Below are 56826 nucleotides of genomic sequence, written 5' to 3'. Positions count from 1 at the left end.
GGTCACGGCGTACGCCAGCGAGGTCAAGGCCGCGGTGCTGGGCGTGGACGAGGGCCTCCTCGCCGCGCGCGGCGCCGTCGACGGCGATGTGGCCCGGCAGATGGCCCACGGCGTCCGCGCGCTGCTGGGCGCCGACTGGGGGCTCGCCACGACCGGGGTCGCCGGTCCCGAGCCCCAGGACGGGCAGCCCGTCGGGAAGGTCTTCGTGGCCGTCGCGGGGCCGGGCGAGCGCACCCGGGTGCGCGAGCTCTCGCTCGACGGGGACCGCTCGCGGATCCGGTCGGAGAGCGTCCGGTCGGTGCTGGAACTGCTGCTGAACGAACTGACGGAAAACGTGGGCGCAAAGGATACGGAACACAACGGGGGGAATGGATGTTTGCAGCCCTGAGTGAACACGACATAGCTCCCCGCACGGCCGGAGCCCGAGGCGGTACGGTGGGGCGTGAAGGATCCGGATTCGCGGTCCAAGGAGGGAGCCACCGATGATTCTGCTCCGTCGCCTGCTGGGTGACGTGCTGCGTCGGCAGCGCCAGCGCCAGGGCCGCACTCTGCGCGAGGTCTCCTCATCCGCCCGGGTCTCGCTCGGTTACCTCTCCGAGGTCGAGCGGGGGCAGAAAGAGGCGTCCTCCGAGCTTCTCTCCGCAATCTGCGACGCTCTGGACGTACGGATGTCCGAGGTCATGCGCGAGGTCAGCGATGAATTGTCGCTCGCCGAGCTGGCGCAGTCGGCAGCGGCGAGCGAGCCGGTACCCGCGCCGATGCGGCCGATGTTCAATGCGGTGTCCGTGACGTCCGTGACGGGCGTACCGGGGGAGCGAGTGACGATCAAGGCTCCCGCCGAGGCCGTGGACGTGGTCGCGGCCTGACAGGCGTTTTCCCGGAATCCCGGTCGGTTCTCCGACCGGGATTTCGTGTTTCCGCAAGGCCTGGGGGCCGGACTCGGGAAGGCCTTCGACCGGTCTCGCGCCGGTCTCCGGGCGGGCCTCCAGGCCGGCCTCCCGACCGGAGTGGATCTGTGGTGGTGTGCGATGGCGGGTCGGCGGGAAGGCGGATAAAAAGACGAACAACCCGTAACAAACGGGCCAAACCGTTGAGATGGGGAGAACCTGGATGTCTGTCGTCAAGAGCTCGCTGTCCGAGCAGGATCGCAAGATCGTGGGGGACGCCCTGCAGGGCGCCCTGGTCGACCTCGTGGACCTCTCGCTGGTGGCCAAGCAGGTGCACTGGACCGTCGTGGGCCCTCGGTTCCGCTCGGTCCACCTTCAGCTGGACGAGGTCGTCGCGAGCGCCCGCCTGCACGCCGACACCGTCGCCGAGCGCGCCTCGGCCCTCGGCGTCGCGCCGGACGGGCGTGCCGAGACCGTCGCCAAGACCAGCGGCATCGACCCCGTCGGCGGTGGCTGGTGCAAGGACACCGAGGCCGTGCAGACCCTCGTCGCCGCGCTCGGCGCCGTGATCACCCGGATGCGGGAGCGCATCCGCGCCACCGAGGAGCCGGACCCGGTCTCCCAGGACCTGCTGATCGGCCTCACCGGCGACCTCGAGAAGCACCACTGGATGTTCCAGGCGGAGAACGCCTGACGCCGCCAGGGCCGTACGCACCGGAGCTGCCTCCGGTGGCGCCCGCGGCCCGGCCGCGCTCTCCTGGGGACATGGACGAGCACCCGGTGATCCGTTTCACGAACGAGCTGATGGTGCTCACGGACCTCGACCAGACCACGGCCGGCACCTTCGTGCGCCGCGTGTACCAGGAGGGCACCCACGAGGGCGAGCAGCGGCTGATCACCGACCTGCACCAGCGCGACCGCAGGATCACGGAGCTGGAGCAGGAGCTGGCGCGGCTGCGGGGCGGGGACGCCGGCTGACCGCGGGCGCCGCACGGGCGCGTACGGGCGGGCAGCGCGCCGCTTCCGGCTTCCGGTGCGCTCTCCCACGCCAGGGGAAGCCGGTCTAGCGTCGGCCGAAGGAGGCAGCCATGGTCCGGCGTGATGTCTGGGGCTGCCGCCGGCCGTACGTCCTGCTGGGGCGGGCGGCAGCGCTCGTCGCCGGTGGTGTCTGGTGGTGGGCCCTGCTGAGGCTGCTCGTGCAGCCGGAGCGCGCGGAGCCCGTGGACGGGCTCGTCCTCGCCGGGGGGTGGGGCCTGAGCCTGCTGCCGGTGCACTGCGCCCCCTGGCGCCGGCGTGACGCCCGGGAGGGCCTCCTGGGGGCCTTGGCCGCGCGGGCGGGCCGGCTGGCGTGGGCGTGGTGGCGGCGCAGCGGGAGTGGCGGTCGCGGAGGCGGCGGCCGGGGTGGAAGACGGCCGGACGCGGCCGTGGACGAGTACGGGGGTGGGTAGAGGGCCGGCAGGGGCGAGCGTGGGGGTGGATCTCGACGCAATGCGAGGCTTCACTCGTCCGGCTTAATCATCCGGCGTGCCCGGGTGCCGGGCCGGGCTGGCAGGCCGGGCACCAGTACGTGACGCGCTCCTGCCCCGGCTCCCCTTGGTCCGCCGTGCGCAGCAGCGTGCCGCAGCGGCGGCAGGGACGGCCGGCGCGGCCGTACACCCACACCCGGTGGTCGGGGCGCGGATCGCCGGTGGTGATGCGCGTGGTGCGCGCCTTGTTGGCCTCCAGGAGCTTCCTGGCGAGGGCGGGCAGGCGCTCGGGGGCCGGGACGTCGCCGACGGGCAGCCAGGGGGAGATCCGGAGCAGGAAGCAGAGCTCCGACTTGTAGACATTGCCGATGCCGGCGAGGTTGCGCTGGTCGAGCAGGGCCTCGCCGACGGGCCGGCCGGTGTCGGCGAGCAGCCGGCGCAGCGCCTCCGCCGCGTCCCAGCCCGGGCCCAGGAGGTCCGGGCCCAGGTGGCCGACCACGGAGCTCTCGTCGGCGGTGCGCAGCAGCTCCAGCACGGGCAGGCGGTATCCGACGGCCGTGCGGTCGGCGGTGGCCAGCACGGCGCGGATCTGGTGCCCGGGGCCGCCGCGCCACCGCTCGCCGGCGGCGTACACCCGCCAGGCGCCGTCCATCCGCAGGTGCGAGTGGAGGGTCAGTCCGCCTTCCACCCGCGTGAGCAGGTGCTTGCCGTGGGGGAGGACCTCGGTGACACGGCGGCCGGTGAGGTCCACGGTGGCCAGGGAAGGCACGCGCAGGTCGGAGCGGATCAGCGGGGCGCCGGTCAGGGCCCGGTCGAGCTCCCGCGCGGTGCGCCAGACGGTGTCTCCCTCGGGCATGCGTCTTCCTCCGCTTCTTCCCGCGTCCGTGTTCGTGTGCCGCAGGAGCAATCCGTTCAGGGCGCGCGCAGGCGCAGGCCCTTGGGCGTGGCGTGGAAGCCCGCCGTCTCCAGCAGGGGGCCCAGGGAGGAGGACAGCGCGGCCGCGCCGTTGACGCGCTCGACCGTGATGGTGCCGAGCGCGCCCGCGCGGGCCGCGGTGGCCAGCGCTTCGGCCGCCTCGCGCAGCCCCGGGTCGCCCGCTTCGGCCGTCTCGGCCCCCTCCTGCTGCGGCCAGGCGAGCAGGGTCTTGCCGCCACGCTCCATGTACAGGGCGAGCGCGCCGTCGAGGAGCACGACCAGCGAGCCCGCCTTGCGCCCCGGCTTGTGCGTGGCTCCGGCGGGCGGCTCGGGCCAGGAGAGCGCCGCGCCGTAGGCGTTGGCGGGGTCGGCCGCGGCGAGGACGACGGCCCGGGACCGGCGGGGGGCCGCGGAGGGGGCTTCCCACGGGGCGCCGGCCGGGGCGGCGGTGCCGCCGGCCGCCCGGTCGCGCGCCGTGCTCGCGGCCCGCAGCCGGTCGACCGCGCCGTCCATGGCGAACTGCGCGGCTCCCAGGCCCTCGACCACGTAGCCGCGGCGCGCCTGGCCGCTCTCCTCGAAGACGGACAGCACGCGGTACGCGGCGGAGAAGCCGCCCTCCACGCCTTCCGCGGCCACCGCTCCGCGGGTGACGACCCCGTGCCGGTCGAGGAGCGTACGGGCCAGGGCGTGGGCGCGGTGCGTGGGGTCGGGCTCGTGCGCGGGGAGCAGGGACCAGCGGCCCGCGACCGTGGGAGGGCCTCCGCGGGCGGCGGTCGGCGTGGTGGGCAGGCCGCCGCGCGCCGTGAAGGAGCCGTAGCGGCCGCGCGGCACCGCGCGCTTGGCGCGGTGCGCCGTGGAGCCCGCCGTCCGCCCCGAGCCGAGGAGGGCGCGCAGCGGGGCGAGGGTGTCGGTGGTGAGCCGGCCGGACCAGGCGAGGTCCCACAGGGCGTCGGCGATCTGCGGCTCCGTGACGTCGGGGACGGCGGCGCGCACGCGCTCGGCGATCTGCCGGAAGAACAGGCCGTAGCCGCCCGAGAGCGCGTCGAGCACCGCCTGGTGGACGGGGGAGATCTCCAGCGGGTGCGGGGCGGGCAGCAGCAGCGGGGCGGCGTCGGCGAGCAGCAGGGACACCCAGCCGTCCTTGCCGGGGAGGGCTCCGGCCCCGGCCCACACCACCTCACCCGCCGCGGTGAGTTCGTCGAGCATGGCCGGGGCGAAGTCGCGCACGCGGCCGGGGAGCACCAGCTTCTCCAGGGCGGACGCCGGGACCGGCGCGCCCTGCAACTGCTCGACGGCGCGCAGCAGTCCGTCGACGCCGCGCAGGCTGTGGGTGCCGACGTGCTGCCACTGGGGGAGGAACGCGGCCAGCGCAGCGGGCGGCACGGGCTCCAGCTCGTGCCGCAGGGCCGCGAGGGAGCGGCGGCGCAGCCTGCGCAGGACCGCCGCGTCGCACCACTCCTGGCCGATCCCCGAGGGGTGGAACTCTCCTTGGACGACGCGGCCGGTGGCCATGAGGCGCTGCAGCGCGCCGTCGGTCACGGCCGTGCCCAGGCCGAAGTGGGCGGCGGCCGCGGCGGACGTGAAGGGGCCGTGGGTGCGGGCGTACCGGGCGAGGAGGTCGCCCAGCGGGTCCTTGACCGGCTCGGTGAACGCCTCGGGGACGCCGACGGGCAGGGCCGTGCCCAGGGCGTCGCGCAGCCGCCCGGCGTCCTCGACGGCCGCCCAGCGCTCCTCGCCGGCGATCCGCACGCGCACGGCGCGCCGGGACTCCGCCAGCTCCCGCACCCAGGCGGGGTCGGCGCCGCGCTCGGCCAGGCCGGAGTCGGTCAGCGGGCCCAGCAGGCGCAGCAGGTCGGCGACGCCCTCGCGGTCCTTGGCGCGCCGGTCGTCCGTCAGCCACTGCAGCTCGCGCTCCAGGTCGGCCAGCACCTCCGCGTCGAGCAGCTCGCGCAGCTCGGCCTGGCCCAGGAGCTCGGCGAGCAGGCGCGAGTCCAGCGACAGGGCGGCCGCGCGGCGCTCCGCGAGCGGGGAGTCGCCCTCGTAGAGGAACTGGGCGACGTAGCCGAAGAGCAGCGAGCGGGCGAACGGCGACGGCTCGGGGGTGGTCACCTCCACGAGCCGGACGCGGCGCGATTCGATGTCGCCCATGAGCTCGGTGAGGCCGGGGACGTCGAAGACGTCCTGGAGGCACTCGCGGACGGCCTCCAGGATGATCGGGAACGAACCGAACTCCCCGGCCACCTGCAGCAGCTGGGCGGCGCGCTGGCGCTGCTGCCACAGCGGGGTGCGCTTGCCGGGGTTGCGCCGGGGAAGCAGCAGGGCCCGGGCGGCGCACTCGCGGAAGCGCGCGGCGAACAGGGCGGACCCCCCGACCTGGTCGGTGACGATCTGGTCGATCTCGCCCTTGTCGAAGGTGACGTCGGCGGCGCCGACGGGCGACTGCTCGCCGTCGTACTCCGCGCCCCGGCCGGCGGGATCGGCGTCCAGCAGGTCCAGCCCCATGAGGTCGGCGTCGGGCAGCCGCAGCACGATGCCGTCGTCGGCGTGCATCACCTGGGCGTCCATGCCGTACCGCTCGGCGAGCCGGGCGCCCAGGGCCAGCGCCCAGGGGGCGTGCACCTGCGCGCCGAAGGGCGAGTGGACGACGACGCGCCAGTCCCCGAGCTCGTCGCGGAAGCGCTCCACGACGATCGTCCGGTCGTCCGGCACGTGCCCGCACGCCTGGCGCTGCTCGTTCAAATAGGCCAGGACGTTGTCCGCCGCCCAGGTGTCGAGACCGGCGGAGGAGAGCCGCTCCCGGGCGGCGTCCGCGTCCGCGGAGCCGACCTCGCGCAGGAAGGCGCCCAGAGCGCGGCCCAGTTCGAGGGGGCGCCCCAGCTGGTCGCCCTTCCAGAACGGCAGGCGCCCCGGGACGCCGGGCGCGGGGGTGACGAGGACGCGGTCGCGCGTGATGTCCTCGATCCGCCACGAGGTGGTGCCCAGGGTGAAGACGTCGCCCACGCGCGACTCGTAGACCATCTCCTCGTCCAGCTCGCCGACCCGGCGGCCGCCCTTGGCGGCGTCCTTGGAGTCGGCTCCGGCCAGGAAGACGCCGAACAGGCCGCGGTCGGGGATGGTGCCGCCGGAGGTGACGGCGAGCCGCTGCGCCCCGGGGCGGCCCGTGACCGTACCGGCCACGCGGTCCCACACCAGGCGCGGCCGCAGCTCGGCGAAGGCGTCGGAGGGATAGCGGCCGGCGAGCATGTCGAGCACCGCCGTGTACGCCGACTCCGGCAGGGAGGCGAAGGGGGCGGCCTGCCGCACCAGGGCCAGCAGCTCCTCCACGTCCCAGGTGTCGACGGAGACCATGGAGACGATCTGCTGGGCCAGGACATCCAGCGGATTGGCGGGCACCCGCAGGGACTCGATGGACCCCGAGCGCATCCGCTCGGTCACCACGGCCGCCTGCACCAGGTCTCCCCGGTACTTGGGGAAGACGACGCCCGTGGACACCGCGCCGACCTGGTGGCCCGCGCGGCCGACCCGCTGCAGCCCGGAGGCGACCGACGGCGGCGACTCGACCTGCACCACCAGGTCGACCGCGCCCATGTCGATGCCCAGCTCCAGGCTGGAGGTGGCGACGACGGCGGGCAGCCGGCCCGCCTTGAGGTCCTCCTCGACCAGGGCCCGCTGCTCCTTGGAGACCGAGCCGTGGTGCGCGCGGGCGAGGACCGGCGGCGCCCCCCTGGCCGCGCCGGACTCGGCCATCAGCTCGGCGGGGGAGTGGTGCTCGGGCAGGGGCGTGCCCGTGGCGCGCTCGTGGGCGATCTCGTTCAGCCGGTTGCACAGCCGCTCGGCCAGCCGGCGGGAGTTGGCGAAGACGATGGTGGAGCGGTGCGCCTGGACGAGATCGGCGATCCGCTCCTCCACATGGGGCCAGATGGACGGCCTGTCCTTGCCGTCACCGCCGTCCTGGACCGGTGAGGCGCCCAGCTCGCCCAGGTCCTGCACCGGCACGACCACCGAGAGGTCGAACTCCTTGCCGGACGGAGGCTGGACGATCTCCACCCGTCGCCGCGGCGAGAGATAGCGGGCCACTTCGTCCACCGGCCGGACGGTCGCGGAGAGGCCGATGCGCCGCGCGGGGCGGGGCAGCAGTGCGTCGAGCCGCTCCAGGGACAGGGCGAGGTGGGCGCCCCGCTTGGTGCCCGCCACGGCGTGCACCTCGTCGAGGATGACGGTCTCCACGCCCTTGAGCGCCTCCCTGGCGGCGGACGTGAGCATCAGGAAGAGCGACTCGGGGGTCGTGATCAGGATGTCCGGCGGGCGGTTGACGAGGGCCCGGCGCTCGGCGGGCGGGGTGTCGCCGGAGCGGATCCCGACGCGCACCTCCGGCTCGGGCAGCCCCAGGCGGACGGCCGCCTGCCGGATGCCCGTCAGCGGGCTGCGGAGATTGCGCTCCACGTCCACCGCGAGGGCCTTGAGGGGGGAGACGTAGAGCACCCGGCAGCGCTTCTTGGTCTCGGCCGGGGGAGGGACGCTCGCCAGCCGGTCGAGCGAGGCGAGGAAGGCCGCCAGCGTCTTACCGGATCCCGTGGGCGCGACCACCAGGACGTCCGACCCCTCGCCGATGGCCCGCCAGGCCCCTTCCTGCGCCGCCGTGGGCGCGCTGAAGGCTCCCGTGAACCACGCGCGCGTCGCTTCGGAGAACCCCGCGAGGGCTCCGTCCGCATCCGCCGCCGCACCGGCCGCCGTCTCGTCCGCCATGCCACCCATCGTGCACCGCACCACTGACAATGACCCGAACCCGCAGGTCAGCCCAGGCGGTCGGGCGAAAGCGAGGCCGGCCGGAGAGGAGTGGAGCGGCGGGGGCCTACGCCGTCACACGGGGCGGGCGTAAGCGCGCAGGGTCAGCAGCGCGGAGAGCGTCACCATGGGACGGCTCTCCAGGCGGGTGCCGGGCGCCCATTCGCGCCAGCGGATCGGCCAGCCGCCGTCCTCCTGCTGCGAGGCGGCGAGGAAGTCCAGCGAATGGTCCAGCTCGGCATCGGTGAACCAGGAGCGGGCCAGCGAGTCCGGGGCGGGCGCGAAGTCGTGCGGGTAGTGGTGCTCACCCGGTGCGTACCCCTCCGGGACGGGGTAGTCGGCCACGCGCGCGGGGTCCAGGACCGCCAGCCGCTGCTCCCGCACGGCCCGGCCCAGGCGCTCGGCCGCGGTGCGGGCACGCGCCCGGTCGGGCGCCCCGTCCAGGAAGGCGACGGCAGCCTCTACCTCGTACGGGTGAGTTCTGGTCCCGTTTCCGAGGGCCTCGACCGCGGCCCAGCAGAAGTCGGTCGCCCGGAACAGCCACGCGTGCCAGACCTCGTTGCGGTGCAGGAGCCCCACCACGGGGCCGGTGGCCAGCAGGTCGCTCGGCGGATCCTCCACGACGGGGATCCACGGGGCCGCCGGATAGCCGCGCAGCGAGGGGTGGAGCGCGGGGAGCGCGCCGTCGGCGGTGGAGACGGACGTCAGGTAGCGGCAGACGCGCTCCATGCGCCGGTCGCCGCAGCGGCCGATCTCGTCGAGGACGCGCAGCGCGTAGACGGTGTGCAGCGGCTGGCTCACCGGGCCGCGCAGATCCGGCTCCAGGGCGAAGCCGTAGCCGCCGTCCTCGCCCAGGTAGGCCGTCAGGGCGGACTCCACGGCGTCGGGGCCGCCGTCCAGGAAGTGAAAGGCGAATCTCCGCTGCTCCAGGACGCGGGCGGTCAGCCAGATGAACTGTTCGGCACGGACTGCGGGGGATGTTCCGGATCGGGCCATGCACCGACCGTAGGGCGGGAAACGGCCCCCGGTCACCGCCTCGTGCCGGGCAGCACCCTCAGGGGCGGGATACTGGGCGCATGCGGTTGACGGTTTTCTGGCAGCGGATGGCGAATCATTTCGGCGCGGCGTACGCCGACTCCTTCGCACGTGACCACGTGATGTCCGAGCTGGGCGGGAGGACGGTGCACGAGGCGCTGGACGCGGGCTGGAACGCCAAGGACGTGTGGCGCGCGGTGTGCAGGGCGATGGACATCCCCGAGGACAGGCGGTGACATACCGGGCGGCCGCCTCAGGATTCCGTTTCATCCGATAGGCCACACTTGCGGCGTGGTAGACGACCCCGTTCCGGAACCCGCCCCACCACCACCGCCTCCGTCCGGCCCCGGCACCGCCATGCCGCGCTGGCTGCCCCGCGCGATGGTGACCGCGCTCGCCCTGCTCGCCTGCTTCATGCTGGCGGTCTGGGCCTTCCAGCAGCTCATCGGGCTGCTGCTCAACGTCCTGATCGCCTTCTTCCTCGCACTGGCCGTCGAGCCGGCCGTCTCCCGGCTGGCCGCCCGCGGCATGCGCCGCGGGCTCGCGACGGGCCTGGTCTTCCTCGCCGTCACCGTCGTCGTCGCGGGTTTCTTCGCGCTGCTCGGCTCGATGCTCGCCGATCAGATCATGACCATGGTGGAGAACTTCCCCTCCTACCTGGACGCGGTGATCAAGTGGGTCAACCGGGTGTTCCACACGCGCCTGTCCCGCGTCGCGGTCCAGGAGAGCCTGCTGCACTCGGAGTGGCTCCAGCGGTACGTGAAGAGCAGCGCCAGCGGGGTCCTGGACATCTCGGCCACCGTCCTGGGCGGGCTGTTCCAGCTGCTCACCGTGCTGCTCTTCTCGTTCTACTTCGCGGCCGACGGTCCCCGGCTGCGCCGTGCCCTGTGCTCCGTGCTGCCGCCGCGCCGGCAGGCGGAGGTGCTGCGCGCCTGGGAGCTCGCCGTCTCCAAGACCGGCGGCTACATCTACTCGCGCGCCCTGATGGCCCTGATCTCCGGCATCGCCCACTACGTGCTGCTGGTGATCCTCGGGGTGCCCTACGCCCCGGCGCTCGCGATCTGGGTGGGCTTCGTCTCCCAGTTCATCCCGACCATCGGCACCTACCTCGCGGGCGCCCTGCCCGTGCTGCTCGCCTTCACGGTGAACCCCTGGTACGCGGTCTGGGTGCTCGGCTTCGTCGTGGTCTACCAGCAGTTCGAGAACTACGTGCTCCAGCCGCGCATCACCGCGCGGACCGTCGACATCCACCCCGCCGTCGCCTTCGGGTCGGTGGTGGCGGGCGCGGCCCTGCTCGGGGCGGTGGGCGCCCTGGTGGCCATCCCGGCGACGGCGACCCTGCAGGCCTTCCTCGGGGCGTACGTGAGGCGCTACGAGATCGCGCCGGCCCCGGAGCGGCGCGCTTGACACCAAAATCGAACATCCATTCTTATGGGTTCCCCGGCGCTGTGGAGCCGTGAGCGGAACCGCGTCCCGGGCCCCTTTCCGGGCCGGGTTATCCACAGGCCGGAGCGACGCCCGGGCGCATTGTCAGTGGCAGGCGTTAGCGTCGTGGACGTGAAGCGATCGACTCAAGCAAACCGGGTGGAACCCATGGCAGGCACCGACCGCGAGAAGGCGCTGGACGCCGCGCTCGCACAGATTGAACGGCAATTCGGCAAGGGCGCCGTGATGCGCCTCGGAGAGCGGCCGAACGAGCCGATCGAGGTCATCTCCACCGGGTCGACCGCTCTCGACGTCGCCCTCGGCGTCGGCGGCCTCCCGCGCGGCCGCGTGGTGGAGATCTACGGACCGGAGTCCTCCGGTAAGACGACCCTGACCCTCCACGCCGTGGCCAATGCCCAGCGGGCCGGCGGCACGGTGGCCTTCGTGGACGCCGAGCACGCGCTCGACCCCGAGTACGCCAAGAAGCTCGGCGTCGACATCGACAACCTCATCCTCTCCCAGCCGGACAACGGCGAGCAGGCCCTCGAGATCGTCGACATGCTGGTCCGCTCCGGCGCGCTCGACCTGATCGTCATCGACTCCGTCGCGGCCCTGGTGCCGCGTGCGGAAATCGAGGGCGAGATGGGCGACTCGCACGTGGGTCTCCAGGCCCGCCTGATGAGCCAGGCGCTCCGCAAGATCACCAGCGCGCTCAACCAGTCCAAGACCACCGCGATCTTCATCAACCAGCTCCGCGAGAAGATCGGCGTGATGTTCGGCTCCCCCGAGACCACGACGGGTGGCCGGGCGCTGAAGTTCTACGCCTCGGTGCGCATCGACATCCGCCGCATCGAGACCCTGAAGGACGGCACGGAGGCGGTCGGCAACCGCACCCGCTGCAAGGTCGTCAAGAACAAGGTCGCGCCGCCCTTCAAGCAGGCCGAGTTCGACATCCTCTACGGCCAGGGCATCAGCCGCGAGGGCGGTCTGATCGACATGGGCGTCGAGCACGGCTTCATCCGCAAGGCCGGTGCCTGGTACACCTACGAGGGCGACCAGCTCGGCCAGGGCAAGGAGAACGCCCGCAACTTCCTCAAGGACAACCCCGACCTCGCCAACGAGATCGAGAAGAAGATCAAGGAGAAGCTGGGCGTGGGCGTCAAGCCCGGGGCCGAGGAGAGCGAGCCCGCTGCGGACGCCGCGGCCGCCGATCCGGCCAAGTCCGTGCCCGCCCCGGCGAAGTCCACGGCGAAGGCGGCCAAGGCCACGGCTGCCAAGAGCTGATCCATGGCACGGCGATGGGAGTACCCCCGGCCGGACGCCGGGGAGGACCCGCCGGGACCGGACGTGGACGACCGTACCGGCGGTGGCGCCCCCTCCTCGTCGAGGGCCGGGGACGACGGGGCACCGCCGCGGCCCGAGGAGCAGGCGCGGGCGATCTGCCTGCGCCTGCTCACCGGGACCCCGCGCACCCGCAAGCAGCTCGCGGACGCCCTCGCCAAGCGGGGGATCCCGGACGAGGTCGCCGAGGAGGTCCTCTCCCGCTTCGAGGACGTGGGCCTGATCGACGATGCGGCGTTCGCCGGGGCCTGGGTCGAGTCCCGGCACCACGGCCGCGGCCTGGCCCGCCGGGCCCTGGCGCGCGAGCTGCGCACCAAGGGCGTCGACTCCGCAGTGATCGAGGAGGCGGTGGGGCAGCTCGACGCCGAGCAGGAGGAGCACACCGCCCGCGAGCTGGTCGAGCGCAAGCTCCGCTCCACCCGCGGGCTGGACCGCGAGAAGCGGCTGCGCCGCCTCGCCGGGATGCTCGCCCGCAAGGGCTATTCCGAGGGCCTCGCCCTGCGCGTGGTGCGCCGCGCGCTGGAGGAGGAGGGCGAGGACCCGGAGCTGCTGGACCACTGCCTGCCGGACGTTTAGGCCCGTCGCGGCGGGGCCGCCCGCGGATGCCGTCATGCCGTCATGCCGTCATGCCGTCATGCCGTCATGCCGCCTTGTCGGCACGTCGCCGCCATGGCCTCCTTCACGTGCCGGCGTGCTGGTGCGAGCCGGCGTGCTCTACGTCCCGGCGTCCACCGGCAGGCCCGCCGCGCGCCACGCCTGGAAGCCGCCCGCCAGGTCCGTGGCGCGGTGCAGGCCCAGCAGGCGCAGGGAGGCTGCGGCCAGGCTTGAGGCGTACCCCTCGTTGCAGATCACGACGATCCGCAGGTCATGCCCGGTCGCTTCGGCGGCGCGGTGCTCGCACAACGGGTCGAGCCGCCATTCCAGCTCGTTGCGCTCCACCACCAGCGCCCCGGGGATGAGCCCGTCGCGCTCCCGCAGCGCCGCGTACCGGATGTCCACCAGCAGCCCGCCCCCGGCGTGGGCGGCCGCGGCCTCCGCGGGGCCGAGCCGGTCCAGGCCCTCCCGCGCGGCCGCCAGGAGCTCCTCGACCCTCACGCCCACTCCTGCGGCCATTCGACCTGCTCCAGCCGCAGCACCTGCCCGCTGCGGCTGTAACGCCGCATGAGCGGCAGCGGCGGGTAGTAGGCGTGCACGGACACCGCGTGCTGCTCCGCCGAGGCGTTGAAGACCTGGTGCACGTGGTGGGCGCCGAAGGCCCGGCCCTCACCCTCGGAGAGCTTCCGCTCGCGGTCGATGTCGTCGGCCAGCTCCAGGCTCCTCCAGCCGTCGGTGGGCATCCGGGCCGCGAGCGAGTGCTCGGTCAGCACGCCTCCGGCGGTGGCGAACGCGCCGTGCGAACCGCCGTGGTCGTGCCAGCCGGTGCCGGTCCCGGGCGGCCAGCCGATCAGCCAGGCTTCGCTGTCACCCGGCCCGTTCAGCCGCATCCAGGTGCGGCCCTGGGGGTCCAGGGGGAGGGAGGAGACCAGCTGTGTGTCGGCGGCCGCGCGGCGGGCGAAGGCGAGCAGGTCGGCTTCGGAGGGCGCCCCGGGGGAGCCGGGGGCGACCGTGGAGGAGCCGGGCACGGGCGTGGGCAGGGGGAGGAACACGGGAACCGTCCTGGGTGATCGCGAAGGGGCGCGCGGCGGCAGGCGCACGGAGCGCACACGCAGGCTGCGCGGAGGGAATGCGGATCAGCAGGACGGACGACAGACGCAGCCCGCGTAGCGGAGCAGGTCCAGATGGACCCTCCGCCAGAAGCGCGCGCCGGTGTCAGTCACGTTCCGTAGTCAATCATGGTGATCGGTGCCGGTCAACGGTTGGCTGTGGCTTCGCTGGGGGCTTCCGACGGCGGCTGCGCGCTCCCGGCGCCCTTCCCGCCCCCGGGGGCCGCGCCCGCCGCCGCGGTCCCGGCGGAGCCGGAGCGGCCCTCGTCACCGGCTTCCGCGCCGCCGGCCGCCCCGCCCCGTACGGCGTCCGCGCACGCGTACAGCTCTGCGGGCCGCACCCCGGCGAGCGCCGCGACCAGGTGGCCGTCAGGGCGGACCACCAGCACGGTGTGGGCCGGGGCGCCCGGATACTCGTCGGTGACGAGCAGTTCGGCGCGCATGGGCAGGGCGCTGACGGCGGCAACCAGCTGCGGCATGAGCCCGGCGTCCGCCCAGTGCCGGCGCTCCCACACCCCGCTGCCCGGGGCGGTCAGGATCACCAGGAGGTCGCCGCCGAGTCGCTCCCGCAGCGGCACGATGGTGCCGTCCGGTGCCGTCACCGCCACGTTCTCCGCCTGCGCCCCCGGCGGGGTGTCCACGGCGACGGAGCCGGCCGGCGGTGCGGCCGGTGCCAGGGGCGTGTGGGGGTACGAGGGGGGCGTGCCGAGCTGCCCGCGCCCGAGGTGGCCGTCGGTGAGCAGCTCGTCGTGCCCGCGCAGGGCGCCCGGCACCAGCGTGCGCCGTACGGCGCTCCATCCTCCCTCGCCCCGAACCGCCGGGAGGGCCCGGTCGGCGGCGCGCAGCCGGGCGCCGACGGCTCCGCGCCGCTCGGCCTGGTAACTGTCGAGCAGGGTCTCCGAGGCGCCGTGGTGCCAGGCCAGGGCCAGCTTCCAGGCGAGGTTCCCGGCGTCGCGCAGCCCCTCGTCGAGACCGTGGGTGCCGAGCGCGCCCAGCAGGTGTGCGGCATCTCCGGCGAGGAAGGCGCGGCCGGTGCGCATCCGGCGCGTGAGGCGGTGGTGCACGAGGTGCACGCCGGTGTCCAGGAGCTCGTAGGGCGGGACGTCTCCGCACCAGGCGGCCAGCGAGTCGCGCACCCGGGTCAGGAGGGCGTCGGGCGTGACGAGTTCGCCGCCGGGGGGCAGCGGCCAGTCGAGCCGCCACACGCCGCCGGGCAGGGGGCGGGCCGTCACCTCGCCGCCCCGTGCGGGCGACCGCTGCAGCACGGCCTCGCCGGGCCACGGCAGCTCGGCCCGGAGCGCGGCGACCGCGTACCGCTCGACGGCCGTGCGCCCGGGGAAGCGGGCGCCGAGCAGCTTGCGCACGGTCGACCGGGCGCCGTCGCAGCCGACGAGATAACTGCCCCGCCAGGCCGAGCTGTTGTCGCCGCGGAGGTGGGCGGAGATCCCGAAGGCGTCCTGCCGCAGGTTCTCCAGGCGGGCCCCGCGGACGATCCGCACCTTCTCCTCGGAGACCAGTGCGGCCTTCAGCTCCCGCGTCAGCGCGTGCTGCGGCAGGTGCAGCGGTGAGGGGCCGGCCGTCTCCGCGCCCTCGGTGGCGCCGGCTTCCGCGGCTTCCCCGGGGGGCGTGAACGCCAGCCGGCTGACGACCGTGCGGCGCCGCATGGTGCGCCAGCCCGTCCAGCGGGCTCCGTCCTCCGTGGCGCATCCCAGGCGCTCCAGCAGGGCCGCGGTGTCCGGGCCGAGCACGACCGTACGGGCCAGGCGCTCCTCGCCCGGCGCGGGGCCGTCGGAGGCCTCGTCGAGGAGGACGACGCGCACCTCGTGGCGGGCGAGGCACAGGGCGAGCATGAGGCCGACCGGGCCCGCCCCGACGACGATCACCGGGTCCACGGCACGGCTCCACGGTGCGCGCTGCGGCCGAGATCCCTGCCGGGGGCTCCACGGTACGTACGGGGCGTACGGGACGTTCGGGATCCGACGGGGGGAACGCGGTGCTCGATCACAGAACGTATGCAACCCACTGCGGGTGCGTGCGTCAAGTGATCAGGGCGCTCGCTGCGGCGCGCCGCACGCGGCGCGCCCCGCCGGCCTGCCCGGCCGACGGGGCGTCACGCGCGGAGGATCAGCCCCCGTGGGGCGGCTGTGCGCCGGAGGCTCCGTCCGCGCCCGCGGCGGTCCCGGTCGTGACGGCGCCCGCGGCCGCCGGCATCGCGGGCGGGCTGCCCTTGCGCGAGCGCTGCGTGCGCCGTTCGACCCAGGTGGCCACGGAAGACAGCGCGAGGCAGAGCAGGATGTAGATCGAACCGAAGATGATGACCATCGGGATGAAGGCGTAGACGCCGTTCACGGGCTTGGTCTGCTCGGCGAAGGCCTTGCCCACGAAGAGCAGCTCTTCGTAGAGGATGACGAACCCGAGCGCGGTGTCCTTCAGCGTCACCACGAGCTGGCTGATGATCGACGGCAGCATCGTCCGCACGGCCTGCGGGATCAGGACGCCCGACATCACCTGTGTCTTGCGCAGCCCGAGCGCGTAGGCGGCCTCGCTCTGGCCCCGGGGCACCGCGTTGATGCCGGAGCGGAAGATCTCGGCCTGCACGGAGCCGTTGTAGAGGGTGAGCCCGAGGACGAGCGCCCACATCGGATCGTTGGTGAAGACGCCCGCGAAGAGCAGGAAGATCATGATCATCAGCGGCATGGAGCGGAAGAACTCCACCACCACCGTGGCGGCCCAGCGCACCGGCCGGTGGTCGGACAGCCGGGCGGCCGCCAGCACCGCGCCGAGCGAGACCGAGAGCACCGCCGCGATGGCGAACGTCTTCAGGGTCGTCAGCAGGCCGTCGACGATCCGCTGGTGGGTGTCGCTGTACTCGTAGTCGTCCCACAGGCCGGCCTGGAACTGCCCCGTGTCGTCCAGCCTGTAGATGACGAACGCGATCAGGGCGAGGATCGCCACCGTGGAGAGCGCACCGTAGAGGCGGTTGCGGGCCCGTGCCCGGGGGCCGGGGGCGTCGTAGAGGACGTTGGCGCTCACCGGACCACCGCCAGACGGTTCTCCAGCAGCCGGAACAGACCACTGATCGCGAGGGTGATGATGATGTAGCAGATCGCGATCCAGAGGAAGATCACGTAGATGTTGTAGCCGGTGTCGGCGTTGAGCGACTTCTGCACCGACCCCAGCTGCGTGACGTTGAAGCCCGAGGCGATCGCCGTGTTCTTGGCGAGGGCGATCATGAGGCTGCCGATGGGAGGCACCGCAGTGCGGGTGGCCTGGGGCAGCACGACCTGGCTCAGCGTCTGGTTGAAGGTCATCCCGATCGAGCGGGCGGCCTCGGCCTGGCCCACCGGTACGGAGTTGATGCCGGACCGGACGGCCTCGCAGATGAACGCCGAGGTGTAGCACCCGAGCGTCAGCACGGCGAGCCAGAAGGAGTCCCAGCCCTTGAGGCCGAGGGCGGGCAGGCCCAGGGTGACGGCGAGGAACAGCAGCACCAGGGGGGTGTTGCGCAGCAGCGTCACCCAGGTGGTGCCGAATATTCGCAGGGCGGGCACCGGGGAGACCCGGAACGCCGCCATCAGTATGCCCAGCACCAGGGCCAGCAGCCCGCTGAGCCCCGTGAGCTCCACGGTGCCGAGGAATCCTTCGCGGAACTCCGCGAAGTGGTCCGACAGAACGTTCAAGGCATCGCTCCCGGCTGATCAGTAGCGGATCACGTGCGGATCAGTAGCGGTCGATCGCGGGCGGGTTCGGCGCGGGGATGCCGGCGAGGCCGATGGTGGCGTCGTAGGCCTTCTTCCAGTCGCCGTTCTTCTCGTGCGCCTCGATGGCGTCGTTGACGGCCGCGCGCAGCGCCTTGTCGTCCTTCTTCACGCCCACGCCGTAGGGCTCCGTGGAGAACGGGTTGCCGACCACCTTCAGGGCGCCCTTGTTCTCCGCGGCATAGCCCTTGAGGAGGGTGTCGTCGGTCGTCACGGCGTCGACCGTGCCGGAGACGAGCTCCTGGACGCACAGCTGGTAGCCCTGCTGGGCCTTGACCTCCCCGACGCCGTACTTGGGCTCCTTGATGCGCTTGAGCGGCGTGGAGCCGGTCACCGAGCAGACCTTCTTGCCCTTGAGGTCCTCAGGTCCCTTGATGCTGCTGTCGGCCTTCACCAGCAGGTCCTGGCCGGCGACGTAGTACGGGCCGGCGAAGTCGACCTGCTTCTTGCGCTCGTCGTTGATCGTGTAGGTGCCGACGTAGAAGTCGACGCCGCCGCTGGCGATCTGCGTCTCGCGGGCCTCGGACGGCACCGTCTTGAACTTGATGTGGGCCTCGTCGAAGCCGAGGTCGGCCGCGATCATCCGGGCGATCTCCACGTCGAAGCCGGAGCGCTTCTTGGAGGTGGGGTTCTCGTAGCCCAGGCCGGGCTGGTCGGCCTTGGTGCCGATGGTGATCGTCTTGCCCTTGATCCTGTCGAAGACGGGCGAGCCCTTGACGTCGGCCGAGGTGTTCACCTTGTAGGTCGGAGCGGCCGGCGCGGTCTTGCCGTCGGCGGGCTTGTCGGCCTTGTCGTCGTCCGGGCTGCCCGACTTCCCGCAGGCGGTGGCGGTCGCGGTGAGGGCCAGTGCCACGGCGGCGGCTGCGACGGTCTTGCGGAGCTTCATGGTGAACATCCTTTGCGTCTGCAGGTGGAGCGGAGTGGTTCGGGGCAGCCGTGACGGGAGGGGCCGAACGGGCCGGGTCCGGCGTGGTGGTGCGGCGGCGCGGTCGGTGGTGCGGCGCGGTCGGTGGTCCGGTCAGTGATGCAGGATCTTCGAGAGGAAGTCCTTCGCACGGTCACTGCGCGGATTGCTGAAGAACTGGTCCGGCCGCGCCTCCTCGACGATGCGGCCGTCGGCCATGAACACCACGCGGTTGGCGGCGGAGCGGGCGAAGCCCATCTCGTGGGTGACGACGATCATCGTCATGCCGTCCCGGGCGAGTTGCTGCATGACCTCCAGCACCTCGTTGATCATCTCCGGGTCGAGCGCGGACGTCGGCTCGTCGAACAGCATCACCTTCGGGTCCATGGCCAGGGCGCGGGCGATGGCCACGCGCTGCTGCTGGCCGCCCGAGAGCTGGGCGGGGTACTTGTCCGCCTGGGCGCCGACGCCGACCCGGTCGAGGAGGGCGCGCGCCTTCTCCTCGGCCTTACCCCGGTCCGTCCTGCGCACCTTGATCTGACCCAGCGTCACATTCTCCAGCACGGTCTTGTGCGCGAAGAGGTTGAAGGACTGGAAGACCATGCCGACGTCGGCACGCAGCCGGGCCAGCTCCTTGCCCTCCTGGGGCAGCGGTCTGCCGTCGATGGTGATCGATCCGGAATCCGTGGTTTCCAGACGGTTGATGGTCCGGCACAGCGTCGACTTGCCGGAACCGGACGGGCCGATCACGACGACGACCTCGCCGCGCGCGATCGTCAAGTCGATGTCCTGGAGGACATGCAGGGCGCCGAAGTGCTTGTTGACGCTCTTCAGGACGACCAGTGGGTCCGCGGCGGCAGTGGTCCCGCCGGTCACCGATACTTCGCTCATCGGCGTTCCTCGCTCCATCCTCCTCGATTGGGAGGACCCTAATGAGCGGCACCGACCAGCGTCATTACATCTGAGCTGAAATTGAGCATAACGATCCGGCCGCAAAGGGACACTCTGCGTGAAGGGGGCGCGCGGCGCACACGCCGGTCGCGCGGGCGTACCGGCTGGATAACGGAAGCCCGCTCACTCCCGGATCCCCCTTGACGGAGCGGGCCTCCATCAGCGTGGATGCGGGGGTGCCCACGCTGCGGTCACAGGGAGGGGGCCGTATGAGACTGCTGCTCGTGGAGGACGACGACCACGTCGCCGCGGCCCTGGCGGCGGTGCTGTCCCGGCACGGCTTCGACGTCACCCACGCCCGGAGCGGCGAGGAGGCGCTGCGCGCCCTGCTGCCCGACACGGGAGCGCCCTTCGCCGTCGTCCTGCTCGACCTCGGCCTGCCCGATCAGGACGGCTTCGAGGTCTGCGGCAAGATCCGCAAGCGCACCGGCATCCCCGTCATCATGGTCACCGCCCGCGCCGACACCCGCTCCAAGATCCACGGCCTCAACCTCGGCGCCGACGACTACGTGGTCAAGCCCTACGACACCGGTGAACTCCTCGCCCGCATCCACGCCGTGGCCCGCCGCAAGCCGCCCGCCGGCAACGGCCCCGAGGAGCCGCAGGAGCCCGCCGCGCCGCACTCGCTCCGGCTGGGCAGCCTCACCATCGAACTCCCCAACCGCGAGGTCTCCGTGGCCGGTACGGCCGTCCCGCTCACCCGTAAGGAGTTCGACCTGCTGGCCCTGCTCGCCCAGCGGCCCGGCGTCGTCTTCCGCCGCGAACAGATCATCAGCGAGGTGTGGCAGACCAGTTGGGAAGGGACCGGGCGCACCCTGGAGGTGCACATCGCCTCCCTGCGCGCCAAGCTCCGCATGCCCGCCCTCATCGAGACGGTCCGCGGAGTCGGCTACAAAATCGTCGTCCCGGCCCGGTGAGAGCCGGCCGACCCCGTGCGCACACGACTCCTTCCGCTCCTCATCGTCCTCCTCGCGGGGGTGCTGCTGGCCCTCGGGTTCCCCCTCGCCGCCAGCATCGCCGCGGCCGAGCAGCAGCGCGTGGTCGTCGACCGCATCGACGACACCGCCCGCTTCGCGGCCCTCGCCCAGTTCGTCACCACGCGGCCGTCCGACCAGGCCGCCGAGACGGACGAGCGGTTCAACACCCTGCGCGCCGAACTCCTGCGCTACGAGGAGCTGTACGACATCAGGGTCGGCATCTTCTACCGCGACGGCGCGGCCATGGCGGTCGCCCCACGGCGCTGGCAGGTGCCCTCCGACGGTGAGGGTCAGCGGGCCTTCCAGGAGGCCCTGGCGGGGCGCCGCAGCCACGACCCCGGGCAGGTCTGGCCGCTGCAGCACCGGCGGCTCGCCGTCGCCTCCCCCGTCATCCGCGACGGCGACGTCGTCGCGGTCGTCGTCACCGATTCGCCCACCGGGCAGCTGCGCTCGCGCATCCTGCACTCCTGGATGCTGCTCGTGGCGGGCGAGACCGCCGCGATGCTCGTCGCCGTCGCCGCCGCGTTCCGCCTCACGGGCTGGGTGCTGCGCCCCGTACGGACCTTGGACGCCGCCACGCACGGCATCGCCACGGGGCGGCTGAACTCCCGCGTCGCCGCCGACAGCGGGCCGCCCGAGCTGCGCCGCCTGGCGCGCTCCTTCAACGAGATGGCCGACAACGTCGAGACCGTCCTGGAGCAGCAGCGCGCCTTCGTCGCCGACGCCTCGCACCAGCTGCGCAATCCGCTCGCCGCCCTCCTGCTGCGCATCGACCTCCTCGCCCTGGACCTCCCCTCCGACCACACGGAGGTCGCCTCCGTACGGACCGAAGGCAAGCGCCTCGCGCGCGTGCTCGACGACCTCCTCGGCCTCGCCCTCGCCGAGCACGCCGCCGCCGACCTCCAGCTGACCGACATAGCGGAGATCGTCACCGACCGGGTGGGGGCCTGGTCACCGGTCGCCGACCGGGAGCAGGTGGCGCTCACCTACAGCGGCCCGGCCGCGGTGACGGGCTGGGCCGACCCGGTCGCTCTCTCCAGCGCCCTCGACGCGGTGGTGGACAACGCGCTCAAGTTCACGCCAGGAGGCTCGCCGGTCCACGTCAGCATCGAGGTCGAGGGCGACTGCGTCGGCATCACGGTCGCCGACGGCGGCCCCGGCCTGACGGACGAGGAGCTCACCCGCATCGGCGACCGCTTCTGGCGCAGCAGCCGCCACCAGAACGTCTCCGGCTCGGGCCTGGGCCTGTCCATCTCCCGGGCCCTCCTCGCGGCGGGCGGTGCCACCCTCACGTACGTCCCCAACGAGCCGCAGGGCCTGCGGGCGGTGATCAAGGTGCCACGGCAGGGAGGGGTCGCGACCGGAGCTCCTCAGGGCCTGACCGAGAAGTAGTGGCCGCTCACGGCTTGACCGACAGGTAGTAGCGGCGTGCCCCCGCGTGCAGCTGCAGGGGATCGGTGAAGATCGCCGTACGGAGATCGACCTTCTGCGCCGCGTGCACCGTCTGCCCTATGCGGTCCCTGCTGTTCATCACGGAGCGGGTGACGCTCTCCGCCAGCTCCGGATCCGCGTGGTCCATGGTGACGAGGAGGTTCGCCACCGCCAGCGTCTTCACCGCCTGCGTCGCCCGCAGCTCCGGGTAGGCGTCCACGGGCATCACCGCGGCCCGGTAGTAGTGCGTCTGCGGCCCCTGTGCGTGCAGCGGCGCGATCAGGTCGCTCAGCTGCACCAGGCGGATGGACAGCCGCAGGCCGAGCGTCTGGACCGCGTTCGTGGGCAGCCCCCCGGACCAGAAGAACGCGTCCAGCTCCCCCCGCTCCAGCAGCCCCGGCATCCTGTCGATGCCGACCCGCACCGGCGTGATGTCCTTGTCGAAGTCCAGCCCCGCCGCCTTCAGCAGCCGCCGCGTGATCAGCTGCACCCCGGAGTCGTCCGTCCCCACGCCCACCCGCAGGCCCCGCAGGTCCCGCGCGGACTGCACCCGCGAGGACTTCTCCACCACCAGCTGGATGTAGTCGTCGTACAGCCGGGCACAGGCGCGCAGCCCCGCCGCGCCCGGCTTCCCCTCGTCGCGGTAGGTGGCGACCGAGTCCGCGGTGGCCAGGGTGAAATCCGCCTCACCGGAAGTGAGCTGCCGCAGGTTGTCGATCGACCCCTGGCTGCGCCGCAGGCGCACGTCCAGCGCCGGCATGTCGTGACCCAGGTCCTCCTTGAGGAGGTCCCCGTACTTGGCGTACACGCCCGTCGGCACCCCGGTGGCGAACGACATCCGCCCGGCCGGCGACGTGTCGCCGTGCAGGGACACCAGCCACCACACCAGCAGGACGAGCACGGCGGCGCCCGCCGCGGCCGCACGGAGGACGCGGCGCCTTCCAGGGCGCGGGGAAAGGGAGAGGCGGGTTGTCCGGGGGACCACGTACCCTGGTCGATTGAGATGAGTGCGAAGACATACGAGGTGCGCACCTACGGGTGCCAGATGAACGTCCATGACTCCGAGCGGCTGTCGGGCCTGCTGGAGGACGCGGGCTATGTCCGTGCGCCCGAGGGCACCGCGGAGGGCGACGCCGACGTCGTCGTCTTCAACACCTGCGCGGTGCGGGAGAACGCCGACAACAAGCTCTACGGCAACCTCGGCCGGCTGGCCCCCATGAAGACGAAGCGTCCCGGGATGCAGATCGCCGTCGGCGGCTGCCTCGCCCAGAAGGACCGCGACACGATCGTGAAGCGGGCCCCCTGGGTCGACGTCGTCTTCGGCACGCACAACATCGGCAAGCTGCCCGTGCTGCTCGAGCGCGCCCGCATCCAGGAAGAGGCGCAGGTCGAGATCGCCGAGTCCCTGGAGGCGTTCCCCTCGACGCTGCCGACGCGCCGCGAGAGCGCCTACGCGGCCTGGGTGTCCATCTCCGTCGGGTGCAACAACACCTGCACGTTCTGCATCGTCCCGGCGCTGCGCGGCAAGGAGAAGGACCGTCGCACGGGCGACATCCTCGCCGAGATCGAGGCGCTCGTCGCCGAGGGCGTCAGCGAGATCACCCTGCTCGGCCAGAACGTCAACGCCTACGGCTCCGACATCGGCGACCGCGAGGCGTTCTCCAAGCTGCTGCGCGCCTGCGGCAAGATCGAGGGCCTGGAGCGGGTCCGCTTCACCTCCCCGCACCCGCGCGACTTCACCGACGACGTGATCGCCGCCATGGCCGAGACGCCGAACGTGATGCACCAGCTGCACATGCCGCTGCAGTCCGGCTCGGACACCGTCCTGAAGGCGATGCGCCGCTCGTACCGCCAGGAGCGCTTCCTCGGCATCATCGAGAAGGTGCGCGCCGCCATGCCGGACGCCGCCATCTCCACCGACATCATCGTGGGCTTCCCCGGCGAGACCGAGGAGGACTTCGAGCAGACCATGCACGTCGTCCGCGAGGCGCGCTTCGCCAACGCCTTCACGTTCCAGTACTCCAAGCGCCCCGGCACCCCCGCGGCCACCATGGAGGGCCAGATCCCCAAGGAGGTCGTGCAGGCGCGCTACGAGCGCCTCGTCGCCCTCCAGGAGGAGATCTCCTGGGACGAGAACAAGAAGCAGGTCGGCCGCACCCTGGAGGTCATGGTCGCCGAGGGCGAGGGTCGCAAGGACGACGCCACGCACCGCCTCTCCGGCCGCGCGCCCGACAACCGCCTCGTGCACTTCACCAAGCCCGACGAGCCGGTCCGCCCGGGCGACGTGGTGACCGTCGAGATCACCTACGCCGCCCCGCACCACCTGCTCGCCGAGGGCCCCGCCAAGGGCGTGCGCCGCACGCGCGCGGGCGACGCGTGGGAGAAGCGCACGGCCGCTGCCGCCGCCAAGCCGGCCGGCGTGATGCTGGGCATCCCGTCCATCGGCGCCCCCGCGCCGAGCCCCGCTCCGGCCGCCTCCGGCTGCGGGAGCAGCTGCGGGGACTGACGCACCGCCCGCGGCCCGGTGACGCCCCGGGCCGCGACTGCGCGGAGCGCCCGGCGGGCGTATCGTTCCCGCCATGCTCGTCGCCGCCGCCGTATGCCCCTGTCCGCCGCTGCTCGTCCCGGAGGTCGCCGCCGGGGCCGCGCCCGAGCTGGACGGCCTGCGGGCCGCCTGCCTCGACGCGGTGGGCGTCCTGGCCGCCGCCCGGCCCGACCGGCTCGTGGTGCTCGGCCCCGCGCCGCAGCCGGGCCGCGGACCGCACCCGCAGGGCTCCAGGGGATCCTTCCGCGGCTTCGGGGTCGACGTCGACGTGCGCCTGGGGCAGGGCACGCACGAGGCGGATCGGGAGCTGCCCCGGTCCCTGGCGGTGGCCGCCTGGCTCCTGGAGCGCACGCGCTGGGCCGACGCGCCCGTCGAGGGCCTGGGCGTCGGGGAGACGCTGGACGCCGAGCAGTGCCTCGCGGCAGGCCGTGAGCTGGCCGACGGGGACGGGCGGACCGCTCTGCTGGTAATGGGCGACGGCAGTGCCTGCCGGACCCTCAAGGCGCCGGGTTACCTCGACGAGCGTGCTGCGGACTTCGACGCGGAGGCGGCGCGGGCGCTGGGGTCCGCCGACACCGCGGCGCTCGCCGCGCTGGACGGCGGGCTGGCTCAGGAACTCCAGGCCGCGGGACGCGCCCCGTGGCAGGTCCTCGCGGGGGCCGGCGAGGGCGCCGGGCTCAAGGGGCAGCTGCTGTACGACGAGGCGCCCTACGGGGTGGGGTACTTCGTGGCGGCCTGGTCGTAGCGGGCGGCTCCAGCAGCGGCCTTCAGCGGCTGCTGGCGGCCTTTCGGCGCCTCCGGCTCCCTGCGGCGCCTTCCTGACCCGAGCGGCCGCCAGAGGGCCGTGCAGAGCCTTCTGCGGTCCCTCGGAGGCCGGTGCGCGGCCTCGGCGGTACTCCCGGCACGTGGAGCCGGCGGTCCGCCCACCACCCGGAACGCAGCGACGGGGCGTGGAGCAGATGCTCCGCGCCCCGTCGCCGACGAGGGGACAGCGCCGGGAACCTCCCGGCAGCCGTCAGGGTGCCGGGGTGCCGGAGCCCCCGCCCTTGCCGCCTTCCTTCTCGGCGAGCCGGTCGATGGCTTCCTTGGCCTTGCCGGTGCCCGTGTGGATCTGGCTGCTGTACTTGCCCTTGGTCTTCTCGTCGACCACCTTGGCGACCTTCTCCAGCCCCTGATCGATCTTGTCCCCGTGCTGCTGCGCGAGATCGCCGATCTTGTCCTTCGCAGGGGCGAGCTTGGCCTTGAGTGCGTCCAACAGGCCCATGGCGCCTTCCCTCGTCTTTCTGGTTCAAGAGCTACTTACGGGCGCCCTCACCGGCCTCGCTGTCGACGGCCTTCTCCGCCGACTGCTGCTTGGGGATCTCGACCCCCTCGGAGGCCTGAGCCTCGGCCTCGGTCTCGCCGGACTCCTCCGCCTCGGTCGCCTCGGCCCCCTCCTCGGTGGCGTCGGCCGATTCCGCCGTCAGAGTGGCCGTTGCCGCCTCTTCGGTTGACGCCTCGGACGCCTTGCGGCGAAACCTTGAAAACACGCCCATATCTACTCCATTACCTTACTGGTGTGTGCGAAGTCCCGCGTCGCCCGGGGTGTGCCGGTGCACCGCAACAGGGCACCGGCCCGCGAACCGGCTCTCGGAACCTCGCAACAGGCAACGACCCCACCGGCGCCGCGTCACGTCGCTCGTTCGTGGGGTGCGGGTGGGGTTTGCGAGACTGATCCGGTGAAAAACCCGGTGAAAAACGCAGTTCCCGCCCCGCGGGTCATCGCCGTCGTGGGCCCCACGGCGGCCGGCAAGTCCGATCTCGGCGTCGCCCTCGCCCAGCACCTGGGCGGGGAGGTCGTCAACGCCGACTCCATGCAGCTGTACCGGGGCATGGACATCGGCACGGCCAAGCTGACCCTGGAGGAGCGGCAGGGCGTGCCGCACCACCTCCTCGACATCTGGGACGTCACGGAGGCCGCGAGCGTCGCGGAGTACCAGCGGCTGGCCCGCGCGGAGATCGACCGGCTCCTCGCCGAGGGCCGCACCCCCGTGCTCGTCGGCGGCTCCGGGCTCTACATCAAGGGCGCCATCGACGCCCTGGACTTCCCCGGCACCGACCCGGCCGTCCGCGCCCGCCTGGAGCAGGAGCTCTCCGAGCTCGGCCCCGGCGCCCTGCACGCCCGCCTCGCCGAGGCCGACCCGGCCGCCGCGCGCGCCATCCTGCCCGGCAACGGCCGCCGCATCGTGCGCGCCCTGGAGGTCATCGAGCTCACCGGCCGCCCCTTCACCGCGAACCTGCCGGGCGAGGAGCCCGTCTATGACGCCCTGCAGATCGGCGTCGACGTCGAGCGCCCCGAGCTGGACGAGCGCATCACCGTGCGCGTGGACCGCATGTGGGAGGCGGGGCTCGTCGACGAGGTGCGCGCCCTGGAGCGCCAGGGGCTGCGCGAGGGCCGCACTGCCTCACGCGCCCTCGGCTACCAGCAGGTGCTCGCCTTCCTGGCGGGGGAGTGCACCGAGGACGAGGCGCGCGCCGAGACCGTCCGGGCCACCAAGCGGTTCGCGCGGCGCCAGGACTCGTGGTTCCGCAAGGACACCCGCGTGCACTGGCTGAGCGGAGCGGCCGACCGCAGGGCGGAACTCCCCGGGCTCGCGCTGGCGTTGCTCGAACGGGCGGTCACAGCCTGATCACGTGATGGCATCGGGAAGCTACGCGCGCCATTCCGGTCTGCGCGGGCGTGCCATCATCGAGCTTCGATCGAGCCGTGAAGTCCGGGTAGGGAGGGCGCGTGGCGATGGAGGCCGGCCCTCGCGACAGACCGCAACAGCCGCCGCGGAGGGCGAGCCTCCCGGCGGTGGCCGGGGCAGATCCGGAGGAGCTGACTCCGGACGGCCCCGAGGACGCCGAGGGAACCGCCGAAGCCGGCACCCCCGCGCCCGCGTCGTTCCGCGAGCTGCGCCCGCAGCGCAGGCTGCGCATCTGGCAGCTGGCCCCGATCGTCGGGCTGGCCGCCGTCGGCTCGCTCATGTTCGCCTTCCCCCTCGCCTTCGAGTTCGGCGACGGCGGGCCGGTCGTCGCCATGCTCGGCCTGCTCATCAGCTGCTGCGCCGCGGGCTGGGGGGTGATGGCCGCCCGCCGGGTCGGCTACACCTGGCCCGGAATGCCGGCCCGCGGCTCTGGCAAGCGCCCGGACTGGCGGTACGTCGCCTCGTACGCGGCCCTCGTCGCCCTGGTCGTCGTCCTCGCCGTCTGGCGCGTGGCGCGGCTGCGCTGAGCAGACCCCGGCCGCGGGCCGTCCGGGGCCGCAGCTCGGCACCGGGCCTCACCGGGGTGAGTGCGGGCGGCCCCCGTACCATCGAATCGTGAGCACCGCACAGATCGCCTTCCTCAAGGGTCACGGCACCGAGAACGACTTCGTGATCATCCCCGACCACGACGGCCGCATCGAGCTGTCCCCCGCCGCCGTCGCCGTGCTGTGCGACCGCCGCGCGGGCATCGGTGCCGACGGCGTGCTCCGCGTCGTCCGCTCCGCGGCCCACCCCGAGGCGCAGGCCATGGCCGGCGACGCCGAGTGGTTCATGGACTACCGCAACAGCGACGGCAGCATCGCCGAGATGTGCGGCAACGGCGTCCGGGTCTTCGCCCACTACCTCCACCACGCGGGCCTCGTCGAGGCGGGCGACATCACCCTCGCGACCCGGGCGGGCCTGCGGCACGCCCACATCGCCAAGGACGGCCCCGGGGCCGCGGCCGGGGACGTCACCGTCGGCATGGGGCGGGCCGTGCTCCCGGAGGGCGAGGTGACCGTCACCGTCGGCGGACGCAGCCGCCCCGCGCGCAACGTGAACATGGGCAACCCGCACGCCGTCACCTTCGTCGGCGACCTGGCCGAGGCGGGCGACCTCTACACCGCTCCCGCCGTGGCCCCCGCGGAGGCGTACCCCCACGGCACCAACGTCGAGTTCGTCGTCGACCGCGGGCCGCGGCACGTGGCCATGCGCGTCCACGAGCGCGGCTCCGGCGAGACCCGTTCCTGCGGCACGGGCGCGTGCGCGGTGATGGTCGCGACGGCCCGCCGGGACGGCCTGGACCCGGCCGTGACCGGTCTGCCCGTCACATACACCGTGGACGTCCCCGGCGGGCGCCTGGTGATCAGCGAGGCACCGGACGGCACGGTCGAGATGACGGGCCCCGCCGTGATCGTCGCGGAAGGCACCTTCGAGCGCTCCTGGCTGGACGCGGCGCTCGCCTGAGGGTGCTGCCCGGACGGCTCCCCGGCGCACTACCTCTTTTCCGGTCCCTGCGCCGGACTCCCGGCGGCGTGGCTCGCTCGAATGGGTGATCCGTTTCACTCTGGGCGAGAGCGGGTGAGCAGCGCGTGATGGGCTCGGTAGCATCAAGCACCGGTACGGAGGCGTGCAGCCGACCGCCGGTCGACGCTGCCGGAGGTGCCCCCATGAGCACAGACGCCACGCACGAAGGTGCTCCCGGCCGCAGGCGCGGCCGCGCCCGCCTCGACCTGAGACGGCTGGGGCGCGCGGCGCTCGGCGGCTCGGGCGCGCGCGGCAGGCTGCCGGACGCCATCGACCACGTCGCCAAGGTGCACCGGGCCCACCATCCGGGCGCGGATCTCGACATTCTCCGGCGGGCCTACCTCCTCGCCGAGTCCTCGCACCGCGGCCAGACCCGCAAGAGCGGCGAGCCCTACATCACCCATCCGCTCGCCGTGACCCTGATCCTGGCCGAACTGGGCGCCGAGACGACCACCCTGACCGCCTCCCTCCTCCACGACACGGTCGAGGACACCGAGGTGACGCTGGAACAGGTCCGCGGGCAGTTCGGCGAGGAGGTCCGCTTCCTGGTCGACGGCGTCACCAAGCTGGAGAAGGTCGACTACGGCGCCGCCGCCGAGCCGGAGACCTTCCGGAAGATGCTCGTGGCCACCGGCAACGACGTGCGGGTGATGTCCATCAAGCTCGCCGACCGGCTGCACAACATGCGCACGCTGGGCGTGATGCGGCCCGAGAAGCAGGTCCGCATCGCCAAGGTCACGCGGGACGTGCTCATCCCGCTCGCCGAGCGGCTGGGCGTCCAGGCGCTCAAGACCGAGCTGGAGGACCTCGTCTTCGCGATCCTCCACCCCGACGAGTACGCCCGCACCCGCGAGCTCGTCACCGGGCACGCCGCAGGGCTCGCCGCCCTGGAGACGACCGCGGAGCGGGTGCGGGGCGTCCTGCGCGAGGCGGGCATCGCCGCCGACGTCCTCGTCAAGCAGCGTCATTTCGTCTCCGTGCACCGGGTGCGCCTCAAGCGCGGCGAGGTGACCGGATCGGATCTCGGCAGGCTGCTCGTCCTCGTAGCGGAGGACGCCGACTGCTACGCGGTCCTCGGCGAGCTGCACACCTGCTTCACTCCGTTCATCTCGGAGTTCAAGGACTTCATCGCCACCCCTAAGTTCAACCTCTACCAGTCGCTGCACACGGCCGTCGCGGGACCGGGGGGAGGGGAGCCCGCCCAGGTCCTCATCCGGACCCACCAGATGCACAAGGTCGCCGAGGCCGGCGTCGTCGCCCTGGGGAATCCGTACGCCACGCCCGAGACGCCCGATGCCACGGACGGGGAGCGCGTGGACCCCACCCGGCCGGGCTGGCTCTCGCGGCTGCTGGAGTGGCAGCGGGCCACGCCCGACCCCGACACCTTCTGGACCTCCCTGCGCGACGAGCTGGCCCTGGACCGCGAGATCACCGTCTTCCGCGCCGACGGCGGCACGATCGGCCTGCCCGCCGGGGCGAGCTGTGTCGACGCCGCCTACGCCCAGCACGGGGACGGCGGCCACAGCTGCATCGGCGCCCGCGTCAACGGCCGCCTCGCCACGCTCAGCACGGTCCTGCGCGACGGCGACACCCTGCAGCTGCTGATGTCCCGCGACAGCGCCTCCGGGCCCTCCCCGGACTGGCTGGAGCACGCCCGTACGCCCGCCGCGCGGATCGCCATCGAGCGGTGGCTGGCCAGCCATCCCGCGGGGGAACCCGCTCCGCCCGTCCCGCTCGCCCCGGGCCGCCCCTGCCCGCCGCCCCGGGCCACCGCTCCGGCCGCGCGGTGGCCCGTCGCCGTCACGGCCGACGGGGCGGACCTGGCGGCCGCGAGCGTACGGCTCGCGGGCTGCTGTACCCCCGTCCCGCCCGACGAGGTGACCGGCTTCGCCGTGCGCGGGGGCGCGGTGACGGTGCACCGGGCGCAGTGCCCCGCGGTGCACCGTATGGTCGCCTCCGGGCGGGAGCCCGTAGGAGTGCGCTGGAGCAGTCCGGAGGGCGGCGGCGCACGCGACTACCGCGTCACCCTGCGCGCCGAATCCTTCAGCAGGCCGCACCTCCTTGCGGATCTGACGGAGGCCATCGCGGCCGAGGGGGCGGCAGTCATCTCGGCGGCCGTCGAGCCGCCCCACGAGCAGCGCGTCCGCCACACCTACACCCTGCAGCTGCCGGACGCGGCCCAGCTGCCGGAGCTGATGCGCGCCATGCGGCGCGTCCCGGGGGTCTACGACGTCGCGCGGGCCGGCCGGCCGGTGGCCACAGCGCAGCTCTAGCCGGAGCGGCCGGACAGCCGCCCGGAGGGTGCGCGGTGTATCGCGGGGCGCCGGGGGCCGTCCCCCGGACGAGCACCTGTCGCACAGCCTTCCGGCACGCTCGTACGGGTGGGGCGGCGCCGTGCCGCCACCGCGCGGGGCCCTCGCGCTGATAGCGATGGAGGCATGCCGCACTCATCCGGGAAGCCCGCCTCGGCCCGCCGGCGGTCCGCGCGCCGCCGCGCCGTCCTCGTAGCCGCCCTCTCGGCCCTCCTCATCGGAGCGGCGGCACCACCCGCCGCGAGCCCCCTGGGCGTCGGCGACCGGCTCTTCCCGGACCTCGGCAACCCCGGCTACGACGTGGCCGCTTACGACGTCACCTTCGACTACCACGGCAACGACCGGCCGCTCGACGCCGTCACCACCATCGCCGCCCGGGCCACCACGAACCTGGACCGGCTCAACCTCGACTTCAGCAACGGCACGGTCCGCACCGTGACGGTCAACGGCCTGCCCGCAAAGTTCACCTCCGTCAAGGAGGACCTCGTCGTCACGCCGTCCGTCGCCCTGCCGGCCGAGGGCCTGTTCACCGTCGTCGTCCGGCACACCAGCGACCCGCGCAACGGCAGGGAAGGCGGCTGGATCCGCACGAAGGACGGGCTGGCCATGGCCAATCAGGCCGACGCCGCCCACCGCGTCTTCCCGTGCAACGACCACCCCTCGGACAAGGCCCGCTTCACCTTCCGCGTCACCGCGCCCAAGACCCTGACCGTCGTCGCCAACGGGCTGCCGGCGGGCCGTACGGTCCGCGGGGCGAACGCCACCTGGGCGTACCGCAGCGAGCACCCCATGGCCACGGAGCTGGCCCAGGTCTCCGTCGGCCGCTCCGTCGTGGTCCACCGCGCGGGGCCGCACGGCCTGCCCGTGCGGGACGTCGTCCCCGCCGCCGACCGGCAGCGCGTGGAGAAGTGGACGGCGAAGACGCCCGAGCAGATCGCGTGGATGGAGGGGAAGGTCGGGCCGTATCCGTTCGAGAACTACGGCCTGCTGATCGCCGACGCGTCGACCGGATTCGAGCTGGAGACGCAGACCCTCTCGCTCTTCGAGCGCGGTCTGTTCGTCCGGGACGACATCCCCGCCTGGTACCTCGAATCCATCATGGTCCACGAGCTCGCCCACCAGTGGTTCGGCGACAGCGTCAGCCCGCACAGCTGGTCCGACCTCTGGCTCAACGAGGGGCACGCCACCTGGTACGAATCGCTGTACGCCGAGCACAAGGGCGGCCGGACGCTCGACGTCCGGATGCGCGCCGCGTACGAGCACTCCGACGCCTGGCGCGCCGACGGCGGCCCGCCCGCGCTGCCCAAGCCGCCCGAGCCCGGCAAGCGCACCAGCATCTTCAGGCCCGTCGTCTACGACGGGGGCGCGCTGGTGCTCTACGCGCTGCGCCAGAAGATCGGCGCGGCGGCGTTCGACCGGCTGGAGCGCGAGTGGATCACCGCCCACCGCGACGCCAGCGCCACCACGGAGGACTTCGTCGCCGTCGCTTCCCAGGTCTCCGGCCAGGACCTGCGGGAGTTCCTCAAGGACTGGCTCTACGGCCGGACGACCCCGCCCATGCCGGGCCACGCCGACTGGAAGGCGGCCCCGACGGCCGCGAAGACGGCTCCGAAGGCCGCGAAGGCGGCCCGTAAACCCGCGTGACGCTCCGCCGACCACGTGGGACCATCGACGGGTCGGCGAGGCCGCCGGCCCGGGAATCTCCGGGGCCGCCCGCGCGTTGTCGACGGTGCGGCCACTGCATGAGCGGCCGCCCCTCCCAACGATGCAAAGGATCAAATGACCTCCTCTTCTTCCCTTCCCCAGGACCGGCAGAGCCTTCCGGAGAGCCTTCGGGCCGACGCCCTGATGGAAGAGGACGTCGCCTGGAGCCACGAGATCGACGGGGAGCGCGACGGCGAGCAGTACGACCGTTCCGAGCGGGCGGCCCTGCGGCGCGTGGCCGGTCTCTCCACCGAGCTGGAGGACGTCACCGAGGTCGAGTACCGGCAGCTGCGCCTGGAGCGCGTGGTGCTGGTCGGCGTCTGGACGTCCGGCACGGTCAGGGACGCGGAGAACTCCCTCGCGGAGCTCGCCGCCCTCGCCGAGACCGCGGGTGCCCTGGTGCTCGACGGCGTGGTCCAGCGCCGCGACAAGCCGGACCCGGCCACGTACATCGGCTCCGGCAAGGCCCAGGAGCTGCGGGACATCGTCCTGGAGTCCGGCGCCGACACCGTCGTGTGCGACGGTGAGCTCAGCCCCGGCCAGCTCATCCAGCTGGAGGACGTCGTCAAGGTCAAGGTGGTCGACCGCACCGCCCTGATCCTCGACATCTTCGCCCAGCACGCCAAGTCCCGCGAGGGCAAGGCACAGGTCTCCCTGGCACAGATGCAGTACATGCTGCCCCGCCTGCGCGGCTGGGGTCAGTCGCTGTCCCGGCAGATGGGCGGTGGCGGATCCGGCTCGTCCGGCGGCGGCATGGCCACCCGTGGCCCCGGTGAGACCAAGATCGAGACGGACCGGCGGCGGATCCGCGAGAAGATGGCGAAGATGCGCCGGGAGATCGCGGAGATGAAGACCGGCCGCGACGTCAAGCGCCAGGAGCGCCGTCGGAACAAGGTCCCGTCGGTCGCCATCGCCGGTTACACCAACGCGGGCAAGTCCTCCCTGCTCAACCGGCTCACCGGAGCCGGCGTCCTGGTGGAGAACGCCCTGTTCGCCACCCTGGACCCGACCGTGCGCCGGGCGGAGACGCCCAGCGGGCGGGTCTACACCCTGGCCGACACCGTCGGCTTCGTCCGGCACCTGCCGCACCACCTCGTCGAGGCGTTCCGTTCCACCATGGAGGAGGTCGGCGATTCCGATCTCATCCTGCACGTGGTCGACGGCTCGCACCCGGCGCCGGAGGAGCAGCTGGCCGCCGTGCGCGAGGTCATCCGCGACGTCGGCGCGGTGGACGTCCCCGAGATCGTCGTGATCAACAAGGCGGACGCTGCCGATCCGCTGACCCTGCAGCGGCTGCTGCGGATCGAGAAGCACTCGATCGCGGTGTCGGCGCGCAGCGGCGAGGGCATCGAGGAGCTCCTCGCCCTGATCGACGCCGAGCTGCCGCGCCCGGCCGTGGAGATCGAGGCGCTCGTGCCGTACACCCACGGTTCCCTGGTCGCGCGGGCGCACGCCGACGGCGAGGTCCTCTCCGAGGAGCACACCCCGGAGGGCACCCTGCTCAAGGCACGGGTGCACGAGGAGCTCGCCGCCGAGCTCCAGCGGTACGTGCCTGCGGCCCGCGGCTGACGGCGCGCGGCGCCCGGACCTCCGGGCGCCCGGGCGTGACGGCGACATGCGGAAGGCCCGCTCCCCGTTCGGGGGAGCGGGCCTTCGCGATGTCACCGGTTGGCGAACTTCCCGCTGATGGCGTTGTAGACGCCCTGGGCCTCCGGGCCCAGGCGCGGGCCGGCCAGCCAGGTGCTGTTGGCCGGGCCGATCGAGGTGTTCGAGACCAGCTTCACCTTGCCGTCGGGCCCCTTGGCGAACCAGCCGCCGCCGGACGAACCGCCGGTCATCGTGCAGCCGATGCGGTACATCGTCGGCTGGTTGCTGTCGAGCGTCAGCCGGCCCGGCCGGTCGATGCAGTCGTACATCTTCTGGCCGTCGAAGGGCGCCGCCGCCGGGTAACCCCAAGCGCCCATGGACGGGATGGACTTCACCTGAGGCGTGCTGAAGTCGACCGTGAGGGCGTTGCCGACGGTCTCCTCCAGGGACTTGCCGGAGCCGGCCTCGGGCTTCACGTGCAGCACGGCGAAGTCGTACGGGGCGCCCCCGCCGCCGGTCTCGGCACCCTGCTTGATCCACTGCGAGGAGGTCTGTGCCCAGTCCGCCCACCACACGCCGTACGGGGCGACGTCCTGCACCGGCGCGCTGTTGACCTGAGCGCCCGGCAGGCCCTTGTCGTTGTAGGACGGCACGAAGGCGATGTTGCGGTACCAGCCGCCCTTCTGGCCGGCGTGCACGCAGTGGCCCGCGGTCCACACCATGTTGGACTTGCCGGGGTGCGCCGGGTCCTTGACGACCGTCGCCGAGCAGACCATGTGGCCCGCGGGGCTGTCGAAGAAGACCTTGCCGACCGGGGCCGCGTTGTTGTGGTACGGCACCGAGACGGACTTGGCCTGGACCGGCCGCGGCTCGGGGTCGGTGACGCCCTGGTCACCGGAGGCGCCCGGCGCCGTGCCCGGCGCACCCTGCGTGGCGAGCGTCTTGTCGCTGGGGCGGGCGTCCTTCATCGTGTCGGGCTTCCAGTGGCCCTTGATGATGGGGTTGATGAAGTCGCGGGCCTCGCGGAGCCACTGCTCCTTGTCCCAGTTCTTCCAGGCGCCGTTCTTCCACTTCTCCAGGTCCTTCAGGGAACTGGGAAGGTTCTTGGGCAGCTCGAGGCCCTCGTCGCCCTTCTGCGCGGCGGTGGCGCTGGGCTTGCCGCTCCCCGCGGCCTCGTCCTCGGTCGGGCCGCACGCGGTGGCGGTCAGCGCCAGCGCGGCCGTCAGAGCGGCCGCGGCCAGCGCGGGCCTGCGGATGGAAGGCATGAAGTGGGTTCCCCCTGATCGTTCTGTTCGGACGTGTCCGCAATGTCGCGGCCACGCTGTGGAGTTGTCATGCACCGCCCCAGCGGGGGGAGGCAGGGCCCCACTATGCCGGTGCGTGGGGAGACGGGAGCGGGCGGGTCCTCGGTTCCGCCGGGAAGGATCTTGACGGTGAGCCGTGATCCGTCGCGCGCCGCGTCGTTGGTACGTACGGGGGAGTGCCGACCAGCGTTCAGCAGCAGGAGGAGCCAGACCCGTGGCCTTGACTCAGCTACCGCCCACGGAGCCGTCGGCCGCAGCGTACGAAGGCATCCTCCGGCGGCAGTCGTCCCGCGAATCCGCCGCGCGTACGTACGCCCGGTCGCTGCCCATCGTGCCGGTGCGCGCCCGGGGGCTGACGATCGAGGGCGCGGACGGCCGCCGGTATCTGGACTGCCTCTCGGGGGCCGGCTCGCTCGCGCTGGGGCACAATCATCCGGTCGTGCTGGAGGCCATCCGCTCCGTCCTTGACTCCGGCGCGCCCCTGCACGTGCTCGACCTGGCCACCCCGGTCAAGGACGCCTTCACGGACGAGCTGTTCACGACGCTGCCCCGGGAGCTGGCGGAGTCGGGCCGCATCCAGTTCTGCGGCCCGGCCGGCACCGACGCCGTGGAGGCCGCCTTCAAACTCGTGCGCACCGCCACCGGCCGTGACGGGCTGCTCGCCTTCACCGGGGCCTACCACGGCATGACGGAGGGGGCGCTCGCCGCCTCGGGCGCGGCGCCGAGCGTGCGCGTGACCCGGCTCCCCTACCCGCAGGACTACCGCTGCCCCTTCGGCGCGGGCGGGGAGGACGGGGCACGGCTCGCCGCCCGCTGGACCGAGAGCCTCCTGGACGATCCCAAGAGCGGAGTGCGCCGCCCCGCCGCGATGATCGTCGAACCGGTGCAGGGAGAGGGCGGCGTGCTGCCCGCGCCCGACGGCTGGCTGCGCGAGATGCGCGCGCTCACCGCCGCACGCTCCATCCCGCTCATCGCCGACGAGGTGCAGACGGGAGTGGGCCGCACCGGGGCCTTCTGGGCCGTCGAGCACAGTGGCATCGTGCCCGACGTGATGGTCCTGTCCAAGGCCATCGGCGGGAGCCTCCCGCTCGCCGTCATCGTCTACCACGAGGACCTCGACACCTGGCAGCCCGGCGACCACGCCGGCACCTTCCGCGGCAACCAGCTCGCGATGGCCGCGGGAGCGGCCACCCTGCGCCACGTCAGGGAGAACGGCCTCGCCGAGCGCGCCGCGTCGCTGGGCGCGCGCATGCTGGACCGCCTGAGGCGACTGGCGGGGGAGTACGACTGCATCGGCGAGGTCCGCGGGGCCGGGCTCATGATCGGCATCGAGTTCGTCGCCCCGGAGGGGGAGCCCGGGCAGATGTCTGGGGCGGGGCCGGGGCAGGAGCCCGGGTCGGGGGCAGGGCAGGAGCCCGGGGCGGAGCCGGGGCCGGACGGCGCCTGCGATCAGGGCTCGTGGAACGGCCCCCGGCAGCGGTCGGGTGACGGCGCGGCGCCCCGTGCCATTCCGGCGGGCAGCCCGGCATACGGCCCGGGGGCCGGCCGCGAGCCCGCCACCCGGGGTACGGCGCATCACTCCCCGGGCGAAGGCCACGCCGCCCCGCCGCTGCCGGCCTCGCCCGTGCGGGCCGCGGCCGTCCAGCGCGAGTGCCTGCGCCGCGGTCTGATCGTCGAGCTGGGCGGCCGGCACTCCTGCGTCGTACGCCTCCTGCCGCCCCTGACCATCACCGACGAGCAGACCGAGGCGGTCCTCGAGAGGCTCGCCGACGCCATCGCCGCGGTCTGCCGGCCCGGTCGCCGCATCCCCGCCCCGAGCACACCGAAGGAGGCAGGCGCCGCATCCCCGGCCTGACGCCGCGACGTGCACGCCGTACACCGCATGAACGCATCCACCGGGACCGGTGCATCCACGACCGGCCAGGACCGCGAGCCGGCCCCCGGGCGGCAGAGCGTGGTCTCCGCCGTCCCCCGCCAGGGCGGCGGCCCGCGCGACGGGACTCCGGGCGGCCCTCCTTGCGCCCCCGACCCGCTGGAGCACCCCGACCCCGTTCTCGCCGCCGACGCCGCCACCGTGGAGAACCTCCTGCGCTGCTGGGTCCGCGAGACCGGCGTGCCGCGGCCCGGCGGGCCCGAACTGCACCTGCCCCTGCCCGCGAGCGGGTCGGGCCTGCGGGTCCCCGTGACCTACTGGTCCGCCGCCGGCTGGCACCGCTTCGGCCCGCCGGCCCTGGCGGACGCCCCCGACGACGCCCCGGCCGTCGACGCCGTCACCCTGGCGGCGCTCCTGGGCCGCGAAGCCGCCCACCGCGCCGCCCGTGCCGGATGCGAGCGCACGGAGGGGGCGGCGGAACTCGTCGGCAGAGTGGCGGACTCGGCGCGGCGCACAGCGGCCTTCCTCGCCGACCGGCGAGCTCGCCCCGCCGACCCGGACGCGGGCGAGCTCTTCCTCTACGCGGAGCAGTCCCTGCTCCTCGGCCACCCCCTCCACCCCACGCCCAAGAGCCGCGAAGGCCTCTCCGACGCCGAGTCGCACGTCTACTCCCCGGAGCTGCGCGGGGCCTTCCCGCTGCACTGGATGGCCGTCCACCGCTCCCTGCTCGCCATGGACTCGGCGTGGACCGAGCGGGGCCGCCCCGTCGACGCCGTCACCCTCGCCGCCCGGCTCGCCGGGCCGGAGCTGCGCCTGCCCGAGGACACCGCCGCCCTGCCGCTGCACCCCTGGCAGGCCCACGACGTCCGCAGCCGCCCCGGCGTCCGCCGCCTCCTGGACGCCGGCCTGCTGCACGACCTGGGGCCCCTCGGTGCGCCCTGGTACGCCACCTCGTCCGTCCGGACCGTCCACCGGCCCGGCGCCCCCGCGATGCTGAAGCTCTCCCTGGGCCTGCGCATCACCAACTCCCGCCGGGAGAACCTCCGCAAGGAGCTCCACCGCGGCGTCGAGATGCACCGCCTGCTGCGCAGCGGCCTCGCCGAGCAGTGGCGCGCGGCCTGCCCCGGCGGGCTCGGCTTCGACGTCGTCCGCGACCCCGCCTGGCTCGCCGTGGACACCCCCGAGGGCGCGCCGCTGACCGGCCTCGACGTCGTCGTCCGGCACAACCCCTTCGGCCCCGGCGACGACGCCGCCTGCCTCGCCGGGCTCGTCTCGCCCCGGCCCCGGCCCGCCCCGGCGGACCAGGAGCACCCCGGCGCCCCCGCCGGGCAGCCCGCCATGCGCTCGCGTCTCGCGCACATCGTGGCCCGCCTCGCGCACCGCACCGGCCGCCCCGCGGGAGCCGTCTCCGCGGAGTGGTTCCTGCGCTACCTGGAGGCGGTCGTGCGCCCCCTGCTCTGGCTGGACGGCGAGGCGGGCATCGCCCTGGAGGCCCACCAGCAGAACACGCTCGTCCTCCTGGACCGGGAGGGCTGGCCCGCAGGCGGCCGCTACCGCGACAACCAGGGCTACTACTTCCGCGCCTCCCACCGGGACGCCCTCGACCGGCGGCTGCCCGGAATCGGCGCGGAGAGCGACACCTTCGTGTCCGACGAGGTCACCGACGAAAGGTTCGCCTACTACCTCGGCATCAACAACGTCCTCGGCCTGATCGGGGCCTTCGGCGCGCAGCGCCTCGCCGACGAACAGATCCTGCTGGCCGCGCTGCGCCGCTTCCTCAAGGACGCCGTGGCCGGCCCGGCCGCCGGCCGCTCCACCCTGCCCGCCCGCCTTCTCGAAGCGCCCACCCTGCGCTGCAAGGCCAACATGCTGACCAGGCTGCAGGGGCTCGACGAGCTCGTCGGCCCGGTCGACACCCAGTCCGTCTACGTCACCATCGCCAACCCCCTGGTCACGTCGGCCCGATGACCGGCGCGAGCCCCGGCCCCGGGTGAACGGGGCCCTTGAGGACACGGGCCCCCGCGGGCCCACAGGATCCCGGACACCGAGGGGATCCTCCGAGAGGAGAGCGTCTCCGTGCCGCCCACCGACCCCAGCGAAGGCCCGGGCACCGGCCCGGGCACCGACGAGCACCCCCGCGCCGGCGTGCCGACCGCCGACTTCCCGGCCGCCGGCCTTGCCGGCGCCGGCATCGCGGGCCCGAGCGCCGATGGCGGCGCCTCCGCGGATGCGGGCGGCGATCCGCCGACCGACAGCGAGACCACGCTCGAACTGAAGCTGTCCGAAGAGTTCGTGGAACTCCTCGACCACGGTCCCCCGGAGCCGGCCGCGATCACCGTGGGCCGCGGGCCCGCCGGGGCCATCGGCCCGGGATCCGACCTCCTCGACTCCCTCGCCGACTGGGGGCCCGCCGACACCGGCGCGGGCACCTTCCAGCTCGTGCCGGTCCGCGTCGAGCGCGATCTGCGGCTCATCACCCGCTGGATGAACGACCCGGCCGTCGCGGCGTTCTGGAAGCTGGGCGGCCCCGAGAGCGTGACCGAGGCTCACCTGCGTGCCCAGACAGGCGGAGACGGCCGCAGCATCCCCTGCCTCGGGGTGCTCGACGGCGTGCCGATGAGCTACTGGGAGGTCTACCGCGCCGACCTCGACCCCATCGCGCGCCACTACCCGGCCCGCCCGCACGACACCGGGATCCACCTGCTGATCGGCAAGGTCGCCGACCGGGGGCGCGGTGTCGGCACGCGCCTGCTGCGGACCGTCGCCGACCTCGTCCTGGACCACCGGCCGTCCTGCGGGCGCGTCATCGCCGAACCCGACCTGCGCAACACCCCGTGCGTCTCCGCGTTCCTGAGCGCCGGTTTCCGGCTGACCGCGGAGGTCGACCTTCCGGACAAGCGCGCGGCCCTGGTGGCCCGCGACCGCGCCCTGCGCAGCCTCCTCTAGAGCCGCCCTGCTCTCCGGCCGCCGCCTCCGGTTCTTCCACCGCATCACCCACCCCCCCATCGGCCTACTCAAGGAGCCCCCTTGCCTCCTTCACACCGGTCCGAACCTCTCGCCGGCCCCGGCTGGTCCCTCGCGGGTGCCCGCCTGCTCGCCAAAATGCTCGGCGAACTCAGCTACGAGGGCGTGCTGACCCCCGAGCCCGACGACGGGGCCGCGGCGCCCACGTCGGAGACACCCGTGACCGTGGCGCCCACCTCGGAGACACCCGTGACCGCGGCGCCCACCACCGCCTACCGGTTGTCGTTAACGGAGGACGTGACGTACCGCTTCCGCGCGCGCCGGAGCGCGTACGGCCACTGGCGGGTCGACCCCGACTCCGTGACACCCTCCCAGGACCCCCTCCGCTTCCTCGCCCTCGCCCACGACACCGTCCTCGGCCTCTCCGGCGACACCACGGGCCACCTGGCCAGGGAACTCCTCGCCACGCTCACCGCCGACACCCGCCTCCAGACGAGCGCCCTCAGCGCGGCCGCCCTCGCCGACCTCGACTACGCCGCGCTCGAAGGCCACCAGACCGGCCACCCCTGGCTGATCGCCAACAAGGGCCGGCTCGGCTTCTCCGCCTCGGACGCCGACCGGTGGGCCCCCGAGGCCCGCACCCCGCGCCGTCTGCCCTGGATCGCCGCCCACCGCGACCTCGCGCACTACCGGGCCGTCCCCGCACTGGCCACCCCCGATCGCCTCTACGCCGAAGAGCTCGCCCCCGGCACCCGCGCCGCCTTCGCCCGTACCGTGGCCGACCACGGCCGTGACCCCGCCGACTACCTCTGGCTCCCCGTCCACCCCTGGCAGTGGGACGAGACCGTGGCCCCCCTCTTCGCGCCCTGTCTCGCCGACGGATCCATCATCTCCCTGCCCACTGACAACGACCTCCGGCTGCCCCAGCAGTCCGTCCGCACCTTCCTCAACACCAGCCGCCCGCACGCCCGGACGGTGAAGCTCCCGCTCTCCATCCTCAACACGCTCGTCTGGCGCGGCCTGCCGACCGAGCGCACCCTCGCCGCCCCCGCGGTCACCGCCTGGGTCCAGTCCCTGCGCGACTCCGACGACTTCCTCCGGGACGAGACCCGGGTGATCCTCCTGGGCGAAACCGCCTCCGTGACCGTCGAGCACCCCCTCTACGACCGCCTGCCCGGCGTCCCCTACCAGTACAAGGAGCTGCTCGGCTGCATCTGGCGCGAGCCCCTCGGCCCCGCCCTCGCCCCCGGTGAGCGCGCCCGCACCCTCGCGGCCCTGCTGCACACCGACCCCGCCGGCCGCTCCTTCACCGCCGAGCTCGTCGGCCGCTCCGGCCTGGCCCCGGCCGACTGGCTCCGCCACCTCTTCGCCGCGCTGCTCCCGCCGCTCCTGCGCTTCCTCTACCGCTACGGCACCGTCTTCTCCCCGCACGGCGAGAACGCCATCGTCGTCTTCGACGGCAACGACGTGCCCACGCGCCTCGCCGTGAAGGACTTCGTCGACGACATCAACATCAGCGCCGTACCCCTCCCCGAGCACGCCCCGATGCCCGAGGACGTGAGGGCCGTACTGCTCACCGAACCGCCCGGCTTCCTCACCCAGTTCATCCATTCCGGCCTCTTCGTCGGCGTCTTCCGCTACCTCGCGCCGCTGTGCGAGGAGCAGCTCGGAGTGCCGGAGAGCACCTTCTGGTCGCTCGTACGGGCGGAGATCGTGCGCCACCACGAGCGCTTCCCGCGGATGAAGGACCGCTACGAGATGTTCGACCTGCTCACCCCGCGGATCGAGCGGCTCTGCCTCAACCGCAACCGGCTGCACCTCGACGGCTACCGCGACCGTCCCGAGCGCCCGCACGCGGCCGTCCACGGCACCGTGCCCAATCCGCTGCACATTCCGTGACGGCGCCGCCGATGTCAGTGGCGCCCTTTAGGGTGGAAGAGCTATGACTGCCTCCTCCTCGCCCTCCCTCACGGACCTGCTGCACGCCGCCGTCGCCGCCGTCGGCGGCACGGAGCGGCCCGGCCAGGTCACGATGGCCGAAGCCGTCGCCGAAGCCGTCGGCGGCAATTCCCACCTGCTCGTGCAGGCGGGCACCGGCACCGGTAAGTCCCTCGGCTATCTGGTGCCGGCCCTGGCCCATGGCGAGCGCGTGGTCGTGGCCACCGCGACGCTGGCGCTCCAGCGCCAGCTCGTGGAGCGCGATCTTCCGCGGACGGTGGACGCCCTGCAGCCGCAGCTGCGCCGCCGGCCGCAGTTCGCCATGCTCAAGGGCCGGTCCAATTACCTGTGCCTGCACCGGCTGCACGAGGGGGTCCCGCAGGACGAGGAGGAGGGCCTCTTCGATCCCTTCGAGGCGGCGGCGCCCTCCAGCAAGCTCGGCAAGGACCTGCTGCGCCTGCGCGACTGGGCCGACGAGACCGAGACGGGCGACCGCGACGATCTCACCCCCGGCGTATCGGACCGCGCGTGGTCCCAGGTCTCGGTCACGTCCCGGGAGTGCCTGGGCGCCTCGAAGTGCGCGTACGGCGCCGAGTGCTTCGCCGAGGCCGCCCGGGAGCGGGCCAAGCTCGCCGACGTGGTGGTTACCAACCACGCGCTGCTGGCCATCGACGCCATCGAGGGTGCCCCGGTGCTGCCGAGCCATGAGGTCCTGATCGTCGACGAGGCCCATGAGCTGGTCTCCCGGGTCACCGGCGTCGCCACCGGCGAGCTCACCCCCGGCCAGGTCAACCGCGCGGTGCGCCGTGCGGCCAAGCTCGTCGACGAGAAGGCCGCCGACGCCCTGCAGACCGCGGCCGAGAGCTTCGAGAGCCTGATGGAGCTGGCGCTCCCCGGCCGTCTGGAGGAGATCCCCGACGACCTCGAGTACGCCCTGATGGCGCTGCGCGACGCCTCCCGGACGGTCATCTCGGCCATCGGCAACACCCGCGACAAGTCCGTCCAGGACGAGGACGCGGTCCGCAAGCAGGCCCTGGCCTCCGTGGAGAACATCCACGCGGTCGCCGAGCGCATCGTGGAGGGCTCCGAATACGACGTCGTCTGGTACGAGCGCCACGACCGCTTCGGGGCGTCCCTGCGCGTGGCTCCGCTGTCCGTCTCCGGGCTGCTGCGCGAGAAGCTCTTCAGCGAGCGGTCCGTGGTGCTCACCTCGGCCACGCTCAAGCTGGGTGGCGACTTCAACGGCGTGGCCGCGTCCCTGGGGCTGGCCCCCGAGGGCACCGGAGGCGCGGAGAGCCCCGAGTGGAAGGGCGTCGACGTCGGCTCGCCGTTCGACTATCCCAAGCAGGGCATCCTCTACGTCGCCCGGCACCTGTCCCAGCCCGGCCGCGAGGGCAGCCGTACGGACATGCTCGACGAGCTGGCCGAGCTGGTGGAGGCCGCGGGCGGCCGGACGCTCGGGCTGTTCTCCTCGATGCGGGCCGCCCAGGCCGCGGCCGAGGCGCTGCGCGGCCGGCTCGACGTGCCGATCCTGCTCCAGGGTGAGGAGACGCTCGGCGAGCTGATCCGGAATTTCGCCGCCGATCCGCGCACGTGCCTGTTCGGCACTCTGTCCCTGTGGCAGGGGGTGGATGTGCCGGGGCCGAGCTGCCAGCTGGTGGTGATGGACCGGGTGCCCTTCCCGCGGCCGGACGATCCCCTGATGAGCGCCCGGCAGAAGGCCGTGGAGGAAGCGGGCGGCAATGGCTTCATGGCCGTGGCCGCCACGCACGCGGCGCTGCTGATGGCCCAGGGCGCCGGTCGGCTCGTCCGTGCCTCGGGGGACCGCGGTGTCGTCGCCGTCCTCGACCCCCGGCTGGCCACGGCCCGCTACGGCGGCTTCCTGAAGTCGTCCCTGCCGGACTTCTGGTACACCACGGACCGTAATCAGGTGCGCCGCTCCCTGGCGGCGATCGACGAGGCGGCGAAGGCCGAGGGCCGCTAGCACGGGCTGTCGCATACGGAAGGGCCGGCGGCGACCGGGGAGGGCTTGCCGCTCCGGCACCGGGGCGTGATCCGTACCCGTCCATCCGGGCTCAGGGTCTGCTCAATCCGGGCCTCAGGGTCTGCCAAAGAAATGAGCCCCGGAACCGGCGCAGGTGGTTCCGGGGCCCGGCCTCGCGGCCTGCGCGATCACACGCGGCGCAGCACCGCCACGACCTTGCCGAGGATGGTCGCCTCGTCGCCGGGGATCGGCTGGTAGGCGGCGTTGTGCGGCAGCAGCCACACATGGCCGTCCTCGCGCTTGAAGCGCTTGACCGTGGCCTCCCCGTCGAGCATGGCGGCCACGATGTCGCCGTTCTCCGCGACGGGCTGGCGGCGGACCGTCACCCAGTCGCCGTCGCAGATGGCCGCCTCGATCATGGAGTCACCGACGACCTTCAGGACGAACAGCTCGCCGTCGCCGACCAGTTGCCGGGGAAGCGGGAAGACGTCCTCCACGGACTCCTCGGCGAGAATGGGGCCACCCGCGGCGATCCGGCCGACGAGCGGCACGTAGGAGGCGGCGGGCTTGCCGGTGGTGTCCGTGGGCTGCGAGCTGGGCTGGTCGGAGCCGCGCACCTCGTAGGCCCGGGGGCGGTGCGGATCCCTGCGGAGGAAGCCCTTGCGCTCCAGGGCCATGAGCTGATGGGCCACGGACGAGGTGCTCGACAGCCCCACCGCCTGGCCGATCTCCCTCATGGAAGGTGGGTAGCCCCGGCGCTGGACGGAATCCCTGATCACTTCGATGACCCGCCGTTGGCGGTCGGTGAGGCCCGAGCTGTCGGCCCGGATGCCTGGAGGTCGTCCCGGGAGGGCCCGAGCGGGCTTCTGCCCCTCGGTGCTCATGGCTGCGTCATTCATCGGGTGTGCCTGGTCGAGTCGGTTCTGGGAGCGGTCCTGGGCGGTGATTGTGGCGCTGTCTGCGGTGGTGGTCACGTCGGCCCCTCTCGAAATGTTCTCCCTAGCTGGACAACGGTAGTTGCTTTCGAAAGGTTGCGCCAAACACACGTTCGAGTGAAATATCGAAGTTTGCCTGACGTGATCAGGGTCAAGGGTGTACGGCTGAAGATCAATTCGACCTATTACGGTACCCTTCGGTGCGAAGCGCACCGAGCGGGTCGCCGGCCCGTGCGGGCCTCGCGCGCGGCCCGGCCGTCCGGTCCGGGCGCTTGCGTGCGGCGGCTCCGCGGTGGCCCCAGTGTGTCATCAAAGGCCCCGTGCCCCTGCCGCCGGGGCGGCTCGCGTAGGGTCGTGACCGGTCTTCCCGGCGGTGAAACGCCTCCGGCGCGGCTCACCGCACGGCACCAGATCTAGTGGTTTGATTGGCGGCAGCCGCCCACAGGTTGTGGTCGAGAGGTGTCGCCGGTCATTTGCGGCCGTCGCCATCGCCTATGCTGGGGGCTGCTTCGCAAGGCCCCCGTTCGAGGGTCCGCCGAGGCTGAAGATCGTGCACAGTCCTACGAGGGTGAGGAGGGTGGAGAGCCATGCACTGCCCCTTCTGCAGGCACCCCGACAGCCGCGTCGTCGACAGCCGGACCACCGATGACGGCTGCTCGATCCGCCGGCGGCGCCAGTGCCCCGACTGCTCCCGTCGTTTCACGACCGTGGAGACCGCGTCGCTGATGGTGATCAAGCGGAGCGGGGTCACCGAGCCCTTCAGCCGCACGAAGGTCATCTCCGGAGTGCGCAAGGCCTGCCAGGGCCGCCCGGTCACCGAGGACGCCTTGGCCCAGCTCGGTCAGCGGGTCGAGGAAGCGGTGCGCGCCACGGGCAGCGCCGAGCTCTCCACCCATGACGTGGGCCTCGCCATACTCGGCCCCCTCCGGGACCTCGACCTGGTCGCGTACCTGCGGTTCGCGTCCGTGTACCAGGCGTTCGACTCGCTCGAGGACTTCGAGGCCGCCGTCGCGGAGCTGCGCGAGCAGCGGTCCGCCGCGAGCGCGGGCGGCTGCGCCGGGGACCCGCAGGTTCCCGCGCCCACCGCGGCCGCCGAGTAGCCGCGGCCATCACAGACCTGCCCGGCGCGCCGCGCGCCCGGGCGAAGACAGACATAGCGCGCCACGGAAGAATTGGGCGCATTAGGGCGTTTTGCCCGTAGAGGGAGGCGGCATGACCGAGACGACGAGCGGCCCGGCACGAGGTTCCCGAGCCAAGGGGAACAAGGGCGGCAGCGGCAAGGGTCTGCGTATCGAGCGCATCCACACCACCCCCGGTGTGCACCCGTACGACGAGGTCGTCTGGGAGCGCCGTGACGTCGTCATGACCAACTGGCGCGACGGCTCGATCAACTTCGAGCAGCGCGGCGTGGAGTTCCCCGACTTCTGGTCGGTGAACGCGGTCAACATCGTCACGAGCAAGTACTTCCGCGGCGCCACCGGTTCGCCCGAGCGGGAGTCCAGCCTCCGCCAGCTCATCGACCGGGTCGTGCTGACCTACCGCAAGGCGGGCGAGGAGCACGGCTACTTCGCCTCCCCGGCGGACGCCGAGATCTTCGAGCACGAGCTCACCTACGCCCTGCTCCACCAGGTCTTCAGCTTCAACTCCCCGGTCTGGTTCAACGTCGGCACCAAGCAGCCGCAGCAGGTCTCCGCCTGCTTCATCCTCTCCGTCGACGACTCCATGGAGTCGATCCTCGACTGGTACAAGGAAGAGGGGATGATCTTCAAGGGCGGCTCCGGCGCCGGCCTGAACCTCTCCCGCATCCGCTCCTCCAAGGAGCTCCTCTCCTCCGGCGGCAACGCCTCCGGCCCCGTCTCCTTCATGCGCGGCGCCGACGCCTCCGCAGGAACGATCAAGTCGGGCGGCGCCACGCGCCGTGCGGCCAAGATGGTCGTCCTCGACGTCGACCACCCCGACGTCGAGGCCTTCATCGAGACCAAGGTGAAGGAGGAGGAGAAGGTCCGCGCCCTGCGCGACGCCGGCTTCGACATGGACCTGGGCGGCGAGGACATCACCTCCGTCCAGTACCAGAACGCCAACAACTCCGTCCGCGTCAACGACGAGTTCATGAAGGCCGTCGAGACCGGCTCGCAGTTCGGTCTGCGCGCCCGCATGACCGGTGAGGTCATCGAGGAGATCGACGCCAAGGGCCTCTTCCGCAAGATGGCCGAGGCCGCGTGGGCCTGTGCCGACCCGGGCATCCAGTACGACGACACGATCAACCACTGGCACACCTCGCCGGAGTCGGGCCGGATCACCGCGTCCAACCCCTGCAGCGAGTACATGCACCTGGACAACTCCTCGTGCAACCTCGCCTCCCTCAACCTCATGAAGTTCCTGCGCGACGACGACAAGGGCAACCAGTCGTTCGACGCCGAGCGCTTCGCCAAGGTCGTCGAGCTCGTCATCACGGCGATGGACATCTCCATCTGCTTCGCCGACTTCCCGACCGAGAAGATCGGCGAGACGACCCGTGCCTTCCGCCAGCTGGGCATCGGCTACGCCAACCTCGGCGCCCTGCTGATGGCCACCGGCCACGCCTACGACAGCGACGGCGGCCGCGCCCTCGCCGGTGCCATCACCTCCCTGATGACCGGCACCTCCTACAAGCGCTCCGCCGAGCTGGCCGCGGTCGTCGGCCCGTACGACGGCTACGCCCGCAACGCCGACGCCCACAAGCGCGTCATGCAGCAGCACGCCGACGCCAACGGTGTCGCCACGCGCATGGACGACCTGGACACCCCGGTGTGGGCCGCGGCCACCGAGGCCTGGCAGGACGTCATCCGCCTCGGTGAGAAGAACGGCTTCCGCAACGCCCAGGCGTCCGTCCTGGCGCCCACCGGCACCATCGGCCTGATGATGGACTGCGACACCACGGGCGTCGAGCCGGACCTGGCCCTGGTCAAGTTCAAGAAGCTCGTCGGCGGCGGCTCGATGCAGATCGTGAACAACACGGTTCCGAAGGCGCTCAAGCGCCTGGGCTACCAGCCGGAGCAGGTCGAGGCGATCGTCGCCCACATCGCCGAGCACGGCAACGTGATCGACGCCCCGGGCCTCAAGCCCGAGCACTACGAGGTCTTCGACTGCGCCATGGGCGAGCGTGCGATCTCCGCCATGGGCCACGTGCGCATGATGGCCGCCGCGCAGCCGTTCCTGTCGGGCGCGATCTCCAAGACGGTGAACCTGCCGGAGTCGGCCACCGTCGAGGAGGTCGAGGAGGTCTACTTCGAGGGCTGGAAGCTCGGTCTGAAGGCCCTCGCGATCTACCGCGACAACTGCAAGGTCGGCCAGCCGCTCTCCGCCAAGAAGAAGGAGGAGGCCAAGGCCGAGGCCCCCGCCGCGGCGGAGAAGGTCGTCGAGTACCGCCCCGTCCGCAAGCGCCTCCCCAAGGGCCGCCCCGGCATCACCACCTCCTTCACGGTGGGCGGCGCCGAGGGCTACATGACCGCCAACTCCTACCCGGACGACGGTCTCGGCGAGGTCTTCCTGAAGATGTCCAAGCAGGGCTCGACCCTCGCGGGCATGATGGACGCCTTCTCGATCGCGGTCTCGGTCGGTCTGCAGTACGGCGTGCCGCTGGAGACCTACGTCTCGAAGTTCACCAACATGCGCTTCGAGCCGGCCGGCATGACCGACGACCCGGACGTGCGGATGGCACAGTCGATCGTCGACTACATCTTCCGCCGCCTGGCGCTGGACTTCCTGCCGTTCGAGACCCGCTCGGCGCTCGGCATCCACTCGGCCGAGGAGCGTCAGCGCCACCTCGACACCGGTTCTTACGAGCCGACCGACGAGGACGTCGACGTGGAGGGCCTGGCCCAGTCCGCGCCGCGCCAGACCGAGGCTCCGAAGCCGTCCCAGCCGGCTGCCGCTGCCGCTGTCCCGGCGCCGAAGCAGGCCCACAACTCCACCGAGCTGGTGGAGATGCAGCTGGGCCTGAACGCGGACGCACCGCTGTGCTTCTCCTGCGGCACGAAGATGCGCCGCGCGGGCAGCTGCTACCTCTGCGAGGGCTGCGGCTCGACCAGCGGCTGCAGCTGATCCGGGTGCCGCCGAGGCACTGAAGAGCACCTGAAGGCGGTGGCCGGAGGAATCCCTCCGGCCACCGCCTTCGGCGTGCCCTTTCGCCATGCCGGTCGCTAAGCCGGCTTCGTCATGCTTCCGCGGCCAATTCCCTCTGGTCCGCGGTGATCGGCATGTCGTTGATGCTTGCCTCGCGGCGCTGCATCAGACCGTCCGGGGCGAATTCCCACTGCTCATTTCCGTAGCTGCGCCACCACTGGCCGTCGGCGTCGTGCCACTCGTACCGGAAGCAGACCGAGATCCGGTTGCCGGACCACGACCACAGTTCCTTGCGCAGCCGGTAATCCTGTTCCTTCTCCCATTTGCGGCGGAGGAAGGCGCGGATCTCTTCGCGGCCGGTGATGAATTCGTGCCGGTTCCGCCAGACGCAGTCCTCGGTGTAGGCGAGGGCGACCCGTTCGGGGTCGCGGCTGTTCCAGGCGTCCTCGGCGGCCCGGACCTTGGCCCGGGCGGAGGATTCGTCGAAGGGGGGCAGAGGTGGGCGCTGAGCCATGGCATGCCTTCCGGACGCACGGGAAGAATGGAGAACGGTCGTTCTCCGCTGTCGTTGTAGCCTAGAGAACGATCGTTCTCCGCGCCAGCCCGGGAGGGGCAATGGACATCACCGAAGCCAACGGCCGACTGCTCGACGCGGCGGAGTCCCTGTTCTACGAGCACGGTCTCCAGGCCGTCGGGATGGACCGGATCCGCACGGCGTCCGGGGTCTCCCTCAAGCGCCTCTACCAGCGCTTCCCGTCGAAGGAGGTCCTGGTGGAGGCCTATCTGCGACGCCGTGACAGGCGCTGGCGAGAAGCCCTGGCCGAGCACGTCGCCGCTTGTCCCTCGGTGGCCGCCCGCCCCCTGGCGGTCTTCGACTGGCTGGAGCAATGGTTCGGCGAGCCGGATTTCCGCGGCTGTGCGTTCATCAATGCCTACGGTGAACTGGGCACGGGCTCCCCGGCCGTGGCCGGAGCCGTGCGGGACCACAAGGCGGAGGTGTTGCGGTACTTCACCGGGCTCGTGCGCGACGCCGGCGTTCCGAATCCCGGTCCCGTGGCCGAGCAGCTGGCTGTCCTGGCCGACGGCGCCATCACCACGGCGGCGGTTACCGGAGCGCCCGGTGCCGCGCGCAGGGCCCGGGAAGCCGCCGCGGTATTGCTGGGGGCGGCGAGTGCCGCGTGATCGCAGCCGAAAGCGGCCCGCACGGAGGGTGAATACTGTCGAGTGACCTGGCCGAGGGGAGAGAGCAGTAATGACGGGTGAGTTCGTGTGGGGCGGCGGGGATCTGGACCTCGGTGCCTATCTGGCACGCATCGGGGTCGAGGGAGAGATCCGGCCGGACCTTGAGACGCTGAAGGCGGTGCATCGCGGCCATGTGGCCGCCTTCCCCTTCGAGAACCTGGAAATCCTGCTCGGGAGGCCGGTTCTGCTCGATGTGAAGTCCCTGCAGGACAAGATGGTGGCGCAGCGCCGTGGAGGCTACTGCTACGAGCAGAACCTGCTGCTTGCCGCGGCCCTGGAACGCATCGGATTCTCGTTCACGGGTATAGGCGCGCGGATCAGGATGGGCAGTGACAAGCTGCGTCCGGTCACGCATATGGCGCTCAAGGTCGAGGCGGGTGGCCAGTACTGGCTGTGCGACGTCGGGTTCGGCGGCGAAGGGCTGTTGGAACCGCTGCCCTTCCGGGACGGCGTGCAGGCGCAGCAGGGTGGCTGGACGTTCGGGATCGAGCGGGAGTCGCAGGAGGTGCAGGTGCTGCGTTCGCTCCATCCGGAGGGTTGGTTCGACCTGTACGCCTTCGGCCCGGAGGAGCGTTTTCCTGTCGACTACACAGTGATGAACCACTACATCTCCACGCACCCGCACTCGCCCTTCGTCTCGCGCGTGGTGGTACAGCAGACGGAGCCCGGCATACGGCGGAGTCTGGTGGGCTCCGTGCTCGTATCCGCTCGCCCCGACGGCTCCGAGGAGCAACGGGAGGTACCCGTGGCGGAGTTGGTGGAACTGCTGGCGCGTGAGTTCCGGATCGGTCTCGGCGAGGAGGACGCCGTGACCCTCGCACGGGTGCAGTCCTGCGGTACGTGACTGCGGGCCGCTGTGCGGGCCGTACGATGGCGCGGTGCTGGTCAAGTGGACTCGCTGCACCGTGGTCGACCGCCGCGGCTTCGAACGCGGACAACGCAAATGGGCGGGCCTGCTCGGCGAGCCCGGTTTCCGGGGGCAGGGCGGAGGCTGGAGCAGGGCGCGCCCGCATGTGGTGCACCTGTTCGGCTTCTGGGAGAGCAGGGCGTTCTACGACTCCTTCATGGCGCGCTCCCACGACCGGCTCGCGGCGGCCCAGGCGGGCACGTTCAAGAACGCCCAAGTCAGGCTGTTCGAGCACCGGTTTGACGTGAAGGTCGGCTTCCGGCCGCAGTTCGCGGATGCGGACGTGGTGCGCATCGCCCACTGCCGGGTCCGGGAGGACCGCGTGGAGCACTTCACCCTGATGCAGGAGAAGGTGTGGAACCCGGCCATGGCCGGGTCCCCGGGGATGCTGCGCGGCGTCTTCGGGGAGGCGCCCGGCCCGGAGTTCCTCGTGCTGTCCGTGTGGAACTCCGGGGCCGAGCACGGGAAGTACCGCGCGGAGCGGGTCGAACGCCTCGCCCTGCGCACGCAGATCGAGGCCGACGTCGCGTCGATCGGCGGTGACATCGTCGCGCTGGAGCCTTCCTGGACGGTGTGACGGCCGAAGAGGTGCCGTGGCGGTCCGTGGGTCACACCGGTGAGGTGAAGACGCCCGCGCGGGCCGCGGCGAGGGCAGCGTCGGCGGCCTGCTCGGCGACGGTGGCGTCGAGGGCCTCCCGGGTGATGAACAGCCGGAAGAAAAGCGGCGCCGATACGGCCCTGGCGAGGGAGCCGGCGTCGGTGCCGGCCGGCACCTCGCCGCGGGCGGCGGCCCGCTCGGTCAAGGGTGCGCAGCGCGCGAAGCGTTCGGCGTAGAAGGCGCGCAAAGCGTCCGCCGCCCGCTCCGACTGGAAGGCGGCGATGAAGGCCGCCGGAGCGGCTCCGGCGGCCGTGTCGCCGAAGGTGTCGACGACCTCCTGCGCCAGGGCGTGCAGATCGCCCTTGAGGGTGCCCGTGTCGGGCGGTGTCCACGCGTCCTCCCCCGCCAGGTCCAGCGCGTCGGCGACGAGGCCCTCGACGCCGCCCCAGCGGCGGTAGAGCGTCGTCTTGTGGACGCCGGACTGCTCGGCGACGTACTCCACGGTGAGCCCCGGATAGCCGTACTCGACCAGTCCGGCGAGGACGGCGTCGCGTACGGCCGCGCGGGTGCGTGCGGTGCGGCCGCCGGGCCGGACCGTGCCCGGCGCGGAGGAGGGGGAAGCGGAGGGGGGAGGCGTCGAAGGCAACTGCAACTCCTGTTGCGTTAGCTGGATGGGGTATGCCATGCTGAGCGTAACGCAACTCTGGTCGCATTTGCTGTGGCGTGGCCGGAGGGCGCGTTCCCGCAGGGGCCTCCCGGTGCTCCCTGCCGAAGCCGACGGAGGTGCGCGTGCCCACTCAGCTTTCTCTGCGCGAGGTGTCCATGTCCCGGGGCGACCGCCCGCTCCTGGACGGCGTCACGTTCTCGGTGCGCCCGGGCGAGCGGATCGGCATCGTCGGCGAGAACGGCGCCGGGAAGTCCACGCTGCTCAGGCTCCTCGCGGGCCTCGACGTGCCCGACGAGGGCACCGTCGTCACCGGCGCGGAGGGCGGCGTGGCCCGCCTGGGCCAGACACCCGAACTCCCTCCGGAGCGCACGGTGGGCGACGCCGTCGACCTGGCGCTGGCCGACCTCCGCGCCATGGAGCGCAGGCTCCGGGAGCTGGAGGCCGCTCTGGGCGAGGCCGGGCCCGAAGCCCTGAGCGAGTACGGCGAGCTGCTCAGCACCTTCGAGGGGCGGGGCGGTTACGAGGCCGACGCCAGGGTGGACAAGGCGCTGCACGCCCTGGGGCTCGCTCACATCGGGCGGGAGAGGCCGCTGGGCAGCCTCTCGGGAGGGGAGCAGGCCCGCCTCGGCCTCGCCTGCCTCATCGCGGCAGCCCCCGAGGTCATGCTCCTGGACGAGCCGACCAACCACCTGGACGGCGCGGCCCTGGCCTGGCTCGAGGACACCCTGCGGGCGCATCCCGGCACCGTCGTCGCCGTCTCCCACGACCGCGTCTTCCTCGAACGCGTCGCCACCGCCGTGGTGGAGCTCGACGCGGACCGCAGGTCCCTGGTCCGCTACGGCGGCGGATACGCGGGGTTCGTCGAGGAGCAGGCCGCGGCCCGCCGCCGCTGGGAGCAGGCGTACGAGGAGTGGTCAGCGGAGACCGCGGCGCTCGAAGGCACCGCCGCGACCGTCGCCCGGCGCGTGGCCCCGGGCCGCGCCGCCAAGGACGGCAACAAGATGGCCTACGACCGCGACAAGGGCCGCGTCCAGTCCTCGGTCTCCAGCCGCGTGCGCAACGCCCAGGAGAGGCTGCGCCGGCTCCGGGAGAATCCGGTGCCCCGGCCGCCGGAGCCCCTGCGCTTCGACGCCCGCCCGGCGGCGGGCACGGCCGAGGGCGTCCTCGTGGCGCTGGATGACGTACGGGTGGGGGAGCGGCTCGCCGTCCGCCGGATGGAGGTCCGTGCGGGCGAACGGCTGCTGGTGCACGGGGCCAACGGCGCGGGGAAGAGCACCCTGCTCCGCCTGCTCGCGGGCGTCACCGAGCCGGACGCCGGCACCGTGACCCGGCGGGGGAGCACCGGCTATCTTGCCCAGGAGATCCCTGTGACCCGGCCCGCGGAACGGCTGCTCGCCGCCTTCGCCCGCGGCCTGACGGGCACCGAGGAGGAACACCGGGCCCTGCTGCTGTCCTACGGTCTCTTCCGCGAGCGCGACCTCCACGTGCCCGTCGGCGCCCTCTCGGCAGGACAGCGTCGCCGCCTCGGGCTCGCCCGTCTCCTTGCCCGGCCCGCCGACCTCCTCCTGCTGGACGAGCCGACCAACCACCTCGCCCTCGGCCTCGTCGAGCAGCTGGAAGAGGCCCTGGCAGCATGGCCCGGCGCGCTCGTCGTGGTCACCCACGACCGTCACATGCGCCGGCGCTTCGAGGGCCGGCAGTGCGAGATACGGGACGGCGGGGCGCTGATCGAGGGCTGGCGAGGCAGTCGGACGGAGCTCGATCTAGGGTGGGCGGCATGCCACGGCCCCGACGCATCGTTCTCATCCGGCACGGAGAGTCGGTGGGCAACGTCGACGACACCGTCTACGAACGCGAGCCCGACCACGCCCTGAGCCTGACGGAGAGAGGCCGCCGGCAGGCCGCGGACGCAGGAGCTCCCCTCCGCGAGCTCTTCGGCGACGAGCGCGTCTCGGCCTACGTCTCCCCCTACCGGCGCACCCACCAGACCTTCCACGCCCTCGGGCTCGACCCGGGCCGCGTCCGCGTCCGCGAGGAACCCCGGCTGCGCGAGCAGGACTGGGGGAACTGGCAGGACCTCGTCGACGTGCGCAGGCAGAAGGCCTACCGGGACGCCTACGGCCACTTCTTCTACCGCTTCGCCCAGGGCGAGTCCGGCGCGGACGTCTACGACCGCGTGGGCGCCTTCCTGGAGAGCCTGTGGCGCAGCTTCGAGGACCCCGGCCACCCGCCCAACGTCCTGCTGGTCACGCACGGCCTGACCATGCGGCTCTTCTGCATGCGGTGGTTCCACTGGACGGTCGCCGAGTTCGAGTGCCTGTCGAACCCGGGCAATGCGGAGACCCGCGCCCTGCTCCTCGGGGCGGACGGCCGGTACCACCTCGATCGGCCCTTCGAGCGCTGGTGCACACCTGAACCGTACGGCTTCACCGGTTAGAGTTCGCTCCGATGACCGCTGACCGATTCCACCGCGCACTGGCGAGCCTGCGCGGGCTGGCCCTCGGCGATGCCCTCGGCTCCCAGTTCTTCGTCCCGGGCAACTACCCGTCACTCAAGCGGCGCGAGCTGCCCCCTTCCCCCTGGCAGTGGACCGACGACACCGAGATGGCCTGCTCCGTGCTCGCCGTCCTCGCCGCGCACGGACGCATCGACCAGGACGCGCTCGCCCGTTCCTTCGCGGAGCACCACGACTTCGACCGCGGGTACGGCCCGGCCGTGGGCCGCATGCTGCGTCTGGTCCGGGAGGGAGGCGACTGGCGCGAGCTGGCCTCGGCCCTGTTCAACGGGCAGGGCTCCTGGGGCAACGGCGCGGCGATGCGCATCGCCCCTCTCGGCGCCTGGTACGCCGACGACCCGGAACAGGCCACGCACCAGGCCGAGATCTCCGCGTACACCACCCATCAGCACCGCGAGGCGGTCGCCGGCACCATGGCGGTGGCCGCCGCCGCCGCGATCGCCGCCGCCCCGGCCGGCCCCGTGGCCCCCGACGCGCTGCTGGAGGGCGTCATCGCCCTGGTGCCGCGCAGCGCCGTGCAGGCCGGGCTGCGCCGTGCGCGGGACATGCTCGACTACGGCGACCCCACCACGGTCGCCGCGGTCCTCGGCTGCGGCCGCCGCACCAGCGCGCACGACACCGTGCCCTTCGCCCTGTGGTCCGCTGCGCGGAACCTCACCTCCTACGAGGCCGCCTTCTGGACCACCGCGCGGGTGGGCGGCGACGTGGACACCAACTGCGCCATCGTCGGCGGAGTGGTCGCCGCGGGCGAGCGGGGCGCGCCGCCCGCGGACTGGCTCCGGCGCACGGAGGACCTGCCGGAATGGCTCCCGTCGGGCGCGGGCCGGCAGTAGCCGAACCGGCCGCAAGAACCGGAATGGAACCGACCGTAAGAAAGGGGAGGGGGCGGGGCTACTCGGGCCACCCGTAGGGGCGTACGCTTGCTGGCGCCATGCCGTACGAACCGCCTACCCACACCGTCGAGCGCTCCCTGCGCGCAACGACCGGAGTCAAGGTCGTCGCCGGGCTCGACGAGGTCGGCCGGGGCGCCTGGGCCGGTCCGGTCACCGTGTGCGCGGCCGTCACAGGGCTGCGCCGCCCTCCCGAGGGCCTGACCGACTCCAAGCTGCTGACGCCCAAGCGGCGGGCCGCCCTCGCCGTGCAGCTGGAGAGCTGGGTCACCGCCCACGCGCTCGGCCACTCCTCCCCACAGGAGATCGACGAGCTGGGCATGACGGCGGCGCTGCGACTGGCCGCGTCCCGCGCGCTGGAGGCGCTGCCCGTCCGGCCCGAGGCGGTGATCCTCGACGGCAAGCACGACTACCTCGGCGATCCCTGGCGGGTCCGCACGGTCATCAAGGGCGACCAGTCCTGCGTGGTCGTCGCGGCGGCGTCCGTGCTCGCCAAGGTCCGGCGCGACGCGATGATGGCGGAACTGGGCCTCGGCTTCGAGGACTTCGGCTTCTGTGACAACGCCGGATACCCCTCGCCGGTGCACCGCGCCGCTCTCGAGGCGCTGGGCCCCACCCCGCACCACCGGCTGTCCTGGTCGTATCTGGACGCGCTGCCCAGGTGGCAGCACCTCAAGCGGGTTCGCAGCGTCCCCGAAGCAGCTTCACTGGAGGCCGGTGGCCAGCTCGGTTTCGAATTCTGAGCGGCCCTTGCCGCCACCCGCCGACGCGACTCGCACCGGCGTTTGATAAACATCAACTCATGCCTCTCATCCCCGAGGAGCCTCAGATTCACGAGAGTGTCCCGGGTCCCCGCGCCGTGCCGGCCCCCGGCCGTACGGCGC

General features: G+C 72.8%; 50 protein-coding genes and 1 pseudogene (1 of these 51 only partly in view). 33 read left to right on the top strand and 18 right to left on the bottom strand.

The features are described 5' to 3' along the window. The 5 genes from ACSNOG_RS04220 to ACSNOG_RS04200 all read left to right on the top strand — a co-directional run. Positions 1-388 carry the 3' portion of a CinA family protein gene (locus ACSNOG_RS04220; protein ID WP_436751151.1) on the top strand. 161 nt of this gene lie to the left of the window's left edge, so 388 of the gene's 549 nt are visible here — the last part of the coding sequence; its start codon lies beyond the left edge, outside the window; the stop codon is at positions 386-388. 94 nt (positions 389-482) lie between these two features. Beyond that, positions 483-866, top strand: a complete 384-nt coding sequence (locus tag ACSNOG_RS04215) for a helix-turn-helix domain-containing protein (RefSeq protein ID WP_030368713.1) — start codon at positions 483-485, stop codon at positions 864-866. A gap of 244 nt (positions 867-1110) precedes the next feature. Next, positions 1111-1581: a Dps family protein gene (locus tag ACSNOG_RS04210; RefSeq protein ID WP_436751150.1), complete on the top strand. Its 471-nt coding sequence runs from the start codon at positions 1111-1113 to the stop codon at positions 1579-1581. 71 nt (positions 1582-1652) lie between these two features. Beyond that, positions 1653-1865 (top strand): hypothetical protein, encoded by a 213-nt coding sequence (locus ACSNOG_RS04205; protein WP_436751149.1) that lies wholly within the window; start codon positions 1653-1655, stop codon positions 1863-1865. A 110-nt stretch (positions 1866-1975) separates the two neighbouring features. Beyond that, a complete protein-coding gene (locus ACSNOG_RS04200) occupies positions 1976-2335 on the top strand; it encodes a hypothetical protein (protein WP_436751148.1) in 360 nt (119 codons plus the stop codon). A 67-nt stretch (positions 2336-2402) separates the two neighbouring features. Here ACSNOG_RS04200 and ACSNOG_RS04195 read toward each other — a convergent pair whose 3' ends face one another. The 3 genes from ACSNOG_RS04195 to ACSNOG_RS04185 form a co-directional block, all read right to left on the bottom strand. After that, positions 2403-3209, bottom strand: a complete 807-nt coding sequence (locus tag ACSNOG_RS04195; RefSeq protein WP_436751147.1) for a DNA-formamidopyrimidine glycosylase family protein — start codon at positions 3207-3209, stop codon at positions 2403-2405. A gap of 56 nt (positions 3210-3265) precedes the next feature. Beyond that, positions 3266-8014, bottom strand: a complete 4749-nt coding sequence (locus tag ACSNOG_RS04190) for an ATP-dependent helicase (protein WP_436751146.1) — start codon at positions 8012-8014, stop codon at positions 3266-3268. A 114-nt stretch (positions 8015-8128) separates the two neighbouring features. Further along, on the bottom strand, positions 8129-9049 hold the full coding sequence (locus ACSNOG_RS04185; RefSeq protein WP_436751145.1) for a hypothetical protein: 921 nt from the start codon (positions 9047-9049) through the stop codon (positions 8129-8131). 80 nt (positions 9050-9129) lie between these two features. Here ACSNOG_RS04185 and ACSNOG_RS04180 point away from each other — a divergent pair, with 80 nt between their 5' ends. The 4 genes from ACSNOG_RS04180 to recX all read left to right on the top strand — a co-directional run bounded on the left by ACSNOG_RS04180 (position 9130) and on the right by recX (position 12430). Next, a complete protein-coding gene (locus ACSNOG_RS04180) occupies positions 9130-9324 on the top strand; it encodes a DUF3046 domain-containing protein (RefSeq protein ID WP_436751144.1) in 195 nt (64 codons plus the stop codon). A 55-nt stretch (positions 9325-9379) separates the two neighbouring features. Further along, positions 9380-10495, top strand: a complete 1116-nt coding sequence (locus ACSNOG_RS04175) for an AI-2E family transporter (RefSeq protein WP_436751143.1) — start codon at positions 9380-9382, stop codon at positions 10493-10495. Between the two features lie 186 nt (positions 10496-10681). Then, a complete protein-coding gene (gene recA / locus ACSNOG_RS04170) occupies positions 10682-11797 on the top strand; it encodes a recombinase RecA (protein ID WP_436751142.1) in 1116 nt (371 codons plus the stop codon). A 3-nt stretch (positions 11798-11800) separates the two neighbouring features. Further along, positions 11801-12430 (top strand): recombination regulator RecX, encoded by a 630-nt coding sequence (gene recX / locus ACSNOG_RS04165; RefSeq protein ID WP_436751141.1) that lies wholly within the window; start codon positions 11801-11803, stop codon positions 12428-12430. Between the two features lie 138 nt (positions 12431-12568). Here the strand turns inward: recX and ACSNOG_RS04160 are convergent, their stop codons facing one another. The 8 genes from ACSNOG_RS04160 to ACSNOG_RS04125 all read right to left on the bottom strand — a co-directional run bounded on the left by ACSNOG_RS04160 (position 12569) and on the right by ACSNOG_RS04125 (position 19110). After that, on the bottom strand, positions 12569-12967 hold the full coding sequence (locus tag ACSNOG_RS04160) for a rhodanese-like domain-containing protein (protein WP_436751140.1): 399 nt from the start codon (positions 12965-12967) through the stop codon (positions 12569-12571). After that, positions 12946-13500 carry a cysteine dioxygenase gene (locus ACSNOG_RS04155; protein WP_436751139.1) on the bottom strand — a complete coding sequence of 185 codons (555 nt, stop codon included), beginning with the start codon at positions 13498-13500 and terminating at the stop codon, positions 12946-12948. Before ACSNOG_RS04155 ends, ACSNOG_RS04160 begins: the two co-directional genes overlap by 22 nt. 84 nt (positions 13501-13584) lie before the next feature. Beyond that, positions 13585-13671: a putative leader peptide gene (locus ACSNOG_RS04150; RefSeq protein ID WP_436751160.1), complete on the bottom strand. Its 87-nt coding sequence runs from the start codon at positions 13669-13671 to the stop codon at positions 13585-13587. A 32-nt stretch (positions 13672-13703) separates the two neighbouring features. Continuing rightward, a complete protein-coding gene (locus ACSNOG_RS04145; RefSeq protein ID WP_436751138.1) occupies positions 13704-15449 on the bottom strand; it encodes an FAD-dependent oxidoreductase in 1746 nt (581 codons plus the stop codon). Between the two features lie 232 nt (positions 15450-15681). After that, on the bottom strand, positions 15682-16590 hold the full coding sequence (locus tag ACSNOG_RS04140; RefSeq protein ID WP_436751137.1) for an amino acid ABC transporter permease: 909 nt from the start codon (positions 16588-16590) through the stop codon (positions 15682-15684). Continuing rightward, positions 16587-17237 (bottom strand): amino acid ABC transporter permease, encoded by a 651-nt coding sequence (locus tag ACSNOG_RS04135; protein ID WP_436751136.1) that lies wholly within the window; start codon positions 17235-17237, stop codon positions 16587-16589. Before ACSNOG_RS04135 ends, ACSNOG_RS04140 begins: the two co-directional genes overlap by 4 nt. 40 nt (positions 17238-17277) lie before the next feature. Next, a complete protein-coding gene (locus tag ACSNOG_RS04130) occupies positions 17278-18201 on the bottom strand; it encodes a glutamate ABC transporter substrate-binding protein (protein ID WP_436751135.1) in 924 nt (307 codons plus the stop codon). A gap of 132 nt (positions 18202-18333) precedes the next feature. After that, entirely contained in the window at positions 18334-19110 is a 777-nt protein-coding gene (locus ACSNOG_RS04125; RefSeq protein WP_436751134.1) for an amino acid ABC transporter ATP-binding protein, read from the bottom strand. A gap of 269 nt (positions 19111-19379) precedes the next feature. On the opposite strand from ACSNOG_RS04125, the gene ACSNOG_RS04120 reads away from it, so the two are divergent. Both ACSNOG_RS04120 and ACSNOG_RS04115 read left to right on the top strand, forming a co-directional pair. After that, complete coding sequence (locus tag ACSNOG_RS04120; protein WP_436751133.1) at positions 19380-20087, top strand: response regulator transcription factor; 708 nt, start codon at positions 19380-19382, stop codon at positions 20085-20087. Between the two features lie 15 nt (positions 20088-20102). Beyond that, the gene (locus ACSNOG_RS04115) at positions 20103-21539 is read left to right on the top strand and encodes an ATP-binding protein (RefSeq protein ID WP_436751132.1); all 1437 of its coding nucleotides are present in this window, start codon (positions 20103-20105) and stop codon (positions 21537-21539) included. 7 nt (positions 21540-21546) lie between these two features. Here ACSNOG_RS04115 and ACSNOG_RS04110 read toward each other — a convergent pair whose 3' ends face one another. Further along, entirely contained in the window at positions 21547-22563 is a 1017-nt protein-coding gene (locus tag ACSNOG_RS04110; protein ID WP_436751131.1) for a TAXI family TRAP transporter solute-binding subunit, read from the bottom strand. Between the two features lie 18 nt (positions 22564-22581). Between ACSNOG_RS04110 and miaB the strand changes: the two genes are divergently transcribed. Beyond that, a complete protein-coding gene (miaB, locus tag ACSNOG_RS04105; RefSeq protein ID WP_436751130.1) occupies positions 22582-24084 on the top strand; it encodes a tRNA (N6-isopentenyl adenosine(37)-C2)-methylthiotransferase MiaB in 1503 nt (500 codons plus the stop codon). Positions 24085-24157: 73 nt separating this feature from the next. Next, positions 24158-24868 (top strand): class III extradiol dioxygenase subunit B-like domain-containing protein, encoded by a 711-nt coding sequence (locus ACSNOG_RS04100; protein WP_436751129.1) that lies wholly within the window; start codon positions 24158-24160, stop codon positions 24866-24868. 270 nt (positions 24869-25138) lie between these two features. Here the strand turns inward: ACSNOG_RS04100 and ACSNOG_RS04095 are convergent, their stop codons facing one another. Both ACSNOG_RS04095 and ACSNOG_RS04090 read right to left on the bottom strand, forming a co-directional pair. Continuing rightward, positions 25139-25387 carry an antitoxin gene (locus tag ACSNOG_RS04095; RefSeq protein ID WP_436751128.1) on the bottom strand — a complete coding sequence of 83 codons (249 nt, stop codon included), beginning with the start codon at positions 25385-25387 and terminating at the stop codon, positions 25139-25141. 31 nt (positions 25388-25418) lie between these two features. After that, positions 25419-25658, bottom strand: coding sequence for a hypothetical protein (locus tag ACSNOG_RS04090; protein ID WP_436751127.1), 240 nt, complete (start codon positions 25656-25658; stop codon positions 25419-25421). Between the two features lie 195 nt (positions 25659-25853). Between ACSNOG_RS04090 and miaA the strand changes: the two genes are divergently transcribed. From miaA to hflX, 6 genes are all read left to right on the top strand, one after another. After that, positions 25854-26792: a tRNA (adenosine(37)-N6)-dimethylallyltransferase MiaA gene (gene miaA / locus ACSNOG_RS04085; RefSeq protein WP_436751126.1), complete on the top strand. Its 939-nt coding sequence runs from the start codon at positions 25854-25856 to the stop codon at positions 26790-26792. Positions 26793-26899: 107 nt separating this feature from the next. Then, positions 26900-27379, top strand: coding sequence for a hypothetical protein (locus tag ACSNOG_RS04080; protein WP_436751159.1), 480 nt, complete (start codon positions 26900-26902; stop codon positions 27377-27379). 88 nt (positions 27380-27467) lie between these two features. Further along, the gene (dapF, locus tag ACSNOG_RS04075; protein WP_436751125.1) at positions 27468-28358 is read left to right on the top strand and encodes a diaminopimelate epimerase; all 891 of its coding nucleotides are present in this window, start codon (positions 27468-27470) and stop codon (positions 28356-28358) included. 203 nt (positions 28359-28561) lie between these two features. Next, the gene (locus ACSNOG_RS04070; protein ID WP_436751124.1) at positions 28562-30691 is read left to right on the top strand and encodes a RelA/SpoT family protein; all 2130 of its coding nucleotides are present in this window, start codon (positions 28562-28564) and stop codon (positions 30689-30691) included. 165 nt (positions 30692-30856) lie between these two features. Continuing rightward, positions 30857-32374: a M1 family metallopeptidase gene (locus tag ACSNOG_RS04065; RefSeq protein ID WP_436751123.1), complete on the top strand. Its 1518-nt coding sequence runs from the start codon at positions 30857-30859 to the stop codon at positions 32372-32374. 135 nt (positions 32375-32509) lie between these two features. Next, positions 32510-34003 (top strand): GTPase HflX, encoded by a 1494-nt coding sequence (gene hflX / locus ACSNOG_RS04060; protein WP_436751122.1) that lies wholly within the window; start codon positions 32510-32512, stop codon positions 34001-34003. A 92-nt stretch (positions 34004-34095) separates the two neighbouring features. Here the strand turns inward: hflX and ACSNOG_RS04055 are convergent, their stop codons facing one another. Continuing rightward, positions 34096-35286: a trypsin-like serine peptidase gene (locus tag ACSNOG_RS04055; RefSeq protein ID WP_436751121.1), complete on the bottom strand. Its 1191-nt coding sequence runs from the start codon at positions 35284-35286 to the stop codon at positions 34096-34098. Positions 35287-35539: 253 nt separating this feature from the next. On the opposite strand from ACSNOG_RS04055, the gene ACSNOG_RS04050 reads away from it, so the two are divergent. The 5 genes from ACSNOG_RS04050 (at position 35540) to ACSNOG_RS04030 (ending at position 44084) form a co-directional block, all read left to right on the top strand. Further along, positions 35540-37180, top strand: coding sequence for a diaminobutyrate--2-oxoglutarate transaminase family protein (locus ACSNOG_RS04050; protein ID WP_436751120.1), 1641 nt, complete (start codon positions 35540-35542; stop codon positions 37178-37180). Positions 37181-37207: 27 nt separating this feature from the next. Beyond that, the gene (locus ACSNOG_RS04045; RefSeq protein WP_436751119.1) at positions 37208-39166 is read left to right on the top strand and encodes an IucA/IucC family protein; all 1959 of its coding nucleotides are present in this window, start codon (positions 37208-37210) and stop codon (positions 39164-39166) included. A 108-nt stretch (positions 39167-39274) separates the two neighbouring features. Then, the gene (locus ACSNOG_RS04040) at positions 39275-40144 is read left to right on the top strand and encodes a GNAT family N-acetyltransferase (protein WP_436751118.1); all 870 of its coding nucleotides are present in this window, start codon (positions 39275-39277) and stop codon (positions 40142-40144) included. A gap of 81 nt (positions 40145-40225) precedes the next feature. Beyond that, complete coding sequence (locus ACSNOG_RS04035; protein WP_436751117.1) at positions 40226-42061, top strand: IucA/IucC family protein; 1836 nt, start codon at positions 40226-40228, stop codon at positions 42059-42061. A gap of 43 nt (positions 42062-42104) precedes the next feature. Then, positions 42105-44084: an ATP-dependent DNA helicase gene (locus tag ACSNOG_RS04030; protein ID WP_436751116.1), complete on the top strand. Its 1980-nt coding sequence runs from the start codon at positions 42105-42107 to the stop codon at positions 44082-44084. 188 nt (positions 44085-44272) lie between these two features. Here the strand turns inward: ACSNOG_RS04030 and lexA are convergent, their stop codons facing one another. After that, the gene (lexA, locus tag ACSNOG_RS04025) at positions 44273-45058 is read right to left on the bottom strand and encodes a transcriptional repressor LexA (RefSeq protein ID WP_058047270.1); all 786 of its coding nucleotides are present in this window, start codon (positions 45056-45058) and stop codon (positions 44273-44275) included. A gap of 548 nt (positions 45059-45606) precedes the next feature. On the opposite strand from lexA, the gene nrdR reads away from it, so the two are divergent. Both nrdR and ACSNOG_RS04015 read left to right on the top strand, forming a co-directional pair. Further along, positions 45607-46119 carry a transcriptional regulator NrdR gene (gene nrdR, locus ACSNOG_RS04020; protein WP_436751115.1) on the top strand — a complete coding sequence of 171 codons (513 nt, stop codon included), beginning with the start codon at positions 45607-45609 and terminating at the stop codon, positions 46117-46119. 112 nt (positions 46120-46231) lie between these two features. Further along, positions 46232-49102 (top strand): vitamin B12-dependent ribonucleotide reductase, encoded by a 2871-nt coding sequence (locus ACSNOG_RS04015; RefSeq protein WP_436751114.1) that lies wholly within the window; start codon positions 46232-46234, stop codon positions 49100-49102. 112 nt (positions 49103-49214) lie between these two features. On the opposite strand, the gene ACSNOG_RS04010 is transcribed toward ACSNOG_RS04015, so the two are convergent. Continuing rightward, entirely contained in the window at positions 49215-49637 is a 423-nt protein-coding gene (locus ACSNOG_RS04010; RefSeq protein WP_436751113.1) for a DUF1348 family protein, read from the bottom strand. A 101-nt stretch (positions 49638-49738) separates the two neighbouring features. Between ACSNOG_RS04010 and ACSNOG_RS04005 the strand changes: the two genes are divergently transcribed. From ACSNOG_RS04005 to ACSNOG_RS03995, 3 genes are all read left to right on the top strand, one after another. Then, a complete protein-coding gene (locus tag ACSNOG_RS04005; RefSeq protein ID WP_436751112.1) occupies positions 49739-50305 on the top strand; it encodes a TetR/AcrR family transcriptional regulator in 567 nt (188 codons plus the stop codon). A gap of 70 nt (positions 50306-50375) precedes the next feature. Next, a complete protein-coding gene (locus ACSNOG_RS04000; RefSeq protein ID WP_436751111.1) occupies positions 50376-51209 on the top strand; it encodes an arylamine N-acetyltransferase family protein in 834 nt (277 codons plus the stop codon). Positions 51210-51243: 34 nt separating this feature from the next. Beyond that, positions 51244-51849 (top strand): YdbC family protein, encoded by a 606-nt coding sequence (locus tag ACSNOG_RS03995; RefSeq protein ID WP_436751110.1) that lies wholly within the window; start codon positions 51244-51246, stop codon positions 51847-51849. A gap of 31 nt (positions 51850-51880) precedes the next feature. Here the strand turns inward: ACSNOG_RS03995 and ACSNOG_RS03990 are convergent, their stop codons facing one another. Beyond that, the gene (locus tag ACSNOG_RS03990; protein ID WP_436751109.1) at positions 51881-52555 is read right to left on the bottom strand and encodes a TetR/AcrR family transcriptional regulator C-terminal ligand-binding domain-containing protein; all 675 of its coding nucleotides are present in this window, start codon (positions 52553-52555) and stop codon (positions 51881-51883) included. Positions 52556-52659: 104 nt separating this feature from the next. Between ACSNOG_RS03990 and abc-f the strand changes: the two are divergent. The 4 genes and pseudogenes from abc-f to ACSNOG_RS03970 form a co-directional block, all read left to right on the top strand. After that, a pseudogene (abc-f, locus tag ACSNOG_RS03985) lies at positions 52660-54255 on the top strand (ribosomal protection-like ABC-F family protein); the annotation flags it as partial. 59 nt (positions 54256-54314) lie between these two features. Next, entirely contained in the window at positions 54315-54974 is a 660-nt protein-coding gene (locus ACSNOG_RS03980) for a histidine phosphatase family protein (RefSeq protein ID WP_436751108.1), read from the top strand. A gap of 11 nt (positions 54975-54985) precedes the next feature. Further along, positions 54986-55885 (top strand): ADP-ribosylglycohydrolase family protein, encoded by a 900-nt coding sequence (locus ACSNOG_RS03975; protein ID WP_436751107.1) that lies wholly within the window; start codon positions 54986-54988, stop codon positions 55883-55885. Positions 55886-55983: 98 nt separating this feature from the next. After that, a complete protein-coding gene (locus tag ACSNOG_RS03970; RefSeq protein ID WP_436751106.1) occupies positions 55984-56685 on the top strand; it encodes a ribonuclease HII in 702 nt (233 codons plus the stop codon). Positions 56686-56826: the final 141 nt, after the last annotated feature.

The sequence above is a fragment of the Streptomyces sp. URMC 124 genome (assembly GCF_051386455.1).
Lineage (GTDB): Bacteria > Actinomycetota > Actinomycetes > Streptomycetales > Streptomycetaceae > Streptomyces.
This window is presented reverse-complemented; position numbering and strand designations above follow the sequence as displayed.

Coding starts and splice junctions, on each gene's coding strand:
- ACSNOG_RS04215 (WP_030368713.1), top strand. CDS start 483: ATGATTCTGCTCCGTCGCCTGCTGGGTGACGTGCTGCGTCGGCAGCGC.
- ACSNOG_RS04210 (WP_436751150.1), top strand. CDS start 1,111: ATGTCTGTCGTCAAGAGCTCGCTGTCCGAGCAGGATCGCAAGATCGTG.
- ACSNOG_RS04205 (WP_436751149.1), top strand. CDS start 1,653: ATGGACGAGCACCCGGTGATCCGTTTCACGAACGAGCTGATGGTGCTC.
- ACSNOG_RS04200 (WP_436751148.1), top strand. CDS start 1,976: ATGGTCCGGCGTGATGTCTGGGGCTGCCGCCGGCCGTACGTCCTGCTG.
- ACSNOG_RS04195 (WP_436751147.1), bottom strand. CDS start 3,209: ATGCCCGAGGGAGACACCGTCTGGCGCACCGCGCGGGAGCTCGACCGG.
- ACSNOG_RS04190 (WP_436751146.1), bottom strand. CDS start 8,014: ATGGCGGACGAGACGGCGGCCGGTGCGGCGGCGGATGCGGACGGAGCC.
- ACSNOG_RS04185 (WP_436751145.1), bottom strand. CDS start 9,049: ATGGCCCGATCCGGAACATCCCCCGCAGTCCGTGCCGAACAGTTCATC.
- ACSNOG_RS04180 (WP_436751144.1), top strand. CDS start 9,130: ATGCGGTTGACGGTTTTCTGGCAGCGGATGGCGAATCATTTCGGCGCG.
- recA (WP_436751142.1), top strand. CDS start 10,682: ATGGCAGGCACCGACCGCGAGAAGGCGCTGGACGCCGCGCTCGCACAG.
- recX (WP_436751141.1), top strand. CDS start 11,801: ATGGCACGGCGATGGGAGTACCCCCGGCCGGACGCCGGGGAGGACCCG.
- ACSNOG_RS04160 (WP_436751140.1), bottom strand. CDS start 12,967: ATGGCCGCAGGAGTGGGCGTGAGGGTCGAGGAGCTCCTGGCGGCCGCG.
- ACSNOG_RS04130 (WP_436751135.1), bottom strand. CDS start 18,201: ATGAAGCTCCGCAAGACCGTCGCAGCCGCCGCCGTGGCACTGGCCCTC.
- ACSNOG_RS04125 (WP_436751134.1), bottom strand. CDS start 19,110: ATGAGCGAAGTATCGGTGACCGGCGGGACCACTGCCGCCGCGGACCCA.
- ACSNOG_RS04120 (WP_436751133.1), top strand. CDS start 19,380: ATGAGACTGCTGCTCGTGGAGGACGACGACCACGTCGCCGCGGCCCTG.
- miaB (WP_436751130.1), top strand. CDS start 22,582: ATGAGTGCGAAGACATACGAGGTGCGCACCTACGGGTGCCAGATGAAC.
- ACSNOG_RS04100 (WP_436751129.1), top strand. CDS start 24,158: ATGCTCGTCGCCGCCGCCGTATGCCCCTGTCCGCCGCTGCTCGTCCCG.
- ACSNOG_RS04095 (WP_436751128.1), bottom strand. CDS start 25,387: ATGGGCCTGTTGGACGCACTCAAGGCCAAGCTCGCCCCTGCGAAGGAC.
- ACSNOG_RS04090 (WP_436751127.1), bottom strand. CDS start 25,658: ATGGGCGTGTTTTCAAGGTTTCGCCGCAAGGCGTCCGAGGCGTCAACC.
- ACSNOG_RS04080 (WP_436751159.1), top strand. CDS start 26,900: ATGGAGGCCGGCCCTCGCGACAGACCGCAACAGCCGCCGCGGAGGGCG.
- ACSNOG_RS04070 (WP_436751124.1), top strand. CDS start 28,562: ATGAGCACAGACGCCACGCACGAAGGTGCTCCCGGCCGCAGGCGCGGC.
- ACSNOG_RS04065 (WP_436751123.1), top strand. CDS start 30,857: ATGCCGCACTCATCCGGGAAGCCCGCCTCGGCCCGCCGGCGGTCCGCG.
- hflX (WP_436751122.1), top strand. CDS start 32,510: ATGACCTCCTCTTCTTCCCTTCCCCAGGACCGGCAGAGCCTTCCGGAG.
- ACSNOG_RS04055 (WP_436751121.1), bottom strand. CDS start 35,286: ATGCCTTCCATCCGCAGGCCCGCGCTGGCCGCGGCCGCTCTGACGGCC.
- ACSNOG_RS04045 (WP_436751119.1), top strand. CDS start 37,208: ATGAACGCATCCACCGGGACCGGTGCATCCACGACCGGCCAGGACCGC.
- ACSNOG_RS04030 (WP_436751116.1), top strand. CDS start 42,105: ATGACTGCCTCCTCCTCGCCCTCCCTCACGGACCTGCTGCACGCCGCC.
- nrdR (WP_436751115.1), top strand. CDS start 45,607: ATGCACTGCCCCTTCTGCAGGCACCCCGACAGCCGCGTCGTCGACAGC.
- ACSNOG_RS04015 (WP_436751114.1), top strand. CDS start 46,232: ATGACCGAGACGACGAGCGGCCCGGCACGAGGTTCCCGAGCCAAGGGG.
- ACSNOG_RS04010 (WP_436751113.1), bottom strand. CDS start 49,637: ATGGCTCAGCGCCCACCTCTGCCCCCCTTCGACGAATCCTCCGCCCGG.
- ACSNOG_RS04005 (WP_436751112.1), top strand. CDS start 49,739: ATGGACATCACCGAAGCCAACGGCCGACTGCTCGACGCGGCGGAGTCC.
- ACSNOG_RS04000 (WP_436751111.1), top strand. CDS start 50,376: ATGACGGGTGAGTTCGTGTGGGGCGGCGGGGATCTGGACCTCGGTGCC.
- ACSNOG_RS03990 (WP_436751109.1), bottom strand. CDS start 52,555: ATGGCATACCCCATCCAGCTAACGCAACAGGAGTTGCAGTTGCCTTCG.
- ACSNOG_RS03980 (WP_436751108.1), top strand. CDS start 54,315: ATGCCACGGCCCCGACGCATCGTTCTCATCCGGCACGGAGAGTCGGTG.
- ACSNOG_RS03975 (WP_436751107.1), top strand. CDS start 54,986: ATGACCGCTGACCGATTCCACCGCGCACTGGCGAGCCTGCGCGGGCTG.
- ACSNOG_RS03970 (WP_436751106.1), top strand. CDS start 55,984: ATGCCGTACGAACCGCCTACCCACACCGTCGAGCGCTCCCTGCGCGCA.